Raw genomic sequence first — 57,671 nt, 5'->3', positions numbered from 1 at the left:
TGTCGGCGGCGCGTTGTGCCAGGACCTGGTGGGCCTCGTGCTCGTCGAGTTTGTACAGCGTGTGCAGAAGATCGGCCACGTGCGTCGGGTCGGCTAGATCGGCCTGTTCGGCGGGCCTGCGGCCACGGAGGTGGGCAAACGCCTGGGCGCCACCGGGGCCGGCGTCGCGCAGGGCGGTCAGCAGCGAAGCGGTCGCACGCGGATCGGTCAGACTGGCCTCTGCGACGGCGCGTCGCGCGAGGGCTGTGAAGTGGTGCGTTTCGTTGGCGTCCGCGAGTGCCGTCAACAGGTCCACCAGCGGGGCGAGCGGGGAGAGCTTCGCTTGTCCGACCGGGTCTCGGCCGAGCAGGTGGGCGCTCGTCTCCCGTAGGCCGGCCGTGTTCAGGATCTGGAGCAGGGCCGCGACGGCGCCGGGATCAGTCATCTCGGTCTCGGCGACGGCCCGTGCGGCGGCCAGCTGCAGTGACCGCTCTGCTCCGATGTCGTGCAGGACCTCGAGCTGCCGCACTACCGCGCCGGGCTGGTTGCTGGCCGGCGCTGGATACGTCCGGTCCCTGAGGACGTCTACGGCGTGCGGGACACCTGACGAACGTAGAGTCCTCACCAGGTGGGCGACAGCCCACGGATCGGTGAGGCTCGCGTGGGCGGCGACCCAACGGGCGCCCTCCTGCAGAGGATCGAGAGGCCGGGTGAGTCGGCCGATCAGCTCGGCCGGTGCAAGGTGGCTCCCAGCGAGGACAGCCTTCTTACCCAGACACACGGCCAGCTTGTGAAATCCTCGCTTGTCGGCCGACTTGGCCAGCTCTCCCAGGTCCGTCGGGTCCGTGGCGTGGGTCGCGAGGGCCTCCCACAGCGCTGCGGTTCCGAGAATTTGCCTGGCCCGAGAGTGCTGGTCGAGGTAGTCGGCAGGCTCGTATCTGGTTTGAGACCGAATGCTGGCACGGACCCGGACCAATGCGGGCAGCACGCAGTGCGTGTCAGCGCTGCTCACTGCCTCAAGAGCCCGGTCCGGGTCGATGGTTCGCTGGCGCGAGGTCAGCTCGCCGTCGGCTGCATCGATCAGCAGCTCGGCGGTGAGCGGAGTCCGGTGCCCTAGCGTGCGTGCCCCAAGAGCCGCGGCGATCAGCTCCCATTCGAAGTGATCGAACCTCCTCCCAGGCCCGGCTCTGTAGGCACTGAGCAGCTCGGGGCCGCCGCTGAGATGCTGGATCACCCTTCCGTCCGAGCGGCCGGCGTCCAGGGCGTGCAGGAGCCGCTGGTCGCGTCGGCGCTGAGCGAGGCCGAACCATTCGCGGCGCTCAGCTCGGGAAAGCTCTGCAGGCAGAAGAATAGGGACGGACAGAGGCCCGGTCAGCAGTGCCCGTGCGTGGCTGTGCGGATCGCCGGGGACGGCTCGTTGCGTGAGCTGCCTCCAGTAGGGGTCGTGCCAGAGCGTGCCGACCGCCAGCAGACCGGATTGTCGTCGCAGGAGGCGGTGCAGAGCCGCGGCGGCCTTCTCGCCGTGAGCATTGTCAAGGAAGCGCTGTGACTCGTTGAGCCACAGCACCGATCCCGGCGGAATGCCACCGTCCTCGATGAGGTCCAGCAGGTCCTGGCTGCCAGCAGGCCGCAGCAGTGGACGGTCGGGGGCCACAGCGACAAGCGCTTCGTACAGCGCCCGTGTCTTGCCCGTGGACGACTCCCCGATCAGAACCGCGAAGACTGAGGACCCACCAGCCAGCACGGCCGTCATCTGGGTCCGGAGCTCCGCGTCGAAGGAACGCTCCAGGTATGGGGTTGGCTGGTCATCTGCACGATCGGTGCGACCAGGCAACGGGGCGTGGTGGATCTCCAACTCGGCCAGCGGAACCTGAAGGACCGGAAGGTGGCTGTTCCCGCCGTCATCCGGGCCGTCCTGCAGCCAGGATTCCCTGGGCGGCGGTCTCACCGGCGCCCGGTCCGCCTCTGCGATGGCGCCAGGGTGCGTCCTGCGACCGGCAGCCCGACGCTCCACCTCGGCCTTCCGGCGGAGCCGTTCCCACTCCCCCCGGCTTCTACGGGGGTGCCCCGAATTCCTGAGTGCGGCCCGGGCTTCCAGTAGTTCGATCAGGAAATCGAAGTCGGCCCGATTGGAGGGAACGGCATTGCCGCTAAACCAGCCGCTCAGCGACGACTTCGTGAACCTCATCCGCGGCCCCACGCGACCGCCGAGGTAGATGATCCGGGTGTAGGAGCATCCTGACGCGCCCAGCAGCGTGCGCAGCTCCTCAGCCAGTGACCGCACGCTCTCCCCGTCGGTCCCCACACGTCCTCCCCTGTTCGGATCGAACCCTGGCCGAACACTAGCCGATTCCCGTGCTGGCCTGGGGAGATGGCCGGATCGCCGCTCACAGCGCCTCGCCGAACCCCTCCCCGAACAGGTGGTGTTCTCATCAGCCGCCCGGCAAGGTACCGGGCCGACCTGAAAGGGGCTCAACCCATGAAGCGCTACCTCCTGTCCATTGGAAAGGCCATCCGCTCGTTGGACTGGGCGGGCATCTCCGAGGCAGTCCTACGGCTGGTTCTCAAGGTCGTTCTGAGCGAGGCCTTCCACGCCCTCCTCGACATGCTGTCGTGATCCGCGGCTGACCAACACGCGGCCCACCCCGTGATACTCGCGGGACGGGCCGATGCGCGTCGCGAACCAGACGGAACCGACGCTGTAGTCCGGCATTGCCCTGGGGCGCCCGGTACAGCCGCCGAAGGGCCCGCGGCCACGCCACGCTTCCCGGGCCTGCACCGCCTGAGCACAGGAACGAACACGGACGCGCGGTGACCTCACGTCACCGACGTTGGCCTCGTCGCCCGGTCCCGCCGTCGCCGTGGTGCGCGGTGCAGCGCTGCACCGCGCGAAGACGGGTCGGCGACGCGGCCCGCTCGCGCCTATACCCTGATCGGTGCACGGGCCCCTGACGGCCAAGCGGTCCAGATCGCCAGCAGCCGGCCCGCCGGAACCGTCGTCACACGGCCGGAGCCGAACGGCGACCGTCGGCAACATTTCGAGCTGACTGACGCCGTTCTGTCCGACGGCACCTACGCGGCGGAACCCCTCGACTGGTATCGCTGAAGGCACCGCCTCGAAAAGCGACTGGCCGGCCGTCCGGGACCAGCTACTTCCGGGAGTAGCTGGACGGGGTTGTGCGGTTGCCTGCGACGACGCCGACGACGACAGCCCGGTCCACGCTTGCTCCGCGCGGCCTATGAGTAGTGCTCCACACACTCTCGTCGACCCGAAGGTTGCCCTTGGTCGCAGTCTTGGAGGTGAGGTCGAGGACGAGGAGCTGTCCGAACGGGGCGTTGGTGTTGCTGTACTCGGCTGTCTGTGTGAGGTAGCGGCCTTCCAGGTACTGCCGGCTGTTGTCGGAATCGTCCTGCTTGATTTCGGTGAGGTAGCGCAGGCTGCCGAAGTGCACCATGACGTCCCCACGGCCCATGGCCACGTCGACGGGTTCGACACTAACGGCGTTGTGCAGAGGGCCCATCTGCAGCCATTGATGAAAGTCGCGCTGGAGGTCGGCCTCGACCGGCTTACGGGCCTTGCTTCCTTCGGGCTTGCGCCGGTAGTCGAAAGGAGGAGGTTCATCCTTTTTGCTGCCGCCGACAAGGTTTGTGCGGGTGAGGTCGGAGCGGCTCTTGAGGAACAGCAGGGTCTGTTTCACGAGGGCCGAGAAGGTCCTTCGCGTCTCACCGGTGAACGCGGGATGCTCGGTCAGCGCTCCCATGAGTTCGTCGAGCTTGGGGACGATGAGCGGGTCGGTGGCTTCGAGACGGGCGACGTCGCTGTCGTGAGCGATCCCCTCGATGGCGAGGAGCTGGGCGTCGTCCAGGGAGGCAGCGATGCGCAGAGCCTGATCGGCTCCCAAGAGAATGAGCAGGGTCGGTGCCCGGCGCTGCAGATAGGCCAAGGGGGCCCGATCGGGGTCATCTTCCTCGGAATGATCTTGACCTGCCGACGCGCTGGCATCGCGGGCTTCGCGCCGTGATGAGGTGTTCTCAATCGCGTTGAGCAGTGCGTTGGCCGTCTCCGCATCGAAACCGCGGTCCGCGTGGCGCTCGGTCTCTTGGGTGGCTCGGCGCAGCTGGGCGAGGAAGGCCTGCTGCCGCAGGAAGCTGTCCTCGATCACTGGCTGGACCAGGAAGGCGAGCCCATGGCCGCCGTCGCCGGTCATCGGCTGGACGGTGCGGCTGGCCTGGTAAGCGGTGAGTACGGTACCCAGGGCCTCCCAGCCGTCCAGCCAGGCATCCTCGTTGAGGGCGTTGGCGGCGCCACGCAGTTGCAGGACAAGCTCGTGCCAGGCGATCTCGGCCGAGCGTCTTGGCTGGAGCCAGGCGGGCTGGTGGGTGCGGTAAATCCACGCCTCACGCTGGTCGAGGAGGTTCGCAACCCGGTCGGCGGCATCGGCGATGGCGTTCGAGTCGTGCCGGCTGAATGCCATGATCGCGTCGCAGACGGCTGCGAAGGTCTCTGCGTCGTGGCGGGCCTCGTCGGCTTGGGCGGCTCTCGTAAAGTGCCTGCAGGCCTGGACCAGGTGGGTGCTCACGTCGCCGACGGTCTTGGAGGAGAGTGCACGGCGCAAAAGGTCGCAGCCGAGCTCGAACATGGCATCGGCGTCGGCGGCTTCGTCATGCGTGAGTTGCACGAGGAGGTCTCGGACGCGGTCAGCGATCGTGTCCTCATGGGCCCAGCGGTCGAGCGTGAGGCCGAGAATCCGCGGCAGCCGCTCGAGGAAGTCCTCGGGGCCGTCGGCGGGGACCTCTTCGAGGGCTTGCCACACCTTGAAGGGACTGACGGCTTCGGCAATCGCCAGGCGCACGGCTCCTTCAAGCTGGGCGGCGGCCAGCAACGGCGTCGCTTCGACTCGGGCTAGGAAATCGTTTAGCAGGGCGTTGGTTAGCGGCTTTCCGAGGGCTTTGGCGGCCGGTGCGCTGTCGAGCAAGGCGTCGAGCGAGGCCGTGAGGTGGAGCACGCTGGGCTGCGTGGCGAGGCCTGGTGGAATGGTCGTTCCGACGGTCTGCCACTGCTCGTCCCCGCGGTTGTAGGCGTCGGCGACGGCCTCAGCGAGGAAGGGTGCGAGGGGGCCGGCGGCTACGTCGCTGGCTTGGCCAACCACCGTGTCGGGGGGCAGTCCGATGGCTGAAAAGGTGATGGGCTCGCTGCCCGTGGCCAGTTCAGTGAGCCGGTCGGCGAGCTGGAGCATGTCTTTCGTCCTTCCTCGTGCTGTGCCAGACAGTGGTCACCACAGCGGAGCGCCTTCGGCCGCCTGTCGGATGGTGTGCTCGGGCAGGGTGGCGTTGGCAAGATCGAAGTCGGCCGTCGTGAGGAGGACCTGGAGCTCGTTGTCGGCTGCGACCGCGGCCAGTTCACGGAAGAGCTTATGGGCATCTGCGGACTGCATTTCCTCGGACTTCGGGCTGTCAATCAGCAGCAGGCCGGGGTGAGTCGACACTCCGTTGCGCCGACCGATCCGCAGGAGAGCGATGGCCACCGCGACACGTAGCCGCAGCTTCTCGCCGGCAGTCTGGTCTTGGAACCATTCCTGTGGGCTGCCGACGGGGTAGATCTTCAGACGTGCCGCGCGGTCGATGGACACCGACTCCAAGGACGGCAAACCGAACCGGATGGCGAGACTGGCGATCTCTTCGTTGATCTCTTTGAAGAGCTGAGTGGCAGCTGCCTTGCTGTCGCGCTCAAGCAGCCCAGCAGCGGCATCCAGGATGCGGATTGCCTTCTCCTCCGCCTCGTCCGGAGGGGTCTCCTGTGGGACTTGCAGCACGCTGAGTGCGCCTTCGAGGCGCAGAACGGCTTCGTGTGCCGCGAGCCGGGCTGGCAGGTCGGCTGCCGACTGGGCTCGGCGCAACTCTGCTTGGGTCTCCTCCAGCTGGCCGGTGAGCTGCTGAACGTCGGCTCGCGCTTGCTCGCGTTCGGTCTTCGCGGCTTCTTCGGCAGCGGTGGTGGCTTCGAGTCGGGTCTCGGCTTCGGCGGTCACGGCCTGCGGGTCTTCGTCGTCACCCACCACTTCCCTGCTACAGACCGCACACGTGTGCGCCTGGCGCTCTTCGCGGCGGCGCTCGTCGTCAATGGTCTGGTCGCATCGCGGGCAGCTGGTCGGGTTGAGCCCGTGGAACAGCAGGCGGGCGGTCGCGCTCTCGGTGACGTCGTTGAGGAGTTTGGCTGCGTGCTGTCGTTCCGTACGCGCCCGCCGGAACGTATGGTCCGCTTCCTCCCAGACGTCCTGCGCGTCGGCTACGGCTTGCGCGAGGTCCATGGCGGTGTGCGCGAGGTCGACCAGCGAGACATCGCTCGTGCCGCTCGGGCTCAAGCTGGCCAGGAGATCCTGAGCCTTGCCGAGTTCACCCTGAAGGCGGTCCCGCTCCGTCGTGCGCGCGGCAGCCGCCGCCTCGGCCTCCTTGCGCCGTGCCTTGTTGCCGGCGACCCGCACGTCGTGGACCGTCTTGACCCGGGTCAGAGCCGCGGCGGCCGGCAGGTCCAGGAAGACCTGCAGCAGGCGTCCCGACAGGCCGTCGACCATGACGTCGCCCATCAGCGGCTTGTCGGCGCCGGTGGGGAGGTAGATAGCCCCGAAGTACGACGGCCACCCGTGCGTTGTGGTGCTGGTCTCCTTTCGGCTGTTGAGAAGGGGTTGCAGGTCCATCCGGCCCAGCATCAGTCCCGCGATCTGCTCCGCGTAGCTCGCCGTGCTTCCTGCCCGGAGCAAGGATGTGATCCCCTGGCCGGGGTCAGGCGCGCGTACTCCTTCGAGCGCGGTGATGTCCTGGCCGGTCAAGACGACGGCGGAGGTGATCTCCCCCTCTGCGAGGTCGAGACGGAACGCCATGGGGGTGCCGGCGACAGTCGCGTCCAGATCGACATGCCGGAGCCAGCGGCGAACCCGGGCCTTTAGTACGTCGCGCCGGGTTCCTCGCAGGCACCATGTCACCAGCTCCAGCACCGAACTCTTACCCCGGAAGTTCGACGCCACGAAGGCGGTAAGGCCCTCCGAGAAGTCGAGCGGAGTGTCAAACGGACCCGGTTGGACGTCGCCGGTCCGCTCCCCGGCCAGTCGCAGCCGATGCACGCGCAACGGGCGGGCGCGGGCAGGAGAGACGACGAGGGGCAGGCCGTAGGCTGCGAACACGTCACGGACGTCGTCGACCGGAACGTCCGCCTTCTTCGCGATCCTGTCCTCCAGGGCCATCTCAGCCTGTGGTGCACTCACGCCTGTCCCCCTCCTTGCGCCGCGAGCTCCTGGCGAAGCGCCGCCAGGCGCACTCGTGCTTTCGCGCTGATCGACCGAATTTCCTGTCCCCGGGGCGTCTCCGCGTACTCGGGGATCCTGTACTGCATGTCCTTCAGCTCGCTGCCCCGCCTGTCGCCAGCGAGGGCAAGGACAAGCCCGACCCGCTCGACGTAGTACGCGAAGGCCGGCGCTTCACGGATGATCTTCCGCACCACATGGCGGCCGTGCTGCAGCAGGTAGTAGTCGTGCTGGCGCACGCGCTCGATCGTTCCGCGCCGCTGCCGGATGATCAATCCGGCACTACGCAGAACCGCGAGGGCATCATCCAGCCACCCATAGGCGCCGAAATGGTGGCGAAGCATCGGGTATCGGCGGACCTCCGGTTCTTCGGAATCCAGGATCACCGCAGCCTGCTCCAAGAGCTGAAGTTCGCCAGTGGTTTCGTAGCCGTTGAGGAGTTCGTTGGCGAGGAAGTCCGGGTTCCGCAGCCAGAAATCGAGCTTCTGCAGCTTGACCTGCGTCCGCACGACCCCGACTGCCTGCTGCAGCGCGGGCTCGGCCTGCTCCGGCACGGAGAGTGGCTCGCAGGCCCCGTCAATCAACAACAGAATGCGGACGGCGTCCTGCTCGCGGCTGGTTGGCCGCCCTTCAGGTTCCGTGCCCGCTCCATTGTGATCCATTGCGCCAGAGTAGTGAGCCGCACACGCTCTGCCCATGGCGTCTTCAGATTCCCGCCGCAAATCGTGACATCCGACGAACGACACACCCGGGTACGGGCGTATGGCGGCCCGCCGCCGAAACGGTGCTCGTGAAAGCCATGCAGGCGAACGTGGCTGCGGTCGAGTTGCCCCTGCTGGGGCCCGTCGCCATGCACCGGGACGGCAACCTCCAAGCCCGGCTGGAGCGCGGCCCCAACCCGTCGATGGTGGTCACGGCCCCCCCTTGTTCTAAATGTGCTGGCGGCGGCCCAATCCATGCACCCGCGACCCTGACACACCCCCGGCGGTGCAATCCTCCATCTCATCGACTCTGCTCCTCTCCCGTCAACGGCAGCAGGTCCGAATCCTCGGTGAATACGGGCACCGCGCGACTGAGTTGTCCACCGAGGAGGAGCACACTGGCACCTGACTCCTGCCCGGCCGCGCCAAACGCCTGCGCGCCGCCCTCCACGCGCTTAGCCGGCCCCCGCCCGTAAACCCACCTGCATCAGCGCCGAGCCTGTCGAACTCGCCCCCCTCCGCGGCTGGCTGCGAGCAGCGAAGGGGAAACCTGACCTTCCATGTCCCGTACCGCTTTCGGTGGATCCCAGTACGCGGGCGCCCAGGTCACGGCACCCTGAACGTCGTGGACCGGACGGTGGGCCGGCTCGATCGGGACGCGGGGAGGGGTTGGTCGTGATGGACAGGGTGCTGGAGGCGTTGGGGGCTGCGCATCAGGGGTCGGTGGGGGTGTTGCTGGCCGACGGCAGTGAGCCGGGCCCGGTCTACTTCGACGTGGGCAGCGGTCCGGACGGGCCGTCGTCGACCGAGTGGCACGCGTACGACGGCCGGCGTGGGCGGCCCCGGGCCGTGCTGCTGCGGGGCAGCTGCTCGTGCAGCTGGCGGGGCGCGGCCGCGTACCCCCTCGACTGGGCCAGGCTCGCCGGGGACCAGCCGCTGTATGAGGCGGACGTCGATCTGTCTGGGCCGATCGGTGACTACGAGGCCCACGTGTCGGTGGTACGGGACGCAGCCGTCCCGCTCCCCGCGGAGCTCACCGGTCTCCTCACCGACCTTGTCCGGCAACTCGATGTCCTCACCGTCGAGGAACCGCTGGTCGTATTGAAGGCCCTCGCTGACCTGCGGTCCGTCATTGCCCGGACCGGCCAGGACGCAGCGTACGAACTCGGCGCCCGCAACGTGCCACTCAAGGACATGGCGGCCGCGCTGGGCACGAGCGAAACCGCCGCCCGCCGCTACGTTAACGGCTACCTCCACCCCTGACCGGGTGGCGGGCCTCCGGCTCCTCCCCGGCCGCCACCGCGCTGACGGACCCTGAAGGCCGTTCAGCCGCTGCTCGGCGCACCGCCACGGTAGCGGGGGCCGAACATCTCGCCGGAACACGGCGGGAGACGGTGCGCTGCCACCTGAACAGCAGCGTGGTTGGCAGGGAGAGCACCGGGTACCCGGGGTGGCGTTGGGCCGTCAGCGCCAGTGCGCGGCCCATGCACGGGCGGCTGTGATCGTCTCGTCCAGCTCGGTCATCCCGTGCTCGCGCCAAGCCTCCCAGGAACGAGCCTCCGCCTTCGCAAGAACCAACACCCCCTCACGAGGAGCCTTGGCGAGCGCGGGGACGGTCCGTGCCCAGCGCGCCGCCTCCTCGACGCTCTACTTGCCGTCCAGCACCAGGCGGAACCCCCACAGCGCGGCGTCGACCCAGGCGGGGCCCCGCATCGCCCACGCCCAGTCGACCATCCACACCCGGCCGCTGCGCTCGACCATGAAGTTGGTGGCGGCCGGATCCGAATGCACCAGCCTGTCCCCCGTCAGCGTCGGCGGGGTCGCAGTACTCGCCCCACCGGTCCCACGGCGTCAGCCGCACCTCGTCAGGGGCTTGCACCAGACTCAGCTCGCGCAAGGCTGCGGCGACCGGCTCCACGTGGTCGCCGCAGCCTTGCCGAACCAGGCCCACGCGGAGGCGTTGGCGCCCTCGAAGCAGAGCAGCAGCCACCCGCCCGCCTCCTCCCGCCACAAAAGCCTCGGGGCGAAGGCGGGAACGAACGGGGCAATGGCTGCTTCGGCCTGCAGCTCACCGATCCGGGGGTGGTCCAGCGGCAGACCCTTGACGAACACCATCTCCGGGCCCGACGACGGCCAGAACAGGGATGCGAGCCCAGAACAGCGGCCGGGCCGGCCGACCGGGGCCGGGCGCTGCGGCCCCAGCCATCAGCGGGTGAGGGGGCCGACTGGTGGGGCGGCCAGCTGTGCTGATGACCGGCGCGCTCCACCTCCTGCAGTCCCTCCCCGGCGTCGGCAAGGTCCGGGCCGCCGCCACCTCATCGGCCTCGGCATCTCCGATGCGCGAAGGATCCGGGGCTTGGGCGACCGTCAGCGGGAACGCCTGGTCCAGCTCTTCCCTCCCAAGGAATGAACCACCCAGAAGACGCCCCCCTGTCAGGGGGCGGGGCATGCAGTCCCCTTCGGCACATTGGATGGGGCAGTCGTTGCCTATGGATGCCGCAGAAGCCCTCACCTGGAACAAGGCCGAGCCCTACGTACCCCATCGGTTCGGGCCTGACCTCGGTGAAACGGCGCTCTCAGTGACCGCCGCTCCCACACCCACCAGTGCAGGAAGACCGCTCTCCGCCTACACGGTGGGAATCTCGCCCTGCCACTCCTCCGTCTCGGCATGGCTCCCCTCAGCCTCCAACTCCGAGATCCTGCGATCCATCTTCTTGTCCTCGGCGTACTTTCGGTACTTGTTCACTCCGTACGCCGCACACGAGGCCACAGCGAGGCACGCCATATACGTGACCGCCGACTTCTGCCCTTGCGTCCGGTAGAAATCCCTCAGAGCATCAGGACCGCCGCGTTCTCCCGCTTCCTGAGTAAGCCTCGTCCAGTCGTTACCCATGCGTTCACTCCGATACCCGAGATGGCCCTTCGACTCCGCCGCTCCGCATGATGCTGCGGCGCCCGCCGTCGGCTGGATGCTAGTGGCCAGCGATGCTCGCTGACGGCCACTTCGTGCACCCGGGAAAGCAGGCATCCGATTGACTGGTGAGCCCACCAAAGAGGCGCCTGCGGGTCGTACAGTGTCCAGCAGTGTTCCGGTGCAGGGAGACGGAGTGGGGGCGGTCATGGCGGACGACATCCGGGTGGGCGAGGCAGTCCAGGCGCTGCGGGAAGAACTGTTGAGCGCGGCAGCCGCGGGTGCGTCGAGCGGCCTTCAGTTCGAAGTGGGGCCGATCGAGCTGGAGTTCGTCTTTACGCTGACGAAGGAGGCCACGGCGAAGGCCGGTGTCAGCCGGATCTTCAGCGCCGTGGTGTCGGCTGACGTCGCAGGCAAGGTGGGGAAACAAGACACCCACCGCGTGAAGTTCGCCCTCACCCCGAAGAGTGCCTCCGGCAGCCCCCTCCTGATCAGCAACAGCAACCCGCCTGAGGTCGGCGATCTGGACTCCGCTTTCGGGCGCTGAGGGTCGAGGCCTAGGTGGAGGAGCGGCGGCGGGTCGCGTTGGTGGAGGCCGCGGGACAGGGCTCCGGTTACGTCCTCGGACCACGCCTCGTCCTGACCGCGGGGCACGTCCTGGGCGCCTTGGGCCACGCGGTCGTCCGCACCCGCCGCGGTGTCCCCGTCCGCTGCGAGGTTGTCTGGGCTCGTTCCGACGGGCCCTACGACGCGGCCCTGCTGCTGGCTGACGAGGATCTCGTACCGGATCCGGAACCCGTACGCTGGGGCACGTTCGTCACGGTGGACCCGTCCGAGATCACTGTCTTCGGGTTCTCCGCGCTAGCCGGCCGCGAGGGGCGGGTTGGATCCGGAACGTTTCGGGGCTCGGCGGACCCGATGGAGGCGGTGGAGACCGATCGCTACGTGCTGGACATCGCTGGGAACCCGCCACTCGGCTCGGAGGGCAGGTCGCCGTGGGCCGGGATGTCCGGCGGGGCTGTCTGGTGCCACGGAGTCCTCGTCGGCGTCGCGGTGGCGGACCTTCCGGGCTGGCCGCACAGCAGGCTGGAGGCCGTCCCCGCGTACGCCTTGCTGGCCGACGCCGGTTTCCGGGAGCTGATCCGCCGGCATACCGACCGGGGTGTACAGCTGGAACCTGCCGAGTTCGCCGACGGCGCGGAGGCGGTTGCCCGCCTGGTCCCCCAGTCCGTGGCCTCGCTGCTCCACCCCCGCGCCGAGATGGTGCGGTTCTCCGGGCGCGGCGAACTGCTCGCCGAGATGACCGCGTGGAGCACTGCGGGCGACGACATGTCGCTGGCTTTGCTCACGGGGGCCGGCGGGGCCGGGAAGTCTCGGATCGCACGTGAGCTGGGGCACCGGCTGGCTGCCAATCGGTACGCAATCGTGCATCTGACCCGCCACGAGAACGCGGGCCACTATCGCATGCTTGCCCGGACCACGGCCCCGGTCCTGCTCGTCGTCGACTACGCGGAGAGTCGCGTCGAACAGGTCCGCTCGCTGCTGGACGAGCTGGTCCGCCGCCCGCGCGGGATCCCTTTCCGGGTGTTGCTTATCGCCCGCGCGGTGGGCCGCTGGTGGGACGAGGTGCGCGAGAGCGGCCCCGAGGCGGCCGATCTTGCCGAGCGCGCGCGGCGCTGGTCGATCACGGGCACCGAGTCGCTCGGCATGGATGCGCGCGAGGCCTTCCGCACGGCTGCGACCGATCTCGGCCGCGGGGTCGCTGCACTCGGCCTCCCCACGCCCCTCTCTCCCGCCGCGGACACGATGCTGCGCCATTTACCCCGGACTGTGCTGGAGATTCACATGGCGGCTCTCGCGAGTCTTCTCGCACCCCATGCGCCGTCCGCGGTGCGTGATGCCCAGGGCACCCTGCTTAGGCACGAGGCCGCGTACTGGAGGAAGACCTCCCGGAAGGCACCCCTCGCCAGTCTGGGGGATGCTGCCTTGCGCAACGCGGTCGTCACGGCCACGCTGGTGAGGCCTGTTTCCCGCACGCGTGCTCACGCGATCCTCAGGCGCGTGCCGCGCCTCGGCGACCAGCCGGAGGCCGTCCGCCACGCCGTCGCCGACTGGCTGCGCGACCTGTATCCCCGCCCCGAGTCCGCCGTCGGCGACATCTGGCAGTGGGGCACGCTGGAGCCCGACCCTCTGGGTGAGTATCTGGTCGGTACCCGGGTCGTGGAAGAGCCTGATACCTTCCTGCGTCTCGTTGAGGAGTTGGGCAACGAGGAGATGGTCGACGCCCTGGTGGTGCTGAGCAGGGCCGCCGCATGGACGGACGGGCTGTCAGACGTCCTTCGAACGGCCGTACGGGATGCCCCGGGGATTCTGGCGCCCCGTCTGGTGGCGGCGGCGATACGCAGTGCGGAACCGGCGCTGCTGATCGATGCGTTGGACGTGATCCTGGCAGAGGATCTGCTGCCGTCTCAGCACTTGCAGGAACTCGCGCTACGGACACCTGTGCTGACCCGGGCGTTGGCCGACTGGAGCGTACGGCTGCTGCGTCGGTGCACGGAGATCACCGAAGAACGCTCGGCCGACGACCCGGTGCAGCGCGCGGGCGCCCTCTTCAACCTCACGACTAGGCTCCTGGGCGTCGAGTGCCATGAGGAGGCATTGAGCACTACAGCGTCCGCGCTGGCTCTCCTCGACGCTGTTCCCGACGTGCCGGCCTGCCTCAAGGGAATGTTGCTGGCGCAACGGAACCATGCGCTCCTTGGTCTCAAGCGAGTCGAAGAATCCGTGGTCGAAGGGCAGAAGGCGCTGGCGGAGCTCTCCGGCTGGCGGCCGGAGGACTGGGACGTTGGTACGTCCGATGTGGCCGGGCTGTTGAACAACCTTTCCTACGGCCTTGCCGCCACCGGCCGCCTCAATGAAGCGCTGGACAAGGCCCGGGCCTCCGTCGACATGCGCCGGGAACTCGCCTCCAGCGACGCAGGAGCACGCCCGGATCTCGCGCGGTCGCTCAACACGCTGTCACGCCACCACCACCAGGCGGGGCACCTGGACGAGGCCCTGAGAGCGGCCCGGGAGTCGTTACGAGTCCGCCGGGCAGCAGCCGAGGAGAGACCTGACGCCTATCTCACCGAACTCGAGTCCACGCTAAGCCATCTCGCGGAGATTTTGCTCGATCTCGGCGACTTCACCGGTGTGCGGGAGGCCATCCGGGAGGCGGCCTCGATCCAACGGCAGCTGGACCCCTCCGATCCGGACACGCGACAGTGGGACTACGTGCGGACTCTCTTGGACTTGGCGGAACTCAGTACCACAGCCGACGCCCACGAGGAGGCGATTGAGATCGCGGACGAGGCCGTCACCCTGGCGAGGCGCCTCGTCGCGGATCGCGGCCGGGACCACCTGCCGCTGCTCGGCGGAGCGTTCCTCATGCAGGCCAAGACACTGGCCAACGCATCACGACTGGCGGTGGCGTCCCGGGTCAACAACAAGGCGGCACAGATCTTTCGCTCATTGCTCCGCGACACGACAGACTATGCCCAAGGCCTCCTGACCGCCCTGAACAACCAGGTGAGCTTTCTGACGCTCGCGCGAAGATTCGAAGGCGCCGAGCTCGCGGCCGCCGAAGCCGTGACCGTCCTGGCACGGCTGGAGCTGCCGGAGGAGCTCGCCGACGCCCATCTGCGGCGCGCCAGCACCCTGCTCGCTCTCGATCGCCTACAGGAGTTCGAGTCGGCCCGCAGCGCGGCCCTGGAGCTCTACCAGCGCCTGGCCAGCGAGTCGCCGGGTGACTACACGAAAAAGATCGCCGAAGCCAAGTCCCTCGGCTTGGAGCCCCCTCAGCCTGCCCCCCTTTAAGCTGTCTCCTCCCTGTAACTGATCGTTTCAAAATGAGGTTCGAAGTCGCCGTAAGCAGATGATGCTGCAAGCAAGTTGGAGAAGGCCGAGGTGGAGATCGGCTCGTATCTCGTAGCGGATCCGTAGCCGTTTGAACTGGTGTAACCAGGCAAAGGTCCGCTCGACGACCCAGCGGGTCCTGCCAAGACCTGATCCGTGAGGTGTGCCACGTCGGGCGATCTCGGGCGTGATCCCGCGGGCCCCCCGGGGCTGAACGGCGAAATGCACTCATGGCCGCTACAAGGTCAGATCTAGGCCTTCCGATCCATCAACGGGAATGAGACACCGGGTCGAGTTCAGGGCACCGACGAGAGCTGCCTGACCCGCGTCCTGACCGTCATCACATACCCATCATTCGACCCGCTGGACGGCGAGGGTGCGGCCAGCGTCAATCCCACGGGAACAGCAACTGGCCAGCATCCGCGCGATCTACGCTCCCAAGAAGGAAGGCCTTGTTCGCCCTGGCCATCTGATTGGAACTTCCCTGAACCACATCGCGCTGCCGCCTCCCTCGAGCCTAGGAGAAATGGGCAGCGCGCTGTCCGGTTTGGTGCGGTGGTGCCCCTGTTCCAGGGACGTACGACGCGGAACACAAACGCCTCGACCGGTGGGCGGCACGTCAGCAAGGACGCCTGCCCAAGCCCTGCGAACGCAAGGCCATCGTGATCGGAACGGGTCCCCGACGCGCTGCACGCCTCAACCCCGATGCCCCGCGCTTGATCCTCGAGTGGGACAGCTTCACCTGACAGGCTTTGAACGCGGTGGAGAATACGCGCCGACCTGCCGCGCCCTCAACTTGACGCCTGACTCCACCCCCGCCAAGCAGGCTGAGACGACCAGCCCCCTCACCGGACGTAGCCCGCTGGTCCTGGGAGCCGCGCGTCACCAAAAGACCCGACCTGAACCGTGCCGAGCGACTACCAAGTCCGGTTCATTGTGGGCGGCGAGGAGGAGTTGGCGTACAGACTGCTTGCGCGCCTGGAGCAGGTCTTCGGGCAGGTATGGCGATGACAGGGCGGTGTTCCTCGATGATGACGCGGTTCCAGACACTGGAGGCTCGGCGCGTTAGGGCTTCGTGACGGGGCGCCCGAGACAGTGCAGCGCCGGGGAGTCCGGCGACGGCTGTTGGCTGCCGATGTGGACGTACCCCCAGCCCTCGTAGAGCCTCTTCACCTTGCCGTCGCCGGCGGCCGGGTTGACGAGGAGGGACGCGTAGTCCTCGTCTCGGTGCCGGAGGAGTTCGTCGTGCATGGCCTGGGCGAGTCCTTGGCCGCGCCAGGGCTTGACGACGCCGATCTCCTTGATCGCGAGGGATGTCGAGCTCGCGTACTGGGCAGGGGCTGGGTCGTCCATTCGAGTCCACCAGCGGTTTCCGGGCTCCACCGTGTTGGCGTAGGCGTAGCCGATGGGTTCGCCGTCGGGAGCGTGGGCCATGACGGCTTCCCAGCCGGGGTCGTTGCCGTGCCGGTCGAGTCGTTCGGTGAACGTCTCGACCCGGTAGTTCGGCAGGTGAAGCAGGTCGCCTCGTACGCTCGCGTAGACCTTGATCAGATCCTCTCGCACGTCCTCGAGGTCCGTGTGGTGCTTCAGGATGACGGAGTCCGTCATTTCGCAGTTCCTTTCAGCGACCTGGCGTACTCGGTCCACAGGCGGGCTTGCGGGCTCGTCCGCGCATTCTTGCGCAGCTCACTTCCGAGGGTCGCCAGCATCTCCACGACGCGGGGATGGGATGTGGCCGCGTCCCGGGGGACGCGCATCGCGGAGGTCACCGCTGGCTCCAGGTCGCCTTGGCCCAGCTGGGCGAGGGCGAGACGCGAGGTGGTGATGGCCCGCGACCTGTGCATGTGGGGTCGTAGGCTCGCCAGGCATCGATGGGCGTGTGCCTCGGCAGCGTCGTACTGGGCTAGGGACATGAAGGCGGAGAGGGCGAGGCTGTCCAGTTCGGCTTGGTCGTAGAAGGCCCGCATCCAGACCGGGCGGTCCGCGTCGGGATCTGCTCGCTGCATCGCTTCCTGTGCTGTGTCGAGCGCTCGGCGGGTGGCTCTGAGGTCGCCAGCGGTGGCGTGGATGGCGGCGTGCCGAGCGTGTCCGAGGGAGGCGAACATGGGGTCGCGTCGGGTGATCGCGAGGGTGCGGGCGACGTCGTTGGCCGCTGCGGCGTCGGCGGGTCGCTTCATGTGCCGGTACATAGTGCCGGCGTGGGACCAGATACGGAATTGGATGGCCTGATCGCCGGACATCGCGGCGAGTTGCTGGGCGTGGCGCATGTGCTCGATGGCCCGGTTGTACCGGCGTCCGTCGATGGCGGCCCACATGGCGGAGGAGCGGAACGCGGCGGCGCTGGCGTATAGGTATCCGCGTACGCGCTGGCTGGCGGCCCCGCTTGCTTGTAGTTGAAGGGCTTCCTCGCTGAGGGCGGCGGCCTGCTGTTCGATGGTCTGCTGGCCGCCATGGCGGTGATCGCTGGCGACGACATCGGCGAAGCGTTGCTGGAGACGCTCGACGTCGGTGACGCCGATGCGGGGCGAGGCCGCGTAGCTGGGCGTGGCGGCGGTGGCCGCGATGGCGGCGGCTCCCTGGATGAGATGACGGCGGAGCACTGGCGGTTCCTCCTTCGCTGGTGCGGATGCCGGGGTACGAGTGCGGCGTTCGAACCCTAAGTCGGTGGCTGACTTTCCACTGACGAGTTCCAGGGCTCGCAGTTGCACGTTCTTGGGGCAGCGGACACGTCCGGAGCGCCAGGCGCGGATGTTGCTGTCGTCCAGTCCGCCATGCCGGCCGGTGAGTTGGGCGACAGCCCCGTTGACCAGCTCAGCCAGTTCACGGGAGCTCAGTTGCTGGTCGTGCATCCATTCGACGAGTACGTGGTTCGGCAGCACGCTCATCGCTCCACAGTAGGACCGATCGCGCCCCTCATACAGGTAAAGGAAGGACCAAATCGCCCTAGGGTACGCGGAGATGAAGGAGTCACATCGCCCTACTCGCGGCTCGGCGGAAGGCGTTTACCTGAGCGAGCTGACGACGGAAGCGCCGCCGAAAGGACCGATGATGACCAGTCTCAGGGTGCCGAACACAATGTGTGCCGGCGCGGCCCCGGAGCCAGCCCGCGTTGCGCCGTTACCGGACCCCGCCATCCGGTCCTCGGATCAAGTGCCGCCGGCTGCGGGGTTCCGCGACGGGGCGGAGACCGTTGTCTGGTGCGCGCGCCCCGCTGGGCCCGGCTCGTTTCGCCCGGAAGATGCCCGATACGTGCAGGACGTTCGGCGCTCCACGATGTCCCACATGCGCCGCTGGGGCGTCGAGGACGATGTGGCATCGGCTGCCGAGCTGATGGTGAGCGAGCTGCTCACCAACGAACTCCAGCACGGTTCCAGCAGCTCGATCCGTGTCCGGTGGGTCGTCGGCTGTGGCGCTCTCATGCTGGCGGTAACAGGTGGCGGATCGTACGTTCCCAAGGTCAAGATGGCGGACCCGGACGATATCGGCCAGCGAGGCCTCTACCTGGTGGATCACCTCGCACGTGAGCACCGCGGATGCTGGGGCGTCTCCGCGGACGGCACCACCTGGTGCGTACTGGGCTCGGCCACCCTCCGGGAGTCGGCGTGAGCCTCCCTTCCACCGTCTCAGCGTTACCACCGAGCGACCGGTATCCGTCACCTGCCACCTCGCCGCTGCGGTTCGCCGACTGCTGCACCTGGAGGCCAACGGCGAAGTGGAGCGTCGGCTCGCTGGGCTACCTCCACGTCGTGCGCCACCCTGCCCCCAGGTCCCTCCCGGCGCTGGCCTCTCCACTTTGGAACGGGCAGTCCCCAACGGCCCCGTCCCCCGGAGCACGCTCAACCATTCCCGCGTGCTGACCGGCCATAGGGCGTGCGGTACAGCGCGCCACTGCCTCCGTTGCCATGCGGGCAACCGGGGCGTGCCCGGCCTCCCCGCGCCACGCACCTCGGCGGTCTGCCAACCACTGCGAGGCCAGCACCGCCGCACGGCTGCTGCGGAAGACAGCCTCCCCCTGTCGGTCCTCGCGCCGATCCCGGCCACTACCTCACTAGTCAAGGTTTCCCATGTATGTAATGACGCTGCTGACCCCCGACCACGTCCCAGCTGTAGACGAGTTGATCCGCTTGCGCATGTACTGGCTGCTGGATCGTCGGCTCCCATTGAGCGGGGAAAGCTCCAACCTCGTCGACCTCGTCCGCCTCCCGGAGCCCGAGCCGGGCATGCTGCCCGTCGGGATGTGGGACGGCGAGACCCTCGTTGCTGCACTCGCGGTACAGTCCGCAGCTCCCGTGGCCGGCTGGACACTCGAGGAGCGGCAGGAATCGAGCCTGACGGTCTCCCTGACTCACACCCACCCCGAGCAGCAGGGCCTGGGGCGGCTGCTGACGCACTGGCTCTGCGACTATGCCGCACGCAGGCCCTCTCCCCCAGCGTGGATCCGCTGCACCGTGCGGGTGAAGAACCTGGCTGACTATCTCGAGCATGCCTGCGGCTGGGAGAAGGTCCGCGAAATCACGGGCTGGAAGGGGGACTCCCACCTGTTCCAGCGCGCCCCGCGCAGAGACCCGCAAATGCGACTATTGGTCCGCGGCGAAGGCGAGTTGGCGTGATGCTTCAGGCACTCTCTCAGGAGATACGGCAAGCTGACTCTATTGATCTTGCCAATTCGAACGTGACGGTCGAAGAGATCTGTGAGCTGATCACCGCCGGGATTGATATCGGCCGCTACGTGCCGGGGATGGTGCTGCCGGCCAAGGTCGTCGCCACCGACCTCGGTGTACCTGCGGTCCTGCTGCCGCGCGCATTCGCAGACCTGGCGCAGGCCGGGACACTGGCCCGAAACGGCTACCACATCGCCGTGCCCCATTCGCCAGATGAGCGGGACTCTCGGGCCCGCCACCTGGCCAACCGGTTCCTCGACCAGGTCGCGTCCAGGCTCTACCCTCCCGAGGCGCCGCTGCCGGGGATCGCCGAGCTCGCCCGCGACCGCGTCACCGAACCATCACTCATGCGCACGGCCCTCAGCCTCCTCCAGGACGAAGGGTGGGTGGGCAGGAACCCGGGGCGAGGCCGCATGGTCCTGCCGTCCGGGTGGCTGCTCGCCCCACCCCGAACAGTGGCCCTTCCGCCCCTCGCCGCCGGCATGGCCGGGCTGGCCGAGCACGCAGCCCGGGATGCCGTCAGGCTGGCTTATACCCGGTGGCGCAGTCGGCAGTTCCTGCCACCCGAGGATGTTCAGAGGGCATGGCAGGAGATGCGCAGTATCGCCACGCACGTCCTGCCGTCCACGCCGCCCGGGACTCCTTCTTCGGCCTACCGCGGGGATCGGGCAGTGGCCCTTGTGCGGGAGGCCGCGTCGGCTCCGCTCCCCGACACCGCCCTGCTGGGCCTGTGGCACACCGCCTGTCTGGCCATGGCCATCAGGGGCCTTCTGGCCTACTCCTGCCGGAGGGCGCCATGACCATAAACCGCGGCCACCGATTGCTGCAGCTGCTTCGCAGTCTGGCCGGTGTGCCGCTGGTGGGACCGATCGCAGCGGGCATAGCGGCTGCGTACGGCAGACGGCGTGTCCGGCAGATGCTCTCTCGCGCCCGGCTCCGGATCGAGCCGGACAACGGTGGGGCTATACGCCCCGGCCTTTCGCGGCCCCGGCCTCGGGAGTGACCGGCGCCGTCGGCCGGCTCAATGTGCAGTCACGTGCGTGGTTCTCGGGACGGGACTGGGGACGCTAGCGTCCGACGCGGGGTCCGCCGGGCTCTTGGGTCCGTGGGTGGCTGATGGCGTTCCGGTCCGCCCGCTTCTGCAGCGGGACTGTAAATCGTTCGATTGACAGACCCCACCAAATGAAACGCTATCTTAAAGGGTGTGTGATGTTTGATCAGGCGGCGACCGTCGATCCACATCATTTGCGACGCGGAGGTAGAGGCCTGCGAGGTAGCTGTCCGTGATCTTGCATCGGGTGGTTATACCTCTCCAGACTTTCTACGCAGTGGATCTCCAGTGCGATTCGATGCGCCTGCTGTCGCTCAGTGGCGAGTCAACCCCGGATGTCGCAAACTGAAGCTGAAGCAAAGAGCGATGGTATGGGAATGCTTCAGTGCATCTCGACCACGCATATCGGCAGGGGCTGATCGTCGATGACGAAACCCAGCAAGCAACATCCAGCGGGAACCCACCCGGAATCGCCCTCATGGGAAGCGTTTTGCGAGGAAGAAAGCTTCGTCGTCAACGACACTGAGTTTGCTCACAAATTGGACGCCAGTAAGGCGGCCAAGAAACACAACTCGCAATTCACTCCACCACATCACGCCAGGGCACAGAGACACATCCCTCACCCGGACCCTGACAAGCCGCCTCACCACCCATAAGACACCGTTTCTAAGCGCGTTGATCCGTGCATGACGGATCTGGTTGAGCGGCTGGTGCCGGACGAGTTGTGGGTGTCGTTCCGACGGGTAGTGCCGCCGACGGAAGTCCATACCTCCGCAGGGTGGTGGCCAAGCGTCGAGCGGGTGACCGCGAAGCATTGGCCGCGATCATCTTCGCAGCGACCTCGGGCTGCACCCGGCGACAGCTGCCGCCGGTGTTCAGTCCGAGCTGGCAGACGATCTACCGACGCTTCGCCCGGTGGAGCCGGGCCCGGGTCTGGGCCCGCCTCCACCGCGTCATCCTCGACGAACTCGGTGCCCGCGGGGAACTGGACTGATCGCGTTGCGCGATCGACTCCGTCAGCATGCGGGCTGCAAAAGGTGCCGATGTGGTTGAAGACGATCAGCACGGGCGGGTGCGGGACCTCTCCGTAGTCGGCGGCGCGGGCGGGCCAGCGGGTGCGCCACATCGGCTTGTCCTTGCCGTCGGTGTCCTTGATCTGCCGCTTGAAGAACCGGTGGTAATTCGCGCGCTTCGCCGCGATCTCCTCGGCACTCTCGTGGCAGTTGTCGACCTCGATGAACAGCAGCGGGATCCGGTCCTGCGGGGCGGTGAGCACGATGTCGGCCTGGGCGCCGCCCTTGCCCGGCACGCCCCACGTGCCGGTGGCGGGCAGCGGGACCTCGGTCGCGTACGAGGCGATGGTGCCGACACCGCCGGGTGCGTCGACGGCGGCCTGGGCGGCCGCCTTGGCTTCGGCCGGCTCGCGGGTGAGTAGCCTCAGGTCGGGCTTGGGGCGGAGCAGCGCGATGACCGTCTCGTTGACGGCCATGGGGCGGGTGGCCCCGCTGGAGCCCGCGACGCGCACGGTGGAGTCCATCTCCGACATGGGGCGGCCCAGTTCGTAGGAGGCGGCCTCCAGGCCCTTGGCGGTCAGGTTGCGCAGCGACTCCCCCGCCCGGCTGGTCCCGCCGTTCTCGGCGAGACCGTGCTTGCGCAAATCGGAGAGCGCACCCGCGCGCGAAGCAGTCCGTGCGGTCTTCCGCTCGGAAGCAGTCGCCTTCGTCGTGTGCCGGTAGGTCAGGTGCGGTGAAGCGATCCGCTGGATCTGGTCAGCCGTGGCCACCTTCAGCACCCCAAGCACACGCAGCACACCGCCCGCAGGTCGTTCGAGGACCCCGCCGGATTCGTCAGCCGCCTGCCTGCCATCAGCTCCACCCCTTCGCCACTCGCGACCAGCTGCACCGGTCGGCCACAAGCCGGACCTGTCTGATCGTGGAGGGCGCCGGGCCCCCTGGAACCCGATGATCTCCTCCCCCACGGACAACAAGAGGGGAGAAGAGGGGCGTGACGGCGCAGTTTTCACGCTGATTCGTGCGCTGGTCAGCCGAAGTCGAAGGTGGCGACTACGGGGGCGTGGTCGGACTCGGGGTACTTGCTGTCGGTGGCGAAAGCGATGGAGTCGTCGTGGAGGATCTCGTTGTGGATCTCTGAGCCGCGGTAGTGGGCAAGGAGGTTTCGGGTGACGAGCATGTGGTCGATCATCTGGCCACGGCCGTGGTGGAAGAGGGTGTAGCGGGCCTCGCTAGGGATGGTGTGCTCAATGGGGACCAGGACCCGGCTGGCGAGGTCTCCGTTGTTGGTGTCCTCGACGTTGCCGCAGATCGCCAGCACCGGAACTTCTTCGGGCTCGGCGTTGAAGTCACCAGCGACGATGATCCGCGCGTCTGGATCGTCCTTGAGGATCTGGTCGATGAGGCGCCTGACTTCCAAGGCCTGGCTCATGCGCTTCATGGACGACAGGAAGCTGCCTTCGGCCCAGCTGTCGGCGGTGCGCCAGATGCCCTTCTGGGAGTCGACCACCTGGCCGGGAATGTCGCTGGGGATCTTGGACTTCAGGTGCACGGTAATGACGTGCAGCAGTCGGCCAGGGGCTGCGTGATCGATGTCGATCTGCGCGTGCAGGATGGGCCGCTCGATACCGATCGCCACCGGCTGCGGGTCGGGGGGATTGGCGGTGAGCCGCTGGTAGCGGGGCTCGTTGACCAGGTCGTTCTTCAGCTGCTGATGCTTGAGAACCGGCAGGTGGGTGGCGATCACCAGGTTCCGCACGTCGAAAACCGCGTCGCTCTCAGGCTTGGTACTGACCAGGGGCGCGCCGTCGAGGTTGGTGCCAGCGAGCAACTCCTTCAGCGCGAGAAGGTCGCGCGGCTGCCCGGGGCGCTCCTGCCCGTGGACTTCCTGGAAACAGGCGATATCCGCCCGCAGCCGCGTGATCTGCGGCTTCATCAACGTGATGCGTTCAGCCAGCGAAGGGCGCGCCGTCGGGAGGGTCTCATCGAAGTTCTCGAGGTTGAACGTAGCAATCCGGATCTGTGTCACAGGTGCCCCCAGGGCTCGCCATGGCCGGGAAACGCAGCGTAATCAGAGCCTGCTGATGGTGGAGGTGAGGCGCGCTCGGCGTTCCGCCGATTGCCACGCGCGCCCGGTCCTGCTGCCGCAGCCCTGAGCCGCCAGGCTTGGCCCTGGGCACCCCGGAGACGGGGCGGTCCGCCGAACGGGAACGGTGGCGTGTCGGCGTACGCCACAACATGCTCCTCAGCGGCTCCAGGGAGCGGCCGGCAGCTCCGCGGCACGGCCCTCCAGCATCAGCGTCAGGCGCCTCTCGGAGGTGTCCGCCTGGGCATGCAGCAGCTCCACGATCTCATCGAAATCGACGGTGAAGCGGACCTTCTCCAGGCACGCCTGTGTGTCACCGATCTTGGCGCGGGCCAGTACAAAGATCCGGCCGAGCACCTGGTCGAGCTTGACAGCGCGGCGACCCACGGTGCCATCCGGGTTGACCTCCACGTCGTTCTGCCAGTACGCATCGGGGTCGAAAAAGATCATCGGCGTGAATTGAGCCGCGTTCGCCGCGTAGTAATTCTCCTCCACGTCCTGGAAGATCTCGCGGAGCGTGCCGCCCCCGCCCTGGGCGAACACGATGCCCGCCAGCGACTTCGCGACCAGCGCCTCCTCCCGGATGCTGTTCTGGAAGTACTTGGCGTACTCCGTCGCAAAGGGCGTGGTCGGCTCCTGGCCGTAGCGCCATGTCGGGATGGCGAGGCTCGCGCCGCGCGGTGACGGGCACAGGTCCCGTGCGGCCAGCGCCACAACGAGCCAGTGGTTTGCTGCCTCGAGGACGGCCTTCTGCTCCGGTTCGATCGACCCGTCCGAGTTGAACGGCGACTTAGAAAGGTCGGGCAGCTCAGGATGCTCCTTCAGCACCTCGCACGCCCTGTCCAAGAGCGCCGCGTCGGCGTTCGCGAAGGCCGCCCCCAAGTGGGCCGCCTCCATCGCACCGGGCCCGCCTCCGGTCGCAATCAGGAATCTCTCCTGCGTCAGGCGTCTGGAGAGCAGGGCGACCTGGCGGTACGCTGGATCGTCGCGGGCGACCTTGTGGCCGCCCATCACCCCAACCAGTGCAGGGGACTTCTGCTCCAGATAGGTTCCCAGCGCCCAGGAAATACCGGCGTCGTGCAGGTTCTGCTGCTGACGGACCTCCAGCGATCTGGGCGCCGACTCGCCATCCAGGACGTACCTCCGGAACATGCTGAAATCGCGGGTCTGGGTGAACCCCAGGGAACTGTCGGGGTCGAAGCCCTCGAGCAGCTCCTCTGCGGTATACAAACGTTCCCGCGCCGGGTAGGCGGTCATCATCAGACCTCCAGCTCTAATGAACCCGCGTCCACGCTCTCGCGATGACGTATTCCTCCCTGTAACGCCCGGTCGGGCGATCACCGCCCCGGCGCGGTGTTTGGCATGCCCGGACTTCGCTCGGTGTCATAAACACGCAGCGCCTGACCAGGCTCAACGTCTCGAATATGTGCGCCCGTTGGCGATTCAATGAGGGGTCGACAAGGCCAACATCGGGGCGGCACTCCACGTTCATACCGGCACAGGGGCCTGCCACAGCGGGCACGAGCCCGCGCTACACACCTCCAGCCTCCTCCCCTACACGCGCAATCGGCAACCGCAGGGCGACCCGGGACCGGGCGGGCGGGCGGGCGGCTGAACTTCACCCCTGCGGGTGAGGACGCAGGCGCCGAGCAGGTGGCGACCGCGCTCGGCACAAGCGAGGCCGCGGCCCGTAGCTACCTTGAGAGCTACCTCCACCCCTGACCCCGGAGTACCCAACCCGCCCGGCACGGCGCGTGGCCGCTGGGGTGTCAGACAGAGGGCCTGCGGAGTTCGGGCACAAGCACCACGAACACGCCTCGCGGTATGCAACGACGAACTCGGGCTCCCCGCCGGGGCCATCCACGCCTTCAACGGCACCGTGGTGGAGACGGAAAAACTCCCCTGGACCAGCATCTGTCCGGCAAGCTGCGCACCCGCTCGGTCAGCGGCGGCCTGGTGCACTTGCACTGGGCGCGGCCCAGCCGGAACGTGCAGCTGTGCCGCCGCCACATGCTGGACCGTGGCTGGTCCCCGGACGCGACCACCCACGTACTCCTGGAGCCAACCCGCTAGCTGGCCACACCCAGGCTGTGGCCGCCGGAACCGGCCGCCTACTCGCCGCCACCAACGTCGCCCGGTGAATCCGCCACGGCGAAGCGCTCACCCCGCACGCGCTTCCGGCGGCATAGCGCGAGGGACCTGCACCGTCCAGGTGCGGGAGCCTTCGCCACGGTCACGCCTCGGGGTGCCGGTGCCCCGGGCCGTACGGGTCGCGTCGATGACCGCCCGCCGCGCCCGTCTGAACACGACCCGAGCCCGCGTTGCGGGACGTAGTGAGTGGTGAAATAGGGGGGCGGAAGCGCACTATCTGACATGGATGCTCCTTAGCCTCCACCCCCGATACCGGCTGTCTTCTTCACCGCAGTCTTCTTCGCCGCGGCCGTGGTCTTCTTCACCGCAGTCTTCTTCGCCGCGGCCGTGGTCTTCTTCACCGCAGTCTTCTTCGCCGCGGCCGTGGTCTTCTTCGCCGCGGCCGTGGTCTTCTTCACCGCAGCCTTCTTCGCCGCGGCCGTGGTCTTCTTCGCCGCGGCCGTGGTCTTCTTCACCGCAGTCTTCTTCGCCGCGGCCGTGGTCTTCTTCACCGCAGTCTTCTTCGCCGCGGCCGTGGTCTTCTTCACCGCAGTCTTCTTCGCCGCGGCCGTGGTCTTCTTCACCGCAGTCTTCTTCGCCGCGGCCGTGGTCTTCTTCACCGCAGTCTTCTTCGCCGCGGCCGTGGTCTTCTTCGCGGGACTCTCAGCCGAGACAGCTAGGCTGCCCTTCGGAGCCTTCCGTACCGCTACCTCGCCACCCTTCGGTAGCTTCTTCGCACCGCTGAGCAAATCCTTGAAACCCTGTCCCGGACGGAAGCGGGGCGCCGATGTCTTCTTCACGCGGACACGCTCGCCAGTTTGAGGGTTACGAGCGTAACGTGCAGGTCGTTCAACCCTTTCGAACGAGCCAAACCCTGTAACCGATACTCGATCGCCGGCCACAACCGCGCGGACGATCGCGTCAAGGACCGCGTCAACTGCATCGACGGCATCCTGGCGAGTGCCAAGCCTATCTGCAACAGCTTCTACGAGGATCGCCTTATTAACCCCCTTGCGGGGATTCCCAGGCTCAGGCTCCCCTGCCACCCGACTTGACCCCTTGCGAGGATTCCCAGGCTCAGGCTCCCCCGCCGCCCGACTTGACCCCTTGCGAGGAATTTCAGGGCCTGACTCCGCAGCCGAGTAGTAGATATTCGTCCCAGTAAGGGGCCGTCCAGGCTCCGGCGATTGCTCCCCGGGCTGCTGGGCCTCTCCACGCCTCCGACTCTGAATCATGAGCCCTATCCGTTTCTATTACTTCGAGCCCACTGAGACCAGAGAAATAATCACCGCATACACTGCCTCGAGACCAAGCAAAACAACCGCGACACCATAGATTTTGGCTCTTTTGTCAATTTCCTTTCCGTTATCCCGTACAGCCTTTGCCATCCCCTTGGCCTGCGACCACAGCAGTCGGTCTTTTTCGACCTCTACACCATCCAAGATGTCTTGCGGATCCGGACCGAACCACCAATCCTTTTTGGGAAACACCACATACATGATGGCCCCAACGATCAGCACCACGAAAGCAATCAATCCTACTGCATAGCCGACGGGCAGGGGATTTTCCTTCGTACCCACACCAAAGAGACCAGTAAAAGTACCGATCACTGTTGAAATCGTAACGAGCCCCGTGGCGCGGTTCCTCAGATTTCCCAACGTGCCGTCTTGCTGAGACAAGGCATGCTCGGCAGCGTCGTAGGAAAGTTGGTAGCGACCCGAATCATCCGTCGAGTCACCGTTCTTGAGTTCCATCCGCCAGCTCCATGGTGCGGGATTGGTTGGACGTCTCTGGATATACCCGCCCCCTCGCTCAATCTGGCAACCGCGAGGCACGATCACCCTTATGCAGCATCCAACGAGGATCGACCCCGGTCCTGAACAGACCCAGCGGACCTCCGGCCTCGGCGCACCCAGCGAAACCTCCGAACTCACCAACCGCATCACCCGGCTCAAACAAGGCAACGTCGACCTGACCCACGTCGACGACATCGCCGAGGGTCCCCTTCCCTTGGCTCCACGAAGCGCGGCCGCTGATCAAAGAGGCGAACAGCGCTTCGACACCGGTGGCGAGTACGTGGTCGTCGAGCCGAAGGAGCTCGACGAGATCGCTCCCGGCCGGTCCCGGTCGATCGACGTGGCCGGGTTCGTCGACCTGGACACGATCGACCCGGTCTTCTTCGACAAGACGTATTTCCTGGGTTTTCCGACCCGGAGAGGTGCTGTTCGGGATGTTCGCGGGTGGCAGTGACCTCGGACATGCCGACCTCGTTTGCCGACCGTGGTTGTGGTGTTCGCCATGTTCAGTGAGGTCGGTATGGAGGCAATGTGCCACGCAGGCTGTCCATGGGTCAGCTCAGGGTGCAGGAGGTACGGCATCGGGACGGTAGCCGCTCGTACACCGTCTTCGACTCGGCGAGTGGTGTACATCAGGGGGCGGATCGGTACCTGTCCCGGTATGCCGGCAAGGGCTCCGACCGCACGTACGCGTACCTGCTTGTGGATCACCTTCGGTGGCTGGAGTACGAGGGGCTGACGCCGGAAGAGGTGGGCTTCCGGGATCTGCAGCGGTATATGGGGGCGGTGGGGGCGAAGGTCGCGATGCCGTTCGGGTCTCCGTGGCGGGTGGGCAAGAGGCCTTACCAGGCCGACGCGCTGAAAGGGGCCGCTTCCTGCCTGAAGGGTTTCTACCTGCAGCAGGCCGAGCTGGGCATCAACACCTCGCTGGCCGAGGCCTTGAACTTGAGGCGTCTGCCGACCCAGCGGGACCGGGACCGGGCCCTGCTGGGGCACCTGATCCGGAGCATGGACGCCAACCCGCTGGCGCCGAAGGGGGTGCGTCGCCGGCACAAGAAGATGCTGCCGGACGGGGCCCGCGAAGTGCTGCTGGAGACAGTGCACTCCGCCCGGGACCGGCTGATCGTCGAGTGGCTCAGCGACGGCGGCTTCCGAATCGGCGAGATGTGCGGCCTACACCTATGTGACCTGCATCTTCGAGAGGACGCCGCCTGCAGCGAATGCCGCGGGCCTCACGCGCATGTCTGCCACCGCGACGGCTTGGTTAACGATGCCCGGGCGAAGACCAAGTGGCCGTGGGAGTTCACCGACGGGGTGATCCGTGGCGGGTTGATCAAGAGGGTCAGCCCGGCGATGATCCACACCTACTTCAACTACATGACCAGCGAGTATCCGCGCTCGGCCGGGCACGGCATGCTGCTGGTCCAGCAGCACGGGCCGGACCGCTCTCTGCCCTGGGCACCTGAGGGAGCTCGCAGGATGCTCAAGCGGGCAGGGTTCCGGGCCGGGCTCGGCCTGATCCGCCCGCACATGTTCCGGCACACCTGGGCGACCACGGTTCTTGAGGCCGCCCAGGGCAACCTCGTCATCGTCCGGGACGCCGGCGGCTGGGCCTCGACCGCGGTGGTCGACGAGATCTACGCCCATGTCGACGTCAACGACGAGGTCTTCAACGCCGCCCTGCTGACGACGTGGGGTGAGATGCGGTGAGTGAGACTCTTCTGCCGCTGCGTGTGCTCGCCGACCCGACCCGACGGCGGGAGACCCGGGACCGCCTGGAGGTGCTGACCGCGCTGCTCCAGGGCCCGCACGTCGAGCCGCTGTTCCGCGAGGATCTGATGCGCTTTCCCGCCGACCACCCGGTCTTCGGCTGGAGCTGCCGGGTCGAGGACTGCCACCAGTCGCGCACCAACGCCCACGACCTGTGCAACCCGCATCGAATGAAGTGGCTGGCTGGCCGTCAGGCGAACCCGCAGTTGACGCGGCGAGAGTTCTTGCGCGACGCCAAACCTGCGAAGTCGTCCTATGCCCGGATGGCCGATCCGCCGCTGTGTCGGATCTGCCCTGAACGCCCGGCCCGGCATCACGGGCTCCGGTTGTGTTTGACTCACCACGGCCGCTGGAAGAAGGCCTCGCGCATCCCCGACCTGGCCTTCGAGGTCTGGATGGCTACACAGACTGAATCGTTCCCCGGCTACGGCGAGTGCCTGGTGGTCTCCTGCCAGTCCCTGTCCGACAGCCCGATGGGGTTGTGCTGGGTCCACGAGGGACGCTATGAGGCCGAGGGTCGGCCGGGAGGGGCCCGGCGTCCGCAGAGGTGGTTCCACCGCTTCGAAGTGCTGGGCAAGCCTGTGCCGATCTTCTACGCGGACGAGGCGGCTTTCCGCCACTGGTGCCAGATCACGCCCCCGGTCTCGCGGGCCGGGACGATCAACCTGCGGGGGCTGCCCGCGCTGGTGCGGGCCGAGTTCCGGTGGGTGCTGTTCGCCCACACCCAGCGCGCCGCTCACTCCTACTGGCCAACCTGCTGGGTCCAGCAGACCATCAACCTGGTCCGCGACAGCGGCGTCGCTTCGCTCACCGAGCTGGCCGAGGAGCGTCGCCAGATGGACGCCAGCAAACGCATGATCTTGGGCGAGGCCCTGATCGAGCTGCGGATCGTCTACTTCACTCCGGAGGAGACCAAGCAGGCCGGCTACATCGAGACCGAGCACTTCGGGGTCCGCTTCCCGCAGCGCCATAGCAATTGGGACCTCACTGGCGTCTCCCAGCGGTGGCTACGGGACCTGCTCTGGGACTACCTCGCCGACCGGCTGCGGTCCCCGCGAATCCCCCGCAGCCCCTGTTCCCTCGACAATGACCGGCGGGCCTGCACCGAGCTGAGCGCGTTCTTGGAAGTCGCCGCGTCCGAGGGCGGCCACGACCCGCGGGTGCTGAATGAGGACCACATGCGTAGGTTCGTTGCCGACCACCTCAAGCGGGCCCGTGAGGGCTTGCCCATGTTGGGCATCCGCAGACACACCGGGAAGCCGAGCACGGCCACTGAACACAGCCGCCGTTTCGTCTTCAACCACGGCCGGGCGATTTTGCGTTACGCCTTGGACGGCGGACGCGCGGAGGAGATCGGTCTGTCGCGGAAGTTCATCGTCGTCATGCCGACCAGCGGCCGGAAGCCGCAACGGGCCCGGCACCCCTTCCCGGACCCCGTCGCCCACGCACTGGCCGACCCAGCCAACCTGCAGGTGCTGGCCGAACGCTACGACCCCAACAACCACGGGCTGCGGGACGCCTGGGAAGGTCTGGTATTCACCGGCCGCCGCTGCACCGAGGTGCTCCGGCTGCGTCTGGAGTGCCTGACCGTTCACCGCGGTGTCCCCTTCCTCTGGCACGACCAAACCAAGGTCGGCAACCTTGACGAGGCCATCCGTATCCCCGAGCCGCTCTACATGCGACTTCAGCGCCGCCAGCAGATCACCCTGGAGCGATTTGAGGACCGCCACGGCCGGATCCCCACCGCGGACGAGCGGGCCAAGCTGGCCCTGTTCCCCTCTCGGTCACGCAACCCCAAGGGCACAGTGTCGATCTCCTACACCTTCTTCCACTCCGGCTTCAGCGGCTGGCTGGAAGACCTCGACATCGGGGCATGGGTTCCCCACCAGGCCCGGCACACACTGGCCACCAACCTGCTCAAGCACGGCGCCGGCCTGCACCACATCAAGAAGTACCTGGGCCATCTCTCCCAGCAGATGACCGAGCACTACGCCAAAGTCGCCTCCTCGGAGATCGACGACGTCCTGCAGCGAGTCTGGGTCAGCGGCCCGGGCTCCGTCGTCCCCGGAACGCTGCTGGTCTCACCCGACCAGGGCCTGTCCCAGAAAGAGGCCCGGGCGATGGCCCTGGACCTCTCCCGCCGCAGCACCCCGGCCGAAGGCGGGGTCTGCACCTTTCAGCCGGTGGTCCGCGGCGACGCCTGCCCCCGGAACCTGGACTGCCACACCTGCGACAAGTTCGTCATGTCCGGCGCCGACCTCCTCTACTGGCGGCGCAAGGCCGAGCAGTGGCGGTCGCTGGCCGAACGCGCCCCGGACGACGCGACTGCGGACTACCTCCACCAGGTCTTCGAGCCGACCGCCCGCGCCATCGAGGGCCTGGAGAAGGCCCTGTACGGCCTTGGCCTGCTGGATGAAGCCCTGGCCATAGACCTGCGCAGGCCGCAGGACTACTTCCAGCGCATGTGGTCCCTAGCCTTCCGGGCCACCGACCTGGCGGCCCTCGCCCACGACGACAACGACTACCAGGAGGACACGTGGCCGAAGGACTGAGCGCCCCCAGGGTTCCGCCGGCCCGCACCGCCGAAGCGCTCGCCGCCCGGCAGCGCAAGACAGACGCGGCCCTGCAGCGGATCAAGGACACCCTCCAACGGCTGGCCAAGACCAGAACACCGATCACCATGGCCTCCGTCGCCCGCCATGCGGACGTCTCCCGCACCTTCCTCTACGAACACGCTGACGCCAAGACGCTGGTGAGCGAGGCGATGAGCCGGGCCGTCGGCCGCCGTATCCAAGACCGCAGGGACGAGCAGGCCGCCATGGAGGCGTCTTGGCGCGAGCGCGCGCTCAACGCCGAGGACGCCCTCAAGGCCGCAAACGCCGAGATCCTCGCCCAGCGCGAACAAATCGGCGACCTCCTTGGCCAGATCAAGGACCTGCAGACGCAGTGGACCGAGGAAGACATCGTCCGGATCACTACTGACAATGGCACCTTGAAGAGGCGGGTTCGAGAACTGGCCGCGGAGAACAAGTCGCTGATCGCCAAACTGACCGCAGCCCGCGACAACGTCCGGTTCGCCGACAAACGGATCGCCGAACTCGAGGCCCAAATCCTCGAACACCAACGGCCCTGAAAACCAGCTCAGGTGCGGTCCACTGAGCGCTCCAGTTGGCGCGTGAGCGGTCAAGTGGACGGATGAGCGCAAGCCAGTGAGTGCAAGACTTGGCCAATTGAGTGTTTCCGGGCTGACCGCGGCCGATCACTATCGGCCGGCTCGTCGAGCGGCCGGTCATGGCCGGGGACGTTCGTCGGCTCGATGGCGGGACTGGTCGGGCAAGGCAGAGCGCCTAGAACGGAGCATTAACCCTCGTCATCCGGGCCAAAGATCCGATATGCCGGACTTTGGGGGTCGCGAAGGATCCTGTCGCCGCTTTCCCGCAAGTATTCCTCAAGTGATGCGACGACCGCCGCCCCTTGTCCAGCTGCTTGCCCCACGCGTCGGAAGGACTTTGCTCGAACATCGCCTACTGCGAATACGCCGGGAAGGCTGCTTTCGAAAGTCGCCAGTTCACGGTTCACCTTTTGATGAAATAGTGTTCTGTCTTCTTCGGGAAGGTGTACGTCTGTTAGGACGCGCTGTTTCTTCGGGTCAAGTCTGATGCCACTCGTGTGTAGCCACTCAGTGTTCGGCTTGCCGCCAATTAGTACGTACGCTGACGATGCGTCGAGTTCTTCTGTATTGTCGGGGTCTCCGACATTTCGAATGGAGACCCTGGCAAGTTTACCGTCGGCGTCGCGGAGGAAACGAAGCACCTCGCAGTTTTCCCGGAGTCGAAGATGTTTCGCCCTCTCGGCAGCCTTAACCTTTGTACGTAGTCGCCTATGCATGTACTTGGACAGCGGGTCACGAGAAACAAGAGTGACACTTCTCGCGACCTCCGAGAACATCAGAGCGGCTTGCCCTCCTGAGTCCCCTCCTCCCACGATCACGACGTCCTTGTGTCGCTCGCTATCCTTGTGGCAGCGCAAGGCGATGTGATATACGCTCTCCGCTTCGAAGCGTTTCCCGATTTCACCATCGACTTGGAGGCTTCTGGGCCTTTGGCCGCAAGCCAAAATTACGATTCCTGCCGAAACGGATTTCCCTGAATTAGGATCGAAAACGATGCGATAGCGGTCACCGTCTGCGGCAAGCGAATGGGCTGTCAGGAGTGGCCACCAATCAACCCCGGTAATCTTTTGATTCTTCATCTGATCCAGGGTTAGCCTGGCTAGCTTATTCCCGCTAAACCCGTCAGGAAATCCTAGATAGTTCTCAATTTGATTGATGGATGTTGCGGCAGTCCCGCCCAGTACAAATGCCTCGATAACCAGCGTCTGCAAACCGAGAAGCCCGGCGCTCAGCGCTGCAGCCAACCCCGCCGGCCCGGCCCCCACAACTACCAGATCGTATGCGTGATCCTCAGGCTTTCTGTCGGATACGGGAAAGTCTGAAATTTTTGCGTAAATCTCGCGCGGCGAAGGATTGGCTGGAAGGAGTTCGTCTCCGATCTTTACGGTAATATTTGGGTCGCTCGGGCGCTGCCACGTGTATCTACTGCCGCTGCAGTAGAGAATGTCTTGGATCTGCCGCCCAGTCTGCGTTTCCTTTCCACCTTTGACCTGCACCCATGGGTCCGCAGGGCTCCACGAGTCAAACATTTCCTGGAACTGCCGGTCAAGTGTCGCCGTGTCCAAGATGAGTCGCCTGAACCCATCGGGAATTGGCGTTCCGGGATCTTCAACGAGAAGCACCTTGAAGGGTCGCGTGTAATTCCTGGTGACGGTTTGCAGGGTTGCTAGGCCATCGAAATCGCCAATTGCAGGCGCAGTGATCACCGCCATCAGCCAGCCGTCTGGGTTTGCGCCCAGGTCACTTTCGCTCATCAGCTCTTTAACGGCATCTTCGGCTTCCTTTGCCGTGCCCGCGTCGACGAAATGCAGGCTGCCGGAAGTCCATCTCTCCAGGTCCGCGACAATTTCTCTGCGTCGCACCGGTCGGGGGTGGATTAGGATTACGACTGGCTTCCCATTCAACACGATAGCAACTTCCTTAGACGGGTCCACCGAGCATGTGGTTGCTAGAATTGATGCCACTTCGTCACGCTTCATGCTTCCCAGCTGCTGCCGGTTCGAGGCCGTCCGAGTCATCGACCACCCGGATGGTGCAGGAGGTCTTCGACAGTGGTGGACGGTGGAGAACGCTTTATGGCCAGTTGAGCGCTAGGAGTGGAAGGAGTCGACGAGTCACAGGTGTACGACCACACCGGACGGGCTTCGCGTTCAGCACCGACATCCGGGGACTCCGCATGTGCAGCTCACCGCAGTCAGCTGTCCGACGGGCAGAACACCAGCCGCTGCCGACGGCGGCGACGGAGCGACTCGCCCTCGAAGGTTCATCGCCCCACACGATCGAGTGATCGCCAGGCTCGCGAGCCGCACATCCTGGACATGTTCGCTAGGTTCAACCCCAGGTCACAGCCCCCGTCGAGACGCGACCGGTCGGAAAACCTGGGACCGCGGGGCGCCGAGTACGGCAAGGTCTACAGCCTCCTGGAACAGGCGCTCGCGAAGGCCGGCAAAGCCGGTATCGCGACGTTCGTCATGCGCCAGCACGAATACCTGGTCGCCCTCAAGGCCGAGAACGGCCTCCTGACTCTCCACACCCTGCACTGGGCGGATGAGATCAGGGACCCGGAGAAGGAGATCGACAGCCTTCCCGGCAGGGCGAAGGCCTCCGGCAAGGAGCTGCAGATGGCTGAGCAGCTCATCGACGCCCTGACCATGAAGTGGGACCCAGAACAGTTCCACGACACCTTCCAGGAGAAGGTCGCCGCCATGATCGAGGCCAAGCGGTCCGGCGAGAGGGTGGAGAAGGCTGAGCCGGCGGCGCAGCCGACCGGCGTGGTCGACCTCATGGAGGCACTGCGCGCCAGCGTCGAGCGGGCCGGCAGCCCCAAAGCCACCGGCGGCAAGGCCACCGCCTCCGGCAAGGCCGCCGAGAAGAAGCCCGGGGCGAAGAAGCGGATCCGCTCCGCGCCGAAGGAAGACCTCAGCGGCCTGTCGAAGGCCGACCTCTATAAGAAGGCAGCCGCTGCCGACATCCCCGGCCGCTCGCACATGAGCCGCGACGACCTCATGAAGGCGCTGTCCTCGTCCCGGACGTAGATGCGAGAGACAGGCGACCAGGGTGACGTTGCGACCACCGGTGGAGCCGATGCTGGCGCAGGCCGTGGAGTCGGTGCCGGGACCCGGTGTGCTGGGCGAGCTGGCGTTCGAGCAGAAATTCGACGGCTACCGGACCCTGCTGTTCACCCCCACCGGGCCGGACGGCGCCCTTCTGCTGCAGACCCGGCGCGGATCGCTGATCCAAGACTGCTTCCCCGACCTCGTCACCGCGGCGGACAAGCTGCCCGACGGCCTCGTCCTGGACGGCGAGCTCGTCGTCTGGGACACCAAGGCAGGCCAGCTGTCCTTCGAGGGACTGCAGCGCCGCACCGCCGCCCGCGGCCGCCGCAGCACGCGCGTTCTCGCCACGTCACTGCCCGCCTTCTTCATCGCCTTCGACATCCTGCAACAGGACGGAAGCGAACTGATCAACTACCCCTACCGCCAACGCCGCCTCCGACTGGAAGCCCTATTCACCGACCACCGGCTCGCATCCCCCTGGACCCTGTGCCCGATGACAACGGACCTGATCAAGGCACAGCAGTGGCTAGAGTCCTGGACTGAGATCTCCGGCGTCGAAGGCATCGTGGTCAAGGCCATGAACCAGCCCTACCGGCCAGGACACAGAGGCTGGTACAAACTGCGTCGTCGGAACACGACGGAGGCGATCATCGGCGCGATCACCGGCACCATGATCCGACCCCAGCTCCTCCTCCTGGGCCGCCGCGACGCCCACGGCGACCTCCGCTCGATCGGCCGCACGGCCCCACTACGTGCCGAGCTGGCGCGCCTGGTCGGCGGCAACGTGAGCGCAGCCGATGCCGGACATCCCTGGGAGGGCTGGCACTTCGCATCGGCATGGGGCAGCCGGGACATCCTGGACGTGACCCTCGTACGCCCCGAGCTGGTCGCGGAGATCAGCGCCGACACCGCCATCGACCGAGGCGGCGTCTTCCGGCACCCGGTCCGCTTCAAACGGCTGCGCCTGGACGTGACCGTGGAGGAGGTGCCGCTGTTCAGTGCTGGTCCGAGCGCGCCACCGGATACAGGGTCTGGGTGAGCACCTGCACGGAGGGGGGGGAAGTGGGGCAGGTGCTCACGGGTGACGGCCGGGGGGCCGCTCAGCGCGCCGGCCGCCGTCTCCAGCCTAAGTTCCCCAGGCGCGGCGTCACACATGCCAGTCGTGGTGGCTTTTTCGCCAAAGTAGCCGCCGACCAGGCGGCCACCCCAACGTTGTGTCCGTTGGGCACCGTCAGGCGGTGCCCAGGTGGGCCGGCGTGACCCTCACATGATGACCCGGGTCGGGCCCGGTGTGCCGAGTGGGAGGCGCACAGACCGGGTCCGCCCCAGTCGGCGACTGCCCCGCACCGGCCGCCGTATGCCTGTCGAGTGTTGCCGTACCCGTTCTAGACGCTGCCCGGAGGCAGGAGCCTCGGACGTGCCGAGACGGCCTGGTTGTCATGCCGGGCGGGTGAAGGAGGGCCATGCCACGGCCGCGTTCCCGGGCCGGCGGATGGTGTGGGCCAGAGGATGGGGCGCGACCGCTCGCCCCTGCCGCCAGGAGTCATTCCGTGCTGGAACGCAAGCAGCTCAAGGACCGTATGCAGGTCACGTTCGTCCTGCCCGCCGACACGCCTCCCGGCCCGGTCAGCGTGGTTGGTGACTTCAACGACTGGCAGCCCGGCACCCACACCCTGATGCCCCGCAAGGACGGCTCCAGGGCGGTGACCGTCGCCCTGCCCGGAAAGAGCGTGCATTCCTTCCGCTACCTGGCCGCGGGCGACTACTGGTTCGACGAGGACCAGGCCGACAGCCACGACGGGATCAACAGCCGCCTGCACACCTGATCCGGGCCCGCCTGCCCGAACCCCAGGTCGGCTACCTCCTCCAGGCCCTCTCCGCCGACTGAGACTGATCCCGTCAAAGAGGGCTCGCCCTGCCGGTCGGGAGGCAGGCGCGCCCGGCGATGGGCATCCGGGCAGGGCCCCATCGCCGGGAGACCGCCACGCGGGATGCGGGGGGAGCGACCAGCGCGGCAGACATGTAAACGCCGCATCGCCTCGGCGGTCACGTCGTGTTGACGAGGCCCGGCAGTCGACCCTGTGGCGAAGGCCTGCGCACTTGGAGCAGTTCGGGCTGCACCCGGCGAGTGGGCGTGGTGGGATCGGCGTTTGGCTGTGACGCGCCGGCTATCCTGGCGTGCTCCGGGACAGCGGACCGTGCGGCGGCGCGCCGCGCTGTTGCTTCCCGCGTCGCCGACCTAATAGATCTCGTGCTGCTGCTGGACATGCTCGGCCTGCGGCCCGAGGCCAGTCCAAAGCCGTCACACCCACCGGGGTGGAAGGATGACCCCCTCGGTGATCCCCAAACCACGAGCGACGCGAGGTTTTCGTGAGCAGCCCGATCAGCGTGACGGAAGGCTGCCGTGATGCCCTCCACCACCTGAGGCAGCGGCGGGAGATCAATACCGTAATCCTCGGCTTCGCGGATTCCCCGGGTGTGCTGGCGCCGGAGCTGGAGGCCAATCTGACCCATGACGAGCTGGTTTCGGCACTGCCCGTGGACCAGGCGCACCTGGTCGTCCACGAGCTGTCCTTTGCCACCCCGGAGGGCGCACGCCGACACGAAATGCTGCTGGTCCTCTGGATGCCGGCGGAGGCCGAAGCCCAGGAAGAGGCCTACACAGCCGGTTACGCCCTCCTGAAGGAGTACCTCCCGGACGTCCACGTCCACCTCACGGCCAGACAGCAAGACCAGCTGGAGCACCGAAGGCTCGTCGCCCTCGCCGGCTGAGGACGGTCACAGTCCATAGAACTGCTCGGCGCTCTCCCCGCCGAACTCACGCTCTGCGCCGCCCCTCGCGCCGGCCGTTGGCGCGCAGCCGCAGGTGCATCCAGGCCACCACCCCCTTTTCCTGGCAGATCCCGCCGCACTGCAGTCCGCGCTCGGAGACCGGGACGATGCGTGAGGCATAGAGCCGATCCGTGTCGTAGATCAGGTCCCACAGGCCCTCAATGCCTTGCCCGAGATCATTTTGTGTGAGGTCGAGACGCATCTTGAGCTTGGTGTGCCAGACGATGTTGGCCATGGCCTGCCCTCCCCCTGAAGAAGACCGCTGCCATTCACGGTAGAGGGCGCCACTGACAATCCGACAGGTGACGATTACAGTCAGTGATCTTGCTGGCGGCGCCGATGGCTACTTGGGCCGATGCGGGCCGGAAGCGTCCGCCGGAACAATCAGCTAGTGTTCTGCGCCTGAAATCTCAGGGCTAAGTCTGTAGCCTGTTGTCATGTCGCCAGGTCCTCGTGCCGTCGAAGTCCGCCTGTCCAATGAGGAGCACGCCGAGTTGTCCCGCTGGGCGAGTGGGGCGGTGGCGCCGCGGTTCGCAGAGCGGGCGCGCATTGTGCTGGCGTGCGCAGGCGGGGTGCCGAACGCGCAGGTGGCGGTCAAGGTCGGTGTGACCGCAGCGACGGTGAGGAAGTGGCGCGGGAAGTTCGCCGCCGAGGGGATGGCCGGACTCGAGGATGCCGCCCGAATCGGCAGGCCGAAGGCCGATCTGGTTCTGAGTGAGGCTGAACGGAACCAGTTGGTCCGGTGGGCCCGGCGTGCGAAGACCGCCCAGTTTCTGGCTCTGCGGGCGAGGATCGTCCTGCGTTGTGCGGAGGGCGGGACGAACAGGCAGGCCGCGGTCGAGCTCTGTGTCGATGCCTCGACCGTCGACCGCTGGCGCAGTCGTTTCATCGCCCATCGCCTTGAAGGCCTGGTCGATGAGCCCCGTCCGGGCCGGCCGCCCTCGATTCTCCTTGACCAGGTCGAAGACGTGATCGTGGCGACGCTGGAGTCCACGCCGGGGAAGGATACTCACTGGTCGCGGGCCTCGATGGCAGCTCGGACGGGGCTGTCGAAGTCGACGGTCGGCCGGATCTGGAAGCGGTTCGATCTCAAGCCGCATCTGCAGGATTCCTTCAAGCTGTCCACCGACCCGCAGTTCGTCGACAAGGTCGTCGACGTCGTCGGCTTGTATCACAACCCGCCGGAACGGGCAGTGGTGTTATGCGTGGATGAGAAGAGCCAGATCCAGGCTCTGGACCGTTCACAGCCGGTGCTGCCGATGATGCCGGGCATGCCCGAACGACGCACCCACGACTACCTGCGGCACGGCATCACCAGCCTCTTCGCCGCCTTCAACATCGCCGACGGCACCGTCATCAGCGAACTCCACCGCCGCCATCGCGCGATCGAGTTCAAGAAGTTCCTGGTCACCATAGACAAAGCCGTGCCCCACGAGCTCGACGTGCACCTGGTCTGCGACAACTACGCCACCCACAACACTTCTGAGATCAAGACGTGGCTGGCCAGGCACCCCCGCTTCCATGTCCACTTCACGCCCACAGGCTCCTCCTGGATCAACCAGGTCGAGCGGTGGTTCGGTCTGCTGACCGACAAGCTCATCCGCCGCGGCGTCCACACCTCGGTGAAAGCACTGGAAGACGACATCCGGGCCTGGATCGAGACCTGGAACGAGGACCCGAAACCCTTTACCTGGACGAAGACCGCCGACGAGATTCTCAAGTCCCTCGCCGACTACCTCACCAAGATCACCCCATCCGACCCGAGCAACCAGGCGCAGACTTAGCCCTGAGATTTCGGGCGCAGAACACTAGTGCCTTGACCGCATAGGTTCGCCGGGTCGATGGTCGGGTACCGGTTCGGTCCCGTGTAGGGCTGTGTCAGGATGCCGCGATGATCACCTCACCCATACCGCCCGTCGTTCCCGCAGGCCACATGGCCAAGATGGAACAGCCCGTGCTCGCTCTCCCCAGCGGTCTGGAGCTGCGTCCCTGGCGTGTCAGCGACGCCGACGCTCTGGTAGCCGCCGCTCAGGAACCGGGCATTCGCCAGTGGAACCGGCTCTTCGTGACGACGAAGGAGGAAGCATGCGAGCGCATCGAGCGCATGCGCGAGCGTTGGCAAACCGAGCAGAGCGCGATATGGGCCATCGCCCGGCCCGATGGTGGTCACGCCGTGGGCTTGATCGGCTGGGGTGACATCGACCTCCAGGGTGGCAGCGCCGAAATCCTGTACTGGCTCCTGCCCGACGGACGTGGCCGCGGCGCCATGGTCGAGGCCACACAGCGCCTCAGCCGGTGGGCGTTCGAAGACCTTGGTCTGCACCGTCTCCGACTGTGCCACGCGGTGGCCAACTCGGCATCGTGCCGAGTAGCGGAGAAGGCCGGCTACTCCATCGAGGGCACGATGCGCAGCGCCCTGCTACACGAAGACGGATGGCACGACGAGCATCTGCACGCCCTGGTCCAGGGCGACATCTGATCCTGTGATAGGCGGTCAAGGGGGGCAGCCGCCCCGTGACCGTCGGCGGTCCAGTCGAGCGGCCTCACCGCGGGGATCGACCGTTGGAGGTGTAGTGGCAGAGCCTGTCCGTGTGCGCAGGTTGACCGACCAGGAGGGGCAGAAGCTGCAGCAGATCGTGCGCCGGGGCAGTACCAGTTCGGTGCGGTTACGGCGCTCGATGATGCTGCTGGCCTCGGCCAGCGGAAACCGGGTTCCCGCGATCGCCCAGCTGGTGCAGGCCGACGAGGACACCGTCCGGGATGTGATCCACCGGTTCAACGAGATCGGCCTGGCCTGCCTGGACCCCCGGTGGGCGGGAGGCCGTCCCCGCCTGCTCAGTCCTGACGACGAGGACTTCGTTGTCCAGACGGCCACCGCCCGCCCGACCAAGCTCGGCCAGCCCTTCACCCGCTGGTCCATCCGCAAACTCGCCGCCTACCTGCGGAGAGTGCACGGCCGCGTGATCCAAATCGGCCGCGAGGCGTTACGGTGCCTGCTCGCCCGCCGTGGCATCACCTTCCAGCACACCAAGACGTGGAAGGAGTCACCCGACCCGGAGCGGGACGCCAAGCTGGACCGTATCGAGCACGTACTTGGCCGCTTCCCGGACCGAGTCTTCGCGTTCGACGAGTTCGAGCCGCTCGGCATCCGGCCCACCGGCGGATCGTGCTGGGCCGAGCAGGGCCGGCCCGAGCGGCACCCAGCGACCTACCACCGCACCCACGGCGTCCGCTACTTCGACGGCTGCTACTCGATCGGCGATGACAAGCTCTGGGGCGTCAACCGTGGCAAAAAGGGCGCTGCGATCACCCTGGCTGCGTTGAGTTCGATCCGCGCGGCCCACCCTGATGGCGCCCCGATCTACGTCATCTTGGACAACCTGTCCGCCCACAAGGGCGAGGCGATCCGGTCGCTGGGCGCGGAAGAACCGGGTCGAGCTGTGCTTCACCCCGACCTACGCGTCCTGGGCCAACCCGATCGAGGCCCACTTCGGGCTGCTGCGACAATTCACCGTCGCCAACTCCCACCACCGCAATCACACGGTCCAGGCCCGAGCCCTGCATGCCTACCTGCGCTGGCGCAACCAGCATGCCCGCCACCCCGACGTTCTGGCCGCCCAGCGCCGCGAACGCGCCCGCATCCGCAGCGAGAAGGGCATCCGCTGGGGCGGACGCCCTCTCGAGGTCGCAGCCTGACCAACCCGGTGAAGCAATGTGGTCACAGCACTAGCTAGGGCCTGTCTTCAGTCGTGATCATGTGGTGGGGCGGAGTCTGCGGGGCGTTGGCACATGTGACTTGCCCGCCTTGAATGTCGCCCGAGTCGCTCCCCTCAGGGGTTGAACTTCCGCTGTTGCTCGGTCGGTGTGCTCGACCAGGCAAACGTCGGGAACCGCCCTTCATCTCCAGGCGTGGTCCGTAACACTGGTGTCCGTCAGCTACGGCCACAGGACAGGCGATTGGGAGTGCAGGTGGAGCGCGGCACATTAATCGCGGGCAAGTATGAGCTGCGCGAGAGGCTTGGCCGGGGCGGGATGGGCGAGGTCTGGGCTGGCCGCGACCGCGATCTCCACCGCAACGTGGCGATCAAGCTGCTCGTACGCGACGACGATGCCTCGCCGGACCTGCTCCATCGGTTCGAGCGCGAAGCTGTGGCCGCCGCACAGATCAACCACCCGAACGTGGTCTCCCTCTATGACCGGGGCGTCCATGACGGCCTGCAGTTCTTGGTCATGGAACACATCGACGGCACGACGCTCGCCCACCACATGCACGAGCAGGCCCCCATGCCCGTCGCGCGGGCGCTGGAGATCACCCAGGAGATCTGCGCCGCCCTTGTCGCCGCTCACCGGGCCAAGGTCGTCCACTACGACATCAAACCGTCTAACGTCATGCTCACCGCTGACAGCCGCATCAAAGTCGTCGACTTCGGCATCGCCGGCTTCACCCACACCCACACCTTCACCGTCGTCCCCACCTCCATGCTCGCCCCCGTCGGCACCGCCCTCTACGGCGCACCGGAACAGTTCCTCGACCAGCGCGGTGACGAACGCTCCGACCTCTACGCCCTCGGCAGCGTCCTCTTCGCCCTGCTCACCGGCAAGCCTCCTTTCAACGACGGCTCCCCCCTGTCTGTCATCCGTCGTAAACTCGACGACGAGCCACCGCTGTTAAGCAGCCAGCGCCCGGATGCGCCGGAGTCCGTTGCCCAGTTGCTCACCGACCTGCTGCAGCGCGACCCAGACCGACGCCCCCAAAGCGCGTCACTCGTCTACGAACGCCTGCAGCAACTCCGGCCCCCCGTCACCACGTCCAGCGCGAGAGCACGCGAACCCGATACGGAGCGTCCGTCACGGGCTGCACCAACCCGGACCCTCACACGTGAGACGTCAGACACCGAAGACGCCTTCGAGATCACCTGGACCGGGCAGGAACCCATCTCCACATACGCGACTCATGATGGTTGGTCCCTGAGACGTCACTGGCTTCTCTTCGCCGCTCTCGCGTTGCCGTTTCTCTACGCGGGCACGGGATTGTTGGTGTTGGCCGTCGCAGGCGGCCCCAATGATGATGATCCCTCTGACGCTCCGGTACTGCTTGTCTGCATTGCGATCTATCCGATTCTGCTCTACCTCCTGTACGGGAGGAAGCTCGGGGCTGCCACCTTGAACTGGCGGCGACACCGGCGTGCGCTCAAGGACAGACGCCCTTGGTCACTCCGCGTTGACGCCGGTGGAATCACGACCACAGACCCGCGCCATGCCACCCCCGCCACCGGCCGCGCGGGGCACCGGGTGTACCCCTGGGGCCTCGCATCCACCGTCACGTTGGAGCACTCCGCGGAATTCCGTTGGGGCCCCAGCTACACCGTGCTGCACATCCAGCCCGAGGGAAAGGGGCCGCAGATCAGCTCCATAAGACCCGCGGGCATGGTGCACCCTCGCTCCCCTCAAAGCACGGCAGGGCGCTGGCCGCTCTGCGCCCTCGGTCCAATGACCGAGCAGCAGCACCAGGCACTCATCGCTGCCCTCGCCCGCCACGCGGGCTCGCGCTGGAAGCCGGAACTCAGTAGATAACAGCCCGACCGGCCGTGCAGAGGTGTGAGCTGCTCTGGGTCTTTGGCCTGCCCTCAGTCGTGATCACGTGGTGGGGTGGAGGCTGCGAAGCCAGATCAACGCCCCACGCAGGTGGAGCCCAGGGGTCTGCCGCACGATCGGGTGACATCTGATCTGGCTTGCCATTGTGGGGCAGGTGGGAAGGATGTCGCTGTGCCCAAGCCTTATCCGGAAGAGTTCCGCCAGGATGTCGTGCGGGTCGCGAGGAACCGCGGCCCGGGCGTGACGGTCGAGCAGGTGGCCGCCGACTTCGGAGTCCACGCGATGACCTTGTGGAAGTGGATGCGCCGGGCGGACATCGACGACGGGACCAAGCCCGGAATCTCCAGCCAGGAGAGCGCGGAGCTGCGCGAAGCGCGTCGGCGCATCAAGCTGCTGGAGCAGGAGAACGAGGTCCTGCGCCGGGCCGCGGCCTACCTGTCCCGCATCATCCGAATCTGCGAACGCCAGGGCGTCCCGATCGTCGCCGACCGCGCCTACATCGGCTCCGGCTCCTGGGTCACCACCGCCATCCGCCGCCCCCAACGGCGAACTGTCACCGACCGAACGGACAGGACGCTGAACCCGGCACTCGCCCAGGCCCGCGCTCCTGTCGAACGAGGCGTCGCCCACCTGTCCTGGCGGATCTTCCGTCGGAGCCGCTGCAGCCCGAACCGCGTGACGGATATCACCGCCGCAGTGCTCACCCTGGAGAGGCAACGCTGAAAAGGCTCAGTGGCCAGGCTGAAAGAGCTCAGCGGACGTCGAATGGAACAGGGGACGCGTCAAGGAACGACCAAGACTGATTCTCCCTGGCATGGCATGTCCATTCCTGCAAATAGGTTCCTCGTGGGGGCGCGGTAAGACTCGGGTTATGTGCGTCCAGGCATCGGAGCGCGCCCGTTGAGCGCCTGATCCTGAAGCCGAATCCTTCCGGGTGGGGTTCGATCTTCCAGAACTGATAGCTGGTCTCCGCGTCACACTCAGCCGTGTGAACCCTTTCCGCTCCGGCTTTCCAGTGGTCGCTGCCTTCTAGGCATAGTCCCGTGCTGCGCACCTCGATCTGGAACTGGCTGCCTTTGGGCCGGAAGCGGAACTGCTGGCTCTCCCCGTTGCTGTCGGGCTGAAGGAAGACTCCGCCGGAGGCGTCCACCACTAGATCTCGGGTGAACGTGCTCTTGATGTTCCACCATCCGTCACCGAAGTCTGGCGGTCGCCGGGGACCCGAGAATGGCGGGCAGATCCCACCCGGGAAGATATCGCAGTCCCCCGCGGAGGCGCCGAGGGGCGCGAGTCCCAGACCAAATAGCGAAACGGTCAGAGGGAAAAGAAGGAAAGTTCTTCGGCTCATCGCAATCACCAGGCGTTCAAAGATGCCAGGCCGCGTAGGAGGACGTGGTTGACCGATATCGACAACCGAGGCAGCGCAAACGCCCTTCTGTCAATCACCCGGCTGTCGTGGGGATAGACATGCGGCAGGCGGCCCGCCCGCCCCCTACTCAGAGGAGGGAACAGATCGTTACGGGGACTCTGGGCGACCACCTATCCGTCCCCTGATCGTACGCGCGCGCGTAGCCGTTGTTCACAGGTTGATTACAGGGAGAATAGAGGTTTGTGTCAACATTGAACCAGCCCTCAGTGTGATAGGGATGCTCGCGGGCTGTCATCCATCTACTGAAGTACACAGTGCCACTATTGAGCTTTACCTTAACGTAGACCCTGCCATGAAGGGTGTAGCAGGCGCCGCTGAGCTTCAAATGATGATCGAATTCGTAGGTCCACAGGGACGGCATATCGGGGCCACTGCAGGGCCCCGCAGATATCACAGAGTGAGCGCCTTGGGTCGTTGAGTGCGCCAGGGTTACGTTGGGAACGCTGAAGCCAATCGCGGCGATCGTTGCCATGAAAATGGTCGTGGTGCGCCGCGAGTGGTGCAGATTCGAGCGACTGAGGATACCCATGAGTGCTCCCCCGTGGGTTGGTAGAAGGCGACGTCATGCCCGGCCATATTCGGACGTCATGTGAGGATGCCAACCCCAGTTTGACAGCCTCAAAAACTCGGGACTCGCTAGAAGTGGGCAAGTGAATATGAAAGAACCTGCCAGATGGGAGTCGCCGCTCCTAGTGAAAAGTCTACCGGCAGCTTCCGGGGCGAGCATCAGCTCAGCCAGCCTGGGGAGGGGCTGACGATTACTGAGCTCTTCAGCCTGGCGCGGGCCGCCGTCAGGTCGTGGGCACGGCCGGCCTCCTGGCGGGGAACTGTCCCCGACCCAGCGCACGGTCAACCGAGTACTGGCCCAGGCCCGGGTACCCGTCGAACGCGCGATGGCGTGGCTCCAGTCCTGGCGAGTCTTCCGCCGGTCCCGCGTAAGCCCCAACCGCATGACGTCAATCGCCGCAGCCGTCCCCACCTGGAGGGGCAACGCTGAAAAGGCTCATTGAGCCGTTCGCATGGTGTAGCGTCCCGGTTCGCTGCCTCGAGGAAGATGGTCAGCGTCCGATGTTCCAGGATGCGGTAGGTGCTGTCGCGTCCGTGGCAGGGAGCGCGGGGACGTGCCTGACCCACCAGCGGCGCAGCAGCAGCGGGGGATGGCTGCGCAGTCCGACCAGCATGGAAATATGGCGAAGCCGCGCGGGCATGGCCCGGCGGTTGGCCAAGAGGTACGTCATTGCGCTCGTGGCGGCGGGCCGACCGCACCGGCGGGCAGCGATCATGTCGCAGGCCAGCTCCGTCCACCAACCCACGGCTGGCTCTGTTCACGAGTTGGGGGTTCTGGCACAGATCTTGGGGAGTCGTCGCGGAGAGTTACCCCGATGTTCGATTGTGAGGAGACGGGTTCGCGTGAGACCGCGTACGCCGTGGTCGTCCGCGCCTCGAATTGACGCTCCCTCAGGTATCTGCCGGCCGCTGATGCGGGCGGCCATGGACGGTGATGGTGCTGGTCATGCAGACCGATGCACCGTTCTGGGACTTGCTGGTGTTCGACGGGATCGACGATGTGGATGTCGAGGCTGTGACGGCCGGATTCGGCTGGGTCGAGGTAGTGGCGAGAGGCCGCGCGATCGGCTCTGCATGTCCGGACTGCGGCCGCTTCTCGGACCGAGTCCACGACCGCTATCAGCGCAGGCTGAAGGATCTTCCGCTCGCTGAGCAGGGCTTCGTGATCCGGCTGACGGTCCGGCGCTTCATCTGCGGAGCGACGGACTGCCCGCGCCGGACGTTCGCCGAGCCGTTCTTCCAGCTGGCCGCCCCGCACGCACGGTTCACCAAGCGGCTCAACCGCGCCCTGGAGCGGGTGGGGCTCGCGCTGGCCGGTCGGGCCGGCGCTCGGCTGGCGGCCCAGCTGGGCTTCGGTGCGGGACGGATGACCTTGTTACGCCGGGTCATGGCATTGCCTGATCCACGGTTCAGCACGCCGCGTGTGCTGGGTGTGGACGACTTCGCGATCCGTCGTGGCCAGACCTACTCCACCGTCTTGACCAGCGTCGAAGACCATCGCGTGGTCGATGTGCTCCCGACCCGTGAAGCCGGGCCACTGGCGACCTGGCTGATCAGCCACCCCGGCGTGGAGATCATCTGCCGGGACCGGGCGGGCGCCTACGCCGGGGGTGCCCGGCGCGGTGCCCCCGACGCTTTGCAGGTCGCCGACCGGTTCCATCTGTGGCAGGGCCTCGGCCGGGCCGTGGAGACCTGCGTCGCCGCCCACCGCGACTGCCTGCGCAACCCATCACCCAGCGGCACGCTGCCGCAGGCCATCCGAGTGGCTGCCGGTTGGCCGCAGGGCGATTCGGATCCCGTCGGCCGGCGGGCCGACCGGAAGAAGGCAGCACACGCCTTGGTCCACGAATTGCTGGCCCAAGGTCACTCACGCCGGGCAATCGCCCGGCACCTGAGCTGGGGTCTCAACACCGTGCTCCGGTACGCGAACGCCGCACGCTGGCAGGACACCATCCGCGAAAATCGGCCCCGACCCAGCAGGCTCGACCCATACAAGCCCTACCTCGAGCGGCGATTCGCCGACGGATGCACCAGCGTCACCCGACTACACGGCGAACTCAATGCTGCTAACGCGCCCGTCACCTACCAGATGGTCCGCGCCCACGTCGCGACCCTCCGCAGGACTCCGGCCGACGCGGCGCCGCGGCCGCCGTCGGTGCGGCAGGTGACCGGTTGGCTCATCCGGCACCCCACCGCGCTGAGCGACGACGACCGCGCCGGTCTGAAGGATGTCCTGGCAGGCTGCCCTGAACTGGACACCGCCGCCGGTCACATCCGCGACTTCGGCGAGATCCTCACCGAACGACGAGGCGCCACGCTCCCCACCTGGATCGACGCCGTCGATGCGAGCCAGCTGCCCGGCCTAACCGGCTTCGCTCTCCACCTGCACCGCGACTTCGACGCCGTGACCGCCGGACTCACCCTCGACTGGAGCTCGGGCAGAGTGGAGGGCGCCGTGAATCGCATCAAGAAGATCAAGAGGCAGCTCTACGGGCGAGCCGGATTCGGCCTGCTCCGCAAGATGATCCTGCTTCAGTAGCACCCAGAGACGGTGCTGGCGTGTTGTGGACGAGCACGTTCGCGATCGGAGGGTCGGCCGCCCAATACCCCACAGCGGCGCTCCGACCTACGCACCGGCTACTGCAAGATGGCTCATATGAGCGAATCAGCTGAGCAGGTGCAGACCGCAGGTCGTCTTTGGCAGGAACACCGCCAAGCACCCTTCCCCGACAGCCTACGGCGTGCCAAGTTCGAGGCCACAGACGTGTGGTTGCTCGACCTGTACACCGCTGGCTGCGTGCTGGCATGGCTCAACAACGACGGCACACTCGATGCGGAGAACGAGCGCATCCTGCTGAGCTGTATCGAGGACCTGGACCGCGCCATCCCTGGGATCAAAGATCCTGCAGGAGCTCAGTATCTCCAGCGGTTGCACCAACTTGCCGTGCTCGTATCCAAGAACCTGGCCAGCACCAGATGACGCGGTCCTCTAATCGAACAATGCCGTCACCCCCCCCGCGACGACTCCCCAAGATCTGTGCCAGAACCGTCGAAGAGCAGCGTTTCGACGGCAGTTCGGGAGTCACCCTGACTGTCGGCGCAGAGCCGTTGTTCATGACGCCGCGCACCGCCCACCGCCGGAAAGCCGTGTCGGCGGTCCGGGCGGCTTCGGAAACTGGGTAGCGGGGGACAAAATCGCTGGCTACGGAGTCAGGTGACCGGCAGCGCGGCTTCGACGCCGTCTTGCGGCACCACGGGTACTAACGGCACCAAAGGCGTCGGCGGCACCGCCAGGGGCGGCGACGGCGGCAGCGCCGCCGGTCCGGTTCCCACCTCCTGCGGCGCCGGTACTGGGGGCTCCGCCGACGGCCGCACCGCTGGCCGCGAAGGCAACGACGGCCGAGCCGGAAACGCGGGGGTGCGTCGTCGTCCGCTTCCACTAGCGGCACCCGATGATCGCTCTCACAGCGCAGGCGGCTGTGCCGAAGCCGGGGTGGGATCGGCGTCAACCAACCCGGCCGACGCGCCGCGGTTAAAGATCCCCTGATTAACCACCGAGCAGCGGCAGGAGCTTGCCTTCCCGGTCGAGCGCCGCCAAATCGTCGAACCCACCGACGTGAGTGTCTCCAATGAAGATCTGGGGCGTCGTCCTTCGCTTGGTCCTCTCCAGCATCGTGTCACGGGCCGCCGGATCCAGGTCGATCCTGACCCTCTCGATGTTCGCTACCCCCCGCTCAAGAAGGAGCCTTCCAGCTCGCTCGGAGTACGGACAGACCGCTTGGGTGTACATCGTGACCTGCTGCACTGTGCAAATCCCCTCGCTGGAGTGCTACCCAACAGATCATCCCCACCACTAAGCAGGATGACCCGCACAACACGGCGATGCGCTTAGGGTGGAAACCGGTGAAGTCCCCCGGTGCCACCGGCTGCCGGTGGCTACAGGACGCGTCCTTCGCCGCCGCGGGAGGGCCCGCCGCCCGACCGCGCATCGCGGGCTCCTCGCCCGCTGCCAGCCCCTCGACGGCACCCGGGATCTCCCAGCGGAAACAGGGCGAGCCATCGAACCGGAATCAAGATCGGCCAGTTGTCGCTACTGACCGTTCGGATCCCTCCCGAGGGCCTCGCTGCCTCCGGTTCTCGTGGACATCGGCATCGCGCCTCGGCGGGTGCCTCCCAAAGTCATGACGAACGGGCTTCACAACCCGTGAACAAAGCCAACTGGCTCAGCTTCCGGTCAGTTCCTTGAGCCGGGCGGCGTAGGCCACGGCGATCTGCACCGTGGTGTCCTCGTCGGCGTCCTCGAGCCGGTCCAGGTCGTCCACGGCCTGGTCCCGCCCTGCCCTCAGCCCTTCGATGGTCTCCGCGTCCAGGCCGCTGTCGCGGGCCTCGGTGAGGCGGGCGTTGTACCAGCGGATCACCTCCTTCACGGTGCGCTCGGCCTGCTGTGCGTCTCCGCCGGCCTGGTGGAGCGGCTGGGATGTGGGGTCTTCGGGGGTGAGGGGGCCTGTCATGGCGTACCACCTTGGTCGTGCTGACGTACTTGACCAGCCAATTCTTGCTGACGCACCTTCACTGCGCGCTGGGCGGGCATAGGTTGAGGAGCCAGGAGACGATCACCAGGGGTGAGCGATGGCAGGGCGGGATCTGCGGGCGTTGTTCAGCACCAACGACCGGAACGTGTCGGCGACGGAGGCGTTCACGAACCGGCAGGGGCAGTGGCAGATCGTTCAGGCCGCCCTCGGCGAACACCTGGCCCGCATCACCGCCCCCGGTTTCACCGTGGAGGACCTGGAAGCCCCTCGGAACAACATTCTGGTCATGCACGGAGTCGGGGGGATCGGGAAGACCACGCTGTCGCGGACCCTGGAGGCTGCGATCGCCGGCGCCGAGAGCCGCCCGGCCCGCTGGGGTGCGCCCGTCTGGCCCGCCCGACCGACCCTGCTGCCGGTCCGGATCGACCTCGCCCGGTCCGCCGGCGTGGACTTCGAGCGCGTCGTCCTCACCATCCGTCTCGCCCTCGCCGCCCACCTCAACCGGCCGCTGCCCGCCTTCGACATCGCGCTACGCCGCTACTGGGAGCACCAGCACCCCGGCGAATCACTGGAGGAGTACCTGCGCCGCGGCGGTCTTGCCGCACGGTTCGGCAAGAACCTGCCCCAGCAGATGCAGTCCGCACTCAGCGATGTTGCCCAGGCTCTGCTGCTGCCCGGCACCGTCGGCAGCGCGATCGGCCAGCTCACCGGCGCCCTGACCACCGCGATCCGCGAGCGCCGTCAGACGGTCCGGGCTTTGGCCGGCTGCGCCCGCCTGGCCGACCTCCTGGACGTCGAGCCTGACGTCGACGCGCTCTCCTACTACCCGCACCTGCTGGCATGGGAGCTCGCCCAGCTCCCCGCCGACCAGGCCGTGGCCCCGGTGATCCTGCTGGACACGTTCGAGGAAACCGGCACCCGCACGCACCGCGACCTCGAACGGCTCCTGCAGCGCCTGGTGTGGCTGATGCCCGGAGCGTTCTTCATCGTCACCGGCCGCGGCCGCCTGCAGTGGGCCGACCCGGCTCTGGAAGGCCAGCTCGACTGGACCGGCCCCACCGGCTGGCCCGGGCTCGTCGGACAGGCCGTACCCGGCCCCCGCACCGCCGGCACCCCGACCGAGAGCAGCCGCCAGGTCCTCATCGGCGACTTCTCACCCGAGGACTGCTCCGACTACCTCGCCCGGGCCTGACCCGCGACGGCCAGCCCCTCATCGACGCTCACCTACGCACGGTGATCGCCGAACGCTCCCACGGCCTGCCCCTCTACCTCGACCTCGCCGTCCTGCGCTTCCTGGAGCTCCGCCGAGCCGGCCGCACCCCCACGCCCGCGGACTTCGGGACCGACTTCCCCGCGCTGCTCACCCGCACCCTGGCCGACCTCACCCCCAACGAGCGCCACCTCCTGCGCGCTGTCAGCCTGGTGGACGCCTTCGACCTTCCCCTGGACCCGGACACCCTTCGTACGCCAAGACGCAGTAAGCCAGTCCAACTCGGCGTAGCAGCTCTAATGGTCCAAAATCACGGGCCGCGGCACTCTAGAACAGAGTAGCCACTGCGCGCCCGCGGTCTTGAGCTGCACGTTCGGATGTACACCTGACTCCATGCAGCAAGAGAACGGAAGTCAGAGCGCCAAGGGATCGGCATGGCGAAACCCTGCCTTTACTGCCCTGAGCGGAGCTTTGATTGGGGCATTTGTCGGCCTCGTGGGCAGCATCCTGGTCTACACCCAGGCGGAGGCAGTGCAGGATGCGACACAGAGTGCGCGGCGGGCCGACATCCGGCGGAGTGCATATGCAGAGGTGGGTGCGAACTATCAAGCCTACAAAGTGGCGGTATTCGGCATGATCGCTTCCTATGCGAACATTGCATCAGATAAGAAGCCAGAGCAAATTTACAACACCGTCTTCATGCCTGCATACCAGAGGCTAGCTCAGGCGGAAACCACGGCGCGACTGGTCGGTTCACCTGAAGTCAGAAAGTTGCTAGACGTGGTCAGTGACCACCGCAACACGCTGGGGAAGTTGGTCACGGGGCCCGTTATCCTCGGCGAGAAGATTGATGACAAAAAACTTACCCGAGAGTTGGAAGAGGTCCGTAAATCCTACAACGCCTTTCTGGATAAGGCGGAGGGCGAGGTCATCTAAAAGCCTCGTATCAGTGGAATCGTCGGCCTTCCGGGCCAGCTCGGCCCTGGTGTCTACACACGGTCCGCGAACGGCCCCATGTACCGGACCGTGTACATCTGGAGCGCGAAACCCCGCTGTTGATGCCGTGTACGCCGCAGCGCGATGAGGTCCCGGTCGACGTCGTCCAGGAAGAAGAACCGCTCCAGCTCCGACCTCGTCAGCTCCTCTGTGAACTTCTCGTACGCCTCGGCCTGATTATCAGTTAAGAACTCCCCGGCTGGGCTACACATCATCCCTGCCCGATGCCCCTGTCGAGCAGGCCCAGGGCTGAGTACAGGGAGACGGAGAGGGTCATCCATACGACAAATGCCCCGCCACCGCAGAGCACTGCGCGTGGAATGCTTCCGTCCGCTGCCCAAGACAGCACACCAGCGATGACTGCGACTAGCAGAGACAGGACAGTTGCCAGGGCGACGAGCAAGAGGCGCATCAAAGGTCCGGAACTCAACGGCCGACATCCTTCTGTGAGGGTGGCCGCTCCGAGACATGCCGCCTCAGCCCGACCACCAAAGCGCGATGGTTGGCTGAGACGGTGTAACCCCTGGGAAGCGGCGGGCCGTTAACAGGTCCGCGCAGCCGCGAGGTCACGCCCTCAATCAGTTCTCGGATGATAAGCGACTCCAGGAGAGCACGCCAGAGTGTGGTCATAGAGCATGAACCGTCGGCCATCGCTCAGGGTGACCATAGGGGTGATCCTGGCAGGAATACGCGACGCCTCAACATGCGAACCCACCAGTCCCAAGGGCCTATGCGGCACCGTCGATCCGGAGCTCACGGTCCGGTCCGCAGAAGGGACACGCCTCGATGCCGTCGGCCAGGAGGCGGAGGGCCTCTTGCCGGGTGATCTCCTTGCCGTGGCCGTCGGGGCAGTGGCCGGCGTGGACGCGGAAGGGGCGGGGACCGTGGCCTGTGCGGTGCGCTTCGAGCTTCCAGTCGGGTACCCGTGGCGTCGGCCTGCGGGCGGTGGCGACGGCTTCTTGCTGTTCCAGGCGGGCCAGGGCCTCGCGGGTCTGGCCCAGCTGCCACTCCAGCCAGCCGACGACCGCCCGGTGCCGGGCGATCTGCTCCGCAAGACTTTCGTTCACATGTTCTATTTTAGGGGTAGTGGTGCGCTGGGCTCTGGCCGGGCTGCGATCAGGCGCGGCGGCGCGGTGTGCGGCCCTTGGCCGCACCGGTGGTCTTCTTGGCCGTCTTCTTCGCGGTCTTCTTCTTGGCGCCGAGCTCGTGGACGGTGGCCTCCGTCTCACCCCGGGCTTCCCGCGCCTTCTGCACGGACTCCTCCAGGGCGGCCATCAGGTCGATCACCTGGGCGGGTGCCTCGGGGGGGTGCGTGCGCTCCCCGTGGGCCTTGGCCGCGAGGAGTTCCTCCACGGCGTCGCGGTAGTGGTCGCGGATGCCTTCGAGGGTGTCGGTGGTCATCGCGTCGGCGAGGGCGAGGGCGGCCTGGACCTCGTCCTCGGTGACGTCCACGGTGGGGGCGGGAACGTCGGCCTCGCGGATCTCATCCGGCCAGCGGAGTCCGTGGAGGACCAGGGCGTCGCCGACGACGCGCAGCAGGCCGAGGCGTTCGCGCTGGTGGAAGGCGAATTTGGCGACCGCGACGCGGCTGGTGCGGCTGAGGGCCTCGCGCAGGAGGACGTACGGCCGTGCCGCGATGGGGTCCGGGGCTGCCAGGTAGTAGGCGCCGGCCCCGAAGGCGGCGGGGTTGATGGAGGCTGCGGGGACGAAGCTGACGATCTCGATCGCCTTGGCGGTGGGCAGGGGGAGGGCGTCGAGTTCGGCGTCGCTGACGGGGATCGTGCCGGTGGACGTCTCGTAGCCGCGGCCGATCTCGTCGAGGCCGACGGGCTCGCCGTCGAGTTCGCAGACCTTGAGGTTGCGGACGCGGCCGATGAGTCCGCCCTCGTGCTGGTGGATCTGCCGGAAGTGCACGGCGTGGGGCTCGGTCGCAGGCACGACGGACACCGGGACACTGACCAGCCCGAACGAGATCGCGCCATTCCACAGGGCCTTCACGGCTCAGGCCCAGGACTCGGGTCCGGTCCCCTGCCAGTCGAAGAGGGCTTCGTCGGTCAGGTCGACGTCCTCGGCGTCGGCCATGCCTGCCTGGTAGAGGAACTCCCGGACGTCCCGCTCGCTGGTCGCGCGACCGAGTTCCTCGCGCCGGCAGGTCACCAGGCGGCGGCCCCGCTCGTCGGGAGGGTGGATGATCACTTTGGACGCGTCGGCCATAGCTCCAGAGTCGCGGCCAATGCCCGGGGCCGCACTCAGGCCCAGTCCGCTCGGGTCCAGGCCGCCAAATTCGCTGGCCTCCGACGGGTGGGGCTGGACCAGCCGGCCGACCAGGCCGCCCCGTCCACTCAGCCGCCGGCGGCGTGACTTGATCAGCCGCGAAGTTGCCGTCGGGCCCCTCGGTCCTGCCGGGTGGGCGGTGCTACCGCCTGGCCCTGGGGCCCCCGGCGGCCCCAGGGGAGGAACAGGGCCAGCGAGGCCAGCACCTGGCCCAGACCCGGACGCGTTCGAGGGTGAGCTCGAGCCATCGGCGTATCACCGCCAGCTGGTCCAAATTGGGCGTCAGGGGAAGCAGCGGGTCTCGGTCGGCCATGGCGGCTACGCCGCGTCCGGCGCGTTCTCTGCGGCGCTAGGTGCGGCGGGGCGGGCCTGCTTCTTCAGCAGCATGCGGGCCGCGACGACCTTCTCCCGCTCGACGGTCTTCCAGTACGGGTGGTCGACCACGGCGGCCGACAGGTCCCGCAGCTCCTGCCACATCCGGTCCACGCGCTCCTTCTGCTCCGGCGTCCAGCCCGGGCTGTCAGGGACGTCCCCGCGGTGGGAGAAGCGCTCCCCGCGCGCCCACCCCGCGACCGGTTCCACGCTCCACGGCAGGCCGGCCAGATGCGCGGTGTGCTCTGCCCCAATGCGGTGAAGGCGCTCTTGGAGCTGGAGGAGGTCGTTGGGGAAGACGTTCGCGTTCGAGGTCACCCCTGAATCGTAAACCTGTTCGATTCCTGAAGGGAACTCGACGCTCGGTGATGTCGCCTGTTCGGCGGTCTGCTGGATCTCCACGGGTGCCGGGGAAGCCGAGTCCGCGGAGGGATCGGCCGTCTCGGCCTCTGGCGGACCGTCCGGCCACGGGGCATGGCTGGAGCCTTCCGTCAGCACCGGGGCGGGATCCTGGAAGCGCTGCCGCGGGATCGTGCGAATGGTCGAGAACGTGCCGCCTGTGGCGATAGGGGTATTCAGGGTCGCGGGAGGAGTCATGGCCGCAGGTTGGGCTGGGGAGGCCGCGGCCGTTGCCGTGCGGCAGGTGGGGCCGTTTGGACTGGACTTCGGTGTTGCCCCCTCCGGCGGCGCTGGGTTCAGGATGAGGGTGCCCTCCAGCAGGTCCTCGAGCCGGTCGCGGTCCGCGCTGGTCACCCAGAACTTGTCGAGCCTTGATCCCCTGAGGTGTTCGACGGGCACGATGGAGCCTGCCGCCGTCTGGCGAACGAGGTCGTCGAACAGCACGTCACGAGGTTTGGGCGTGACGTGGTGTTTTCCGCACCGCCGGACACCGTCTGGGCAGGGATAGAGCGCCCGAAGATCGCAGAGCCAGAAGTCCAGGGCTCGGAAACCGGAGACAACGCGCAGGTCGCCGGTCTTCGCGATGACGTGGGCGGGCAGATTATTGCTCCCGGTCCACTGAGTGTCGTTGCGTCGGGCGTAGTCGACCCGGTCGGTGTGCCAGGCCGGCGTGATGCCCAGCTTCGCCGCCTTCGCAGCGCGTGCCTTCACGCTGCGCGGTCCCTCAGCCCCGGCGGACGAGAGCTGGATCTCCCATCCGATGCGACGGCCGCCTTCCCCTTCGACCAGGGTGTCGGTCTGGATCCAGCCGCGGGTCCCGACAGGCGTACGGACTTCGCTGTCGCCTGGGAAGCCGCCTTCCTCGGCGGCACGAAGGATCCGTTCCTGGTACGCCTTGTGCTCGTCGCTCATGGGCGCCTTGTGGCGTTCCTCGTCCTCGGCCCGCTCGTGAACGGCCTCGCGCCGGCCGTTGGCGCGCAGCCGCAGGTGCATCCAGGCCACCACCCCCTTTTCCTGGCAGATCCCGCCGCACTGCAGTCCGCGCTCGGAGACCGGGACGTTGCGTGAGGCATAGAGCCGATCCGTGTCGTAGATCAGGTCCCACAGGCCCTCAATGCCTTGCCCGAGATCATTTTGTGTGAGGTCGAGACGCATCTTGAGCTTGGTGTGCCAGACGATGTTGGCCATGGCCTGCCCTCCCCCTGAAGAAGACCGCTGCCATTCACGGTAGAGGGCGCCACTGACAATCCGACAGGTGACGATTACAGTCAGCGATCTTGCTGGCGGCGCCGCTGCCGACTTGGGCCGATGGGGGCCGGAAACGTCCGCCGGAACAATCAGCTAGAGGGTGGCCTTGGCCTCGGACCCCATTGGGCGGCTGGGTAACTGCCGCCCGTGGCGGGCCGCATCGAGCTCCGTCGGAACCAACTGCACCACTCGCGCCTGAGCGGATGACCAAGTAGGCATCGGGCACGCTCTGAAGTGCCGTTTCTCTGGTGAATCATCGCGCCCACCTGGGTGATGTGCCCGCTGCTTTCCTCCTGGACGAGTTGATGGGCGGCTACAACCCGGGGCGTGATCAAGAACCTGCTAATGCGCGGCCTGCCCGCGCTCGCCCTCGCCGCCTTGCCCCTGCTCGCCACCGCCGCGCCGGCCTCCGCCGACGGCCCAGCGGCGGCCGTCACCCTGCCCGCCGCGTCGGAGACGGCATCCCTGCTCGAGGGCATCGACCGCATCCCCGCGGCTGCCGAGTCCCGCGACGGCTACGTCCGTACCGCCTTCAAGCACTGGAACGCCGGAGCCATCGCGGACGACGGATGCAACACCCGGGCCGAAGTCATCCTCCAAGAAGCCGTGGAGTACCCCGAGATCGCCCCGGGCTGCAAGCTCACCGGCGGACGCTGGTTCTCCCCGTACGACGACACCTGGGTCACCGCCGCTTCCGCCCTGGAC

The 57,671-nt window shown here is 66.9% G+C and carries 45 protein-coding genes and 10 pseudogenes (2 of these 55 only partly in view); 30 read left to right on the top strand and 25 right to left on the bottom strand.

The window, feature by feature from the left end; genetic code table 11:
- Positions 1 to 2,284, bottom strand: partial view of a hypothetical protein gene (locus OG299_RS42445; protein WP_327364993.1) — the 5' portion only. 965 nt of this gene lie to the left of the window's left edge; only the first 2,284 of its 3,249 coding nucleotides appear in the window; the start codon lies at positions 2,282 to 2,284; its stop codon lies beyond the left edge, outside the window.
- 174 nt (positions 2,285 to 2,458) lie between these two features.
- Between OG299_RS42445 and OG299_RS42440 the strand changes: the two genes are divergently transcribed.
- Complete coding sequence (locus OG299_RS42440; RefSeq protein WP_327364992.1) at positions 2,459 to 2,596, top strand: hypothetical protein; 138 nt, start codon at positions 2,459 to 2,461, stop codon at positions 2,594 to 2,596.
- A gap of 532 nt (positions 2,597 to 3,128) precedes the next feature.
- Here OG299_RS42440 and OG299_RS42435 read toward each other — a convergent pair.
- From OG299_RS42435 to OG299_RS42425, 3 genes are read right to left on the bottom strand one after another with little or no spacing between them, the layout of a single operon-like run.
- A complete protein-coding gene (locus tag OG299_RS42435) occupies positions 3,129 to 5,216 on the bottom strand; it encodes a hypothetical protein (protein WP_327364991.1) in 2,088 nt (695 codons plus the stop codon).
- Between the two features lie 36 nt (positions 5,217 to 5,252).
- Positions 5,253 to 7,214: an ATP-binding protein gene (locus tag OG299_RS42430; RefSeq protein ID WP_327364990.1), complete on the bottom strand. Its 1,962-nt coding sequence runs from the start codon at positions 7,212 to 7,214 to the stop codon at positions 5,253 to 5,255.
- Between the two features lie 17 nt (positions 7,215 to 7,231).
- On the bottom strand, positions 7,232 to 7,936 hold the full coding sequence (locus OG299_RS42425; RefSeq protein WP_327364989.1) for a hypothetical protein: 705 nt from the start codon (positions 7,934 to 7,936) through the stop codon (positions 7,232 to 7,234).
- Between the two features lie 714 nt (positions 7,937 to 8,650).
- On the opposite strand from OG299_RS42425, the gene OG299_RS42420 reads away from it, so the two are divergent.
- Positions 8,651 to 9,238, top strand: coding sequence for a hypothetical protein (locus OG299_RS42420; RefSeq protein WP_327364988.1), 588 nt, complete (start codon positions 8,651 to 8,653; stop codon positions 9,236 to 9,238).
- Between the two features lie 384 nt (positions 9,239 to 9,622).
- Here OG299_RS42420 and OG299_RS42415 read toward each other — a convergent pair whose 3' ends face one another.
- From OG299_RS42415 to OG299_RS42405, 3 genes are all read right to left on the bottom strand, one after another.
- Positions 9,623 to 9,766 (bottom strand): hypothetical protein, encoded by a 144-nt coding sequence (locus tag OG299_RS42415; RefSeq protein WP_327364987.1) that lies wholly within the window; start codon positions 9,764 to 9,766, stop codon positions 9,623 to 9,625.
- Between the two features lie 93 nt (positions 9,767 to 9,859).
- A complete protein-coding gene (locus OG299_RS42410; protein WP_327364986.1) occupies positions 9,860 to 10,090 on the bottom strand; it encodes a hypothetical protein in 231 nt (76 codons plus the stop codon).
- 511 nt (positions 10,091 to 10,601) lie between these two features.
- A complete protein-coding gene (locus OG299_RS42405; RefSeq protein ID WP_327364985.1) occupies positions 10,602 to 10,868 on the bottom strand; it encodes a hypothetical protein in 267 nt (88 codons plus the stop codon).
- Between the two features lie 226 nt (positions 10,869 to 11,094).
- Between OG299_RS42405 and OG299_RS42400 the strand changes: the two genes are divergently transcribed.
- Positions 11,095 to 11,433 (top strand): trypco2 family protein, encoded by a 339-nt coding sequence (locus tag OG299_RS42400; protein ID WP_327364984.1) that lies wholly within the window; start codon positions 11,095 to 11,097, stop codon positions 11,431 to 11,433.
- A 14-nt stretch (positions 11,434 to 11,447) separates the two neighbouring features.
- Entirely contained in the window at positions 11,448 to 14,741 is a 3,294-nt protein-coding gene (locus tag OG299_RS42395; RefSeq protein WP_327364983.1) for a P-loop NTPase, read from the top strand.
- A gap of 27 nt (positions 14,742 to 14,768) precedes the next feature.
- Here OG299_RS42395 and OG299_RS42390 read toward each other — a convergent pair.
- Positions 14,769 to 14,978, bottom strand: a pseudogene (locus OG299_RS42390) (transposase); the annotation flags it as partial.
- 407 nt (positions 14,979 to 15,385) lie between these two features.
- Between OG299_RS42390 and OG299_RS43010 the strand changes: the two are divergent.
- Positions 15,386 to 15,526 (top strand): annotated as a pseudogene (locus tag OG299_RS43010) (DUF6087 family protein); the annotation flags it as partial.
- A gap of 319 nt (positions 15,527 to 15,845) precedes the next feature.
- On the opposite strand, the gene OG299_RS42385 reads toward OG299_RS43010, so the two are convergent.
- Both OG299_RS42385 and OG299_RS42380 read right to left on the bottom strand, forming a co-directional pair.
- On the bottom strand, positions 15,846 to 16,388 hold the full coding sequence (locus OG299_RS42385; protein WP_327364982.1) for a GNAT family N-acetyltransferase: 543 nt from the start codon (positions 16,386 to 16,388) through the stop codon (positions 15,846 to 15,848).
- Positions 16,385 to 17,665, bottom strand: a complete 1,281-nt coding sequence (locus OG299_RS42380) for an NsdA family TPR-like regulatory protein (protein WP_327364981.1) — start codon at positions 17,663 to 17,665, stop codon at positions 16,385 to 16,387. Before OG299_RS42380 ends, OG299_RS42385 begins: the two co-directional genes overlap by 4 nt.
- Positions 17,666 to 17,738: 73 nt before the next feature.
- On the opposite strand from OG299_RS42380, the gene OG299_RS42375 reads away from it, so the two are divergent.
- From OG299_RS42375 to OG299_RS42360, 4 genes and pseudogenes are all read left to right on the top strand, one after another.
- A complete protein-coding gene (locus tag OG299_RS42375) occupies positions 17,739 to 18,386 on the top strand; it encodes an ATP-binding protein (RefSeq protein ID WP_327364980.1) in 648 nt (215 codons plus the stop codon).
- Between the two features lie 467 nt (positions 18,387 to 18,853).
- Positions 18,854 to 19,390 carry a hypothetical protein gene (locus OG299_RS42370; protein ID WP_327364979.1) on the top strand — a complete coding sequence of 179 codons (537 nt, stop codon included), beginning with the start codon at positions 18,854 to 18,856 and terminating at the stop codon, positions 19,388 to 19,390.
- Positions 19,390 to 20,241, top strand: coding sequence for a hypothetical protein (locus OG299_RS42365; protein WP_327364978.1), 852 nt, complete (start codon positions 19,390 to 19,392; stop codon positions 20,239 to 20,241). The genes OG299_RS42370 and OG299_RS42365 overlap by 1 nt, the downstream gene beginning before the upstream one ends.
- Positions 20,242 to 21,178: 937 nt before the next feature.
- Positions 21,179 to 21,483: pseudogene (locus OG299_RS42360) on the top strand (transposase); the annotation flags it as partial.
- Positions 21,484 to 21,702: 219 nt separating this feature from the next.
- Here OG299_RS42360 and OG299_RS42355 read toward each other — a convergent pair.
- From OG299_RS42355 to OG299_RS42335, 5 genes and pseudogenes are all read right to left on the bottom strand, one after another.
- Positions 21,703 to 22,275: pseudogene (locus OG299_RS42355) on the bottom strand (replication-relaxation family protein); the annotation flags it as partial.
- A gap of 257 nt (positions 22,276 to 22,532) precedes the next feature.
- Positions 22,533 to 23,531, bottom strand: coding sequence for an endonuclease/exonuclease/phosphatase family protein (locus tag OG299_RS42350; RefSeq protein ID WP_327364977.1), 999 nt, complete (start codon positions 23,529 to 23,531; stop codon positions 22,533 to 22,535).
- Between the two features lie 216 nt (positions 23,532 to 23,747).
- A complete protein-coding gene (locus OG299_RS42345; RefSeq protein ID WP_327364976.1) occupies positions 23,748 to 24,848 on the bottom strand; it encodes a hypothetical protein in 1,101 nt (366 codons plus the stop codon).
- A gap of 1,124 nt (positions 24,849 to 25,972) precedes the next feature.
- On the bottom strand, positions 25,973 to 26,764 hold the full coding sequence (locus OG299_RS42340) for an HU family DNA-binding protein (protein WP_327364975.1): 792 nt from the start codon (positions 26,762 to 26,764) through the stop codon (positions 25,973 to 25,975).
- A gap of 207 nt (positions 26,765 to 26,971) precedes the next feature.
- Positions 26,972 to 27,472: a hypothetical protein gene (locus OG299_RS42335; protein WP_327364974.1), complete on the bottom strand. Its 501-nt coding sequence runs from the start codon at positions 27,470 to 27,472 to the stop codon at positions 26,972 to 26,974.
- A gap of 301 nt (positions 27,473 to 27,773) precedes the next feature.
- Here OG299_RS42335 and OG299_RS42330 point away from each other — a divergent pair.
- The 4 genes and pseudogenes from OG299_RS42330 to OG299_RS42315 all read left to right on the top strand — a co-directional run.
- Positions 27,774 to 27,917 (top strand): annotated as a pseudogene (locus tag OG299_RS42330) (Ku protein); the annotation flags it as partial.
- Positions 27,918 to 28,078: 161 nt separating this feature from the next.
- Positions 28,079 to 29,224: a tyrosine-type recombinase/integrase gene (locus tag OG299_RS42325; RefSeq protein WP_327364973.1), complete on the top strand. Its 1,146-nt coding sequence runs from the start codon at positions 28,079 to 28,081 to the stop codon at positions 29,222 to 29,224.
- Positions 29,221 to 31,836, top strand: a complete 2,616-nt coding sequence (locus OG299_RS42320; RefSeq protein ID WP_327364972.1) for a tyrosine-type recombinase/integrase — start codon at positions 29,221 to 29,223, stop codon at positions 31,834 to 31,836. Before OG299_RS42325 ends, OG299_RS42320 begins: the two co-directional genes overlap by 4 nt.
- Complete coding sequence (locus OG299_RS42315; protein ID WP_327364971.1) at positions 31,821 to 32,417, top strand: DUF6262 family protein; 597 nt, start codon at positions 31,821 to 31,823, stop codon at positions 32,415 to 32,417. The genes OG299_RS42320 and OG299_RS42315 overlap by 16 nt, the downstream gene beginning before the upstream one ends.
- 227 nt (positions 32,418 to 32,644) lie before the next feature.
- On the opposite strand, the gene OG299_RS42310 is transcribed toward OG299_RS42315, so the two are convergent.
- Complete coding sequence (locus OG299_RS42310; protein WP_327364970.1) at positions 32,645 to 34,435, bottom strand: NAD(P)/FAD-dependent oxidoreductase; 1,791 nt, start codon at positions 34,433 to 34,435, stop codon at positions 32,645 to 32,647.
- 339 nt (positions 34,436 to 34,774) lie between these two features.
- Between OG299_RS42310 and OG299_RS42305 the strand changes: the two genes are divergently transcribed.
- The 4 genes from OG299_RS42305 (at position 34,775) to OG299_RS42290 (ending at position 38,284) form a co-directional block, all read left to right on the top strand.
- Positions 34,775 to 35,491, top strand: coding sequence for a Ku protein (locus OG299_RS42305; RefSeq protein ID WP_327364969.1), 717 nt, complete (start codon positions 34,775 to 34,777; stop codon positions 35,489 to 35,491).
- Positions 35,492 to 35,513: 22 nt separating this feature from the next.
- Entirely contained in the window at positions 35,514 to 36,551 is a 1,038-nt protein-coding gene (locus OG299_RS42300; protein ID WP_327364968.1) for an ATP-dependent DNA ligase, read from the top strand.
- A gap of 511 nt (positions 36,552 to 37,062) precedes the next feature.
- Positions 37,063 to 37,338, top strand: a complete 276-nt coding sequence (locus OG299_RS42295; protein ID WP_327364967.1) for an isoamylase early set domain-containing protein — start codon at positions 37,063 to 37,065, stop codon at positions 37,336 to 37,338.
- A gap of 544 nt (positions 37,339 to 37,882) precedes the next feature.
- Positions 37,883 to 38,284 carry a cofilin family protein gene (locus tag OG299_RS42290; RefSeq protein ID WP_327364966.1) on the top strand — a complete coding sequence of 134 codons (402 nt, stop codon included), beginning with the start codon at positions 37,883 to 37,885 and terminating at the stop codon, positions 38,282 to 38,284.
- Positions 38,285 to 38,330: 46 nt separating this feature from the next.
- Here OG299_RS42290 and OG299_RS42285 read toward each other — a convergent pair whose 3' ends face one another.
- Positions 38,331 to 38,579: a hypothetical protein gene (locus OG299_RS42285; protein ID WP_327364965.1), complete on the bottom strand. Its 249-nt coding sequence runs from the start codon at positions 38,577 to 38,579 to the stop codon at positions 38,331 to 38,333.
- A gap of 202 nt (positions 38,580 to 38,781) precedes the next feature.
- On the opposite strand from OG299_RS42285, the gene OG299_RS42280 reads away from it, so the two are divergent.
- The 6 genes and pseudogenes from OG299_RS42280 to OG299_RS42255 all read left to right on the top strand — a co-directional run.
- Entirely contained in the window at positions 38,782 to 40,128 is a 1,347-nt protein-coding gene (locus OG299_RS42280) for an IS630 family transposase (RefSeq protein ID WP_327360012.1), read from the top strand.
- Between the two features lie 107 nt (positions 40,129 to 40,235).
- Positions 40,236 to 40,823: a GNAT family N-acetyltransferase gene (locus OG299_RS42275; protein ID WP_327364964.1), complete on the top strand. Its 588-nt coding sequence runs from the start codon at positions 40,236 to 40,238 to the stop codon at positions 40,821 to 40,823.
- 94 nt (positions 40,824 to 40,917) lie between these two features.
- A pseudogene (locus OG299_RS42270) lies at positions 40,918 to 42,040 on the top strand (IS630 family transposase).
- Positions 42,041 to 42,313: 273 nt separating this feature from the next.
- Positions 42,314 to 43,918, top strand: a complete 1,605-nt coding sequence (locus OG299_RS42265) for a serine/threonine-protein kinase (protein WP_327364963.1) — start codon at positions 42,314 to 42,316, stop codon at positions 43,916 to 43,918.
- 75 nt (positions 43,919 to 43,993) lie between these two features.
- Positions 43,994 to 44,335 (top strand): annotated as a pseudogene (locus tag OG299_RS42260) (transposase); the annotation flags it as partial.
- 30 nt (positions 44,336 to 44,365) lie between these two features.
- Positions 44,366 to 44,662, top strand: a pseudogene (locus OG299_RS42255) (transposase family protein); the annotation flags it as partial.
- Positions 44,663 to 44,690: 28 nt separating this feature from the next.
- On the opposite strand, the gene OG299_RS43005 reads toward OG299_RS42255, so the two are convergent.
- Positions 44,691 to 45,287, bottom strand: coding sequence for an RICIN domain-containing protein (locus tag OG299_RS43005; RefSeq protein WP_442817620.1), 597 nt, complete (start codon positions 45,285 to 45,287; stop codon positions 44,691 to 44,693).
- Positions 45,288 to 46,168: 881 nt separating this feature from the next.
- On the opposite strand from OG299_RS43005, the pseudogene OG299_RS42250 reads away from it, so the two are divergent.
- From OG299_RS42250 to OG299_RS42240, 3 genes and pseudogenes are all read left to right on the top strand, one after another.
- Positions 46,169 to 46,378 (top strand): annotated as a pseudogene (locus OG299_RS42250) (transposase family protein); the annotation flags it as partial.
- 503 nt (positions 46,379 to 46,881) lie between these two features.
- Positions 46,882 to 48,474, top strand: a complete 1,593-nt coding sequence (locus OG299_RS42245; RefSeq protein WP_327364962.1) for an ISL3 family transposase — start codon at positions 46,882 to 46,884, stop codon at positions 48,472 to 48,474.
- Positions 48,475 to 48,591: 117 nt separating this feature from the next.
- Positions 48,592 to 48,915 (top strand): hypothetical protein, encoded by a 324-nt coding sequence (locus tag OG299_RS42240; RefSeq protein ID WP_266636785.1) that lies wholly within the window; start codon positions 48,592 to 48,594, stop codon positions 48,913 to 48,915.
- Positions 48,916 to 49,482: 567 nt separating this feature from the next.
- On the opposite strand, the gene grxC is transcribed toward OG299_RS42240, so the two are convergent.
- Both grxC and OG299_RS42230 read right to left on the bottom strand, forming a co-directional pair.
- On the bottom strand, positions 49,483 to 49,740 hold the full coding sequence (grxC, locus tag OG299_RS42235; protein ID WP_327364961.1) for a glutaredoxin 3: 258 nt from the start codon (positions 49,738 to 49,740) through the stop codon (positions 49,483 to 49,485).
- A 418-nt stretch (positions 49,741 to 50,158) separates the two neighbouring features.
- Positions 50,159 to 50,446: a hypothetical protein gene (locus tag OG299_RS42230; RefSeq protein WP_327364960.1), complete on the bottom strand. Its 288-nt coding sequence runs from the start codon at positions 50,444 to 50,446 to the stop codon at positions 50,159 to 50,161.
- A gap of 118 nt (positions 50,447 to 50,564) precedes the next feature.
- Here OG299_RS42230 and OG299_RS42225 point away from each other — a divergent pair, with 118 nt between their 5' ends.
- From OG299_RS42225 to OG299_RS42215, 3 genes are read left to right on the top strand one after another with little or no spacing between them, the layout of a single operon-like run.
- Positions 50,565 to 51,659, top strand: a complete 1,095-nt coding sequence (locus tag OG299_RS42225) for a hypothetical protein (RefSeq protein ID WP_327364959.1) — start codon at positions 50,565 to 50,567, stop codon at positions 51,657 to 51,659.
- Positions 51,660 to 51,700: 41 nt separating this feature from the next.
- Positions 51,701 to 52,018 carry a hypothetical protein gene (locus OG299_RS42220; RefSeq protein ID WP_327364958.1) on the top strand — a complete coding sequence of 106 codons (318 nt, stop codon included), beginning with the start codon at positions 51,701 to 51,703 and terminating at the stop codon, positions 52,016 to 52,018.
- Between the two features lie 52 nt (positions 52,019 to 52,070).
- Positions 52,071 to 52,613, top strand: coding sequence for a hypothetical protein (locus OG299_RS42215; RefSeq protein WP_327364957.1), 543 nt, complete (start codon positions 52,071 to 52,073; stop codon positions 52,611 to 52,613).
- 68 nt (positions 52,614 to 52,681) lie between these two features.
- Here the strand turns inward: OG299_RS42215 and OG299_RS42210 are convergent.
- The 5 genes and pseudogenes from OG299_RS42210 to OG299_RS42190 all read right to left on the bottom strand — a co-directional run.
- Positions 52,682 to 52,885 (bottom strand): annotated as a pseudogene (locus OG299_RS42210) (DUF4158 domain-containing protein); the annotation flags it as partial.
- 516 nt (positions 52,886 to 53,401) lie between these two features.
- Complete coding sequence (locus OG299_RS42205; protein WP_327364956.1) at positions 53,402 to 53,740, bottom strand: DUF6233 domain-containing protein; 339 nt, start codon at positions 53,738 to 53,740, stop codon at positions 53,402 to 53,404.
- Positions 53,741 to 53,789: 49 nt separating this feature from the next.
- Positions 53,790 to 54,611 (bottom strand): non-homologous end joining protein Ku, encoded by an 822-nt coding sequence (ku, locus tag OG299_RS42200; RefSeq protein WP_442817619.1) that lies wholly within the window; start codon positions 54,609 to 54,611, stop codon positions 53,790 to 53,792.
- Between the two features lie 63 nt (positions 54,612 to 54,674).
- Positions 54,675 to 54,887: a hypothetical protein gene (locus OG299_RS42195; RefSeq protein ID WP_327364954.1), complete on the bottom strand. Its 213-nt coding sequence runs from the start codon at positions 54,885 to 54,887 to the stop codon at positions 54,675 to 54,677.
- Between the two features lie 378 nt (positions 54,888 to 55,265).
- On the bottom strand, positions 55,266 to 56,906 hold the full coding sequence (locus tag OG299_RS42190; protein WP_327364953.1) for a DUF8825 domain-containing protein: 1,641 nt from the start codon (positions 56,904 to 56,906) through the stop codon (positions 55,266 to 55,268).
- Positions 56,907 to 57,293: 387 nt separating this feature from the next.
- Here OG299_RS42190 and OG299_RS42185 point away from each other — a divergent pair, with 387 nt between their 5' ends.
- A protein-coding gene (locus OG299_RS42185) for an HNH endonuclease family protein (protein ID WP_442817618.1) crosses the window boundary here: on the top strand, positions 57,294 to 57,671 show its 5' portion. Its footprint extends 339 nt past the window's final position; 378 of the gene's 717 nt are visible here — the first part of the coding sequence; its start codon is at positions 57,294 to 57,296; its stop codon lies beyond the right edge, outside the window.

This window comes from Streptomyces sp. NBC_01296 (assembly GCF_035984415.1).
Classification (GTDB): Bacteria; Actinomycetota; Actinomycetes; order Streptomycetales; family Streptomycetaceae; genus Streptomyces.
The sequence above is the reverse complement of the archived record's forward strand: the minus strand, read 5'-3'. Positions and strand labels throughout refer to the sequence as shown.

Bases quoted from the DNA above. Each gene is read 5' to 3' on its own strand.
- OG299_RS42440 (WP_327364992.1), top strand. From the start codon at position 2,459: ATGAAGCGCTACCTCCTGTCCATTGGAAAGGCCATCCGCTCGTTGGAC.
- OG299_RS42435 (WP_327364991.1), bottom strand. From the start codon at position 5,216: ATGCTCCAGCTCGCCGACCGGCTCACTGAACTGGCCACGGGCAGCGAG.
- OG299_RS42430 (WP_327364990.1), bottom strand. From the start codon at position 7,214: ATGGCCCTGGAGGACAGGATCGCGAAGAAGGCGGACGTTCCGGTCGAC.
- OG299_RS42425 (WP_327364989.1), bottom strand. From the start codon at position 7,936: ATGGATCACAATGGAGCGGGCACGGAACCTGAAGGGCGGCCAACCAGC.
- OG299_RS42410 (WP_327364986.1), bottom strand. From the start codon at position 10,090: ATGGTGTTCGTCAAGGGTCTGCCGCTGGACCACCCCCGGATCGGTGAG.
- OG299_RS42405 (WP_327364985.1), bottom strand. From the start codon at position 10,868: ATGGGTAACGACTGGACGAGGCTTACTCAGGAAGCGGGAGAACGCGGC.
- OG299_RS42400 (WP_327364984.1), top strand. From the start codon at position 11,095: ATGGCGGACGACATCCGGGTGGGCGAGGCAGTCCAGGCGCTGCGGGAA.
- OG299_RS42385 (WP_327364982.1), bottom strand. From the start codon at position 16,388: ATGACGGACTCCGTCATCCTGAAGCACCACACGGACCTCGAGGACGTG.
- OG299_RS42380 (WP_327364981.1), bottom strand. From the start codon at position 17,665: ATGAGCGTGCTGCCGAACCACGTACTCGTCGAATGGATGCACGACCAG.
- OG299_RS42375 (WP_327364980.1), top strand. From the start codon at position 17,739: ATGAAGGAGTCACATCGCCCTACTCGCGGCTCGGCGGAAGGCGTTTAC.
- OG299_RS42370 (WP_327364979.1), top strand. From the start codon at position 18,854: ATGACGCTGCTGACCCCCGACCACGTCCCAGCTGTAGACGAGTTGATC.
- OG299_RS42365 (WP_327364978.1), top strand. From the start codon at position 19,390: ATGCTTCAGGCACTCTCTCAGGAGATACGGCAAGCTGACTCTATTGAT.
- OG299_RS42345 (WP_327364976.1), bottom strand. From the start codon at position 24,848: ATGATGACCGCCTACCCGGCGCGGGAACGTTTGTATACCGCAGAGGAG.
- OG299_RS42335 (WP_327364974.1), bottom strand. From the start codon at position 27,472: ATGGAACTCAAGAACGGTGACTCGACGGATGATTCGGGTCGCTACCAA.
- OG299_RS42310 (WP_327364970.1), bottom strand. From the start codon at position 34,435: ATGAAGCGTGACGAAGTGGCATCAATTCTAGCAACCACATGCTCGGTG.
- OG299_RS42305 (WP_327364969.1), top strand. From the start codon at position 34,775: ATGTTCGCTAGGTTCAACCCCAGGTCACAGCCCCCGTCGAGACGCGAC.
- OG299_RS42285 (WP_327364965.1), bottom strand. From the start codon at position 38,579: ATGGCCAACATCGTCTGGCACACCAAGCTCAAGATGCGTCTCGACCTC.
- OG299_RS42280 (WP_327360012.1), top strand. From the start codon at position 38,782: ATGTCGCCAGGTCCTCGTGCCGTCGAAGTCCGCCTGTCCAATGAGGAG.
- OG299_RS42275 (WP_327364964.1), top strand. From the start codon at position 40,236: ATGATCACCTCACCCATACCGCCCGTCGTTCCCGCAGGCCACATGGCC.
- OG299_RS43005 (WP_442817620.1), bottom strand. From the start codon at position 45,287: ATGAGCCGAAGAACTTTCCTTCTTTTCCCTCTGACCGTTTCGCTATTT.
- OG299_RS42245 (WP_327364962.1), top strand. From the start codon at position 46,882: ATGCAGACCGATGCACCGTTCTGGGACTTGCTGGTGTTCGACGGGATC.
- OG299_RS42240 (WP_266636785.1), top strand. From the start codon at position 48,592: ATGAGCGAATCAGCTGAGCAGGTGCAGACCGCAGGTCGTCTTTGGCAG.
- OG299_RS42230 (WP_327364960.1), bottom strand. From the start codon at position 50,446: ATGACAGGCCCCCTCACCCCCGAAGACCCCACATCCCAGCCGCTCCAC.
- OG299_RS42225 (WP_327364959.1), top strand. From the start codon at position 50,565: ATGGCAGGGCGGGATCTGCGGGCGTTGTTCAGCACCAACGACCGGAAC.
- OG299_RS42215 (WP_327364957.1), top strand. From the start codon at position 52,071: ATGCAGCAAGAGAACGGAAGTCAGAGCGCCAAGGGATCGGCATGGCGA.
- OG299_RS42195 (WP_327364954.1), bottom strand. From the start codon at position 54,887: ATGGCCGACGCGTCCAAAGTGATCATCCACCCTCCCGACGAGCGGGGC.
- OG299_RS42190 (WP_327364953.1), bottom strand. From the start codon at position 56,906: ATGGCCAACATCGTCTGGCACACCAAGCTCAAGATGCGTCTCGACCTC.